At 35.7% G+C, this 57,671-nt stretch carries 53 protein-coding genes, 1 tRNA gene and 1 pseudogene (1 of these 55 running past the window's edge); 22 read left to right on the forward strand and 33 right to left on the reverse strand.

What is annotated here, in order from left to right; genetic code table 11:
* The 4 genes from STA7437_RS11600 to speA all read right to left on the reverse strand — a co-directional run.
* Window positions 1-73 carry the 5' portion of an FHA domain-containing protein gene (locus STA7437_RS11600; RefSeq protein WP_015193575.1) on the reverse strand. The gene continues 920 nt to the left of window position 1, outside the view, so 73 of the gene's 993 nt are visible here — the first part of the coding sequence; its start codon is at window positions 71-73; its stop codon lies off the left edge, out of view.
* 392 nt (window positions 74-465) lie between these two features.
* Window positions 466-954, reverse strand: a complete 489-nt coding sequence (locus tag STA7437_RS11605; RefSeq protein ID WP_015193576.1) for a GAF domain-containing protein — start codon at window positions 952-954, stop codon at window positions 466-468.
* Window positions 955-1,046: 92 nt separating this feature from the next.
* Window positions 1,047-1,898 (reverse strand): class I SAM-dependent methyltransferase, encoded by an 852-nt coding sequence (locus STA7437_RS11610; RefSeq protein WP_015193577.1) that lies wholly within the window; start codon window positions 1,896-1,898, stop codon window positions 1,047-1,049.
* Between the two features lie 364 nt (window positions 1,899-2,262).
* Window positions 2,263-4,293 (reverse strand): biosynthetic arginine decarboxylase, encoded by a 2,031-nt coding sequence (gene speA, locus STA7437_RS11615; RefSeq protein WP_015193578.1) that lies wholly within the window; start codon window positions 4,291-4,293, stop codon window positions 2,263-2,265.
* 328 nt (window positions 4,294-4,621) lie between these two features.
* On the opposite strand from speA, the gene STA7437_RS11620 reads away from it, so the two are divergent.
* On the forward strand, window positions 4,622-5,140 hold the full coding sequence (locus STA7437_RS11620; RefSeq protein WP_015193579.1) for a hypothetical protein: 519 nt from the start codon (window positions 4,622-4,624) through the stop codon (window positions 5,138-5,140).
* 96 nt (window positions 5,141-5,236) lie between these two features.
* Window positions 5,237-5,773, forward strand: a complete 537-nt coding sequence (locus STA7437_RS11625) for a DUF4330 domain-containing protein (protein WP_015193580.1) — start codon at window positions 5,237-5,239, stop codon at window positions 5,771-5,773.
* 136 nt (window positions 5,774-5,909) lie between these two features.
* On the opposite strand, the gene STA7437_RS11630 is transcribed toward STA7437_RS11625, so the two are convergent.
* The gene (locus STA7437_RS11630; RefSeq protein WP_015193581.1) at window positions 5,910-6,257 is read right to left on the reverse strand and encodes a type II toxin-antitoxin system PemK/MazF family toxin; all 348 of its coding nucleotides are present in this window, start codon (window positions 6,255-6,257) and stop codon (window positions 5,910-5,912) included.
* Window positions 6,251-6,514 (reverse strand): CopG family ribbon-helix-helix protein, encoded by a 264-nt coding sequence (locus STA7437_RS11635; protein ID WP_015193582.1) that lies wholly within the window; start codon window positions 6,512-6,514, stop codon window positions 6,251-6,253. Before STA7437_RS11635 ends, STA7437_RS11630 begins: the two co-directional genes overlap by 7 nt.
* Window positions 6,515-6,664: 150 nt before the next feature.
* Between STA7437_RS11635 and hisIE the strand changes: the two genes are divergently transcribed.
* A complete protein-coding gene (gene hisIE / locus STA7437_RS11640; protein WP_015193583.1) occupies window positions 6,665-7,315 on the forward strand; it encodes a bifunctional phosphoribosyl-AMP cyclohydrolase/phosphoribosyl-ATP diphosphatase HisIE in 651 nt (216 codons plus the stop codon).
* A 553-nt stretch (window positions 7,316-7,868) separates the two neighbouring features.
* Entirely contained in the window at window positions 7,869-8,282 is a 414-nt protein-coding gene (locus STA7437_RS11650; RefSeq protein ID WP_015193584.1) for a transposase family protein, read from the forward strand.
* 249 nt (window positions 8,283-8,531) lie between these two features.
* Here STA7437_RS11650 and STA7437_RS11655 read toward each other — a convergent pair.
* From STA7437_RS11655 to STA7437_RS11710, 12 genes and pseudogenes are all read right to left on the reverse strand, one after another.
* A tRNA-Leu gene (locus STA7437_RS11655) sits at window positions 8,532-8,613 on the reverse strand.
* Between the two features lie 187 nt (window positions 8,614-8,800).
* The gene (locus STA7437_RS11660; RefSeq protein WP_015193585.1) at window positions 8,801-9,748 is read right to left on the reverse strand and encodes an alpha-E domain-containing protein; all 948 of its coding nucleotides are present in this window, start codon (window positions 9,746-9,748) and stop codon (window positions 8,801-8,803) included.
* An 88-nt stretch (window positions 9,749-9,836) separates the two neighbouring features.
* Window positions 9,837-11,273: a circularly permuted type 2 ATP-grasp protein gene (locus STA7437_RS11665; RefSeq protein ID WP_015193586.1), complete on the reverse strand. Its 1,437-nt coding sequence runs from the start codon at window positions 11,271-11,273 to the stop codon at window positions 9,837-9,839.
* A 352-nt stretch (window positions 11,274-11,625) separates the two neighbouring features.
* Complete coding sequence (locus STA7437_RS11670; RefSeq protein ID WP_015193587.1) at window positions 11,626-12,504, reverse strand: SDR family oxidoreductase; 879 nt, start codon at window positions 12,502-12,504, stop codon at window positions 11,626-11,628.
* Window positions 12,505-12,600: 96 nt separating this feature from the next.
* Window positions 12,601-12,840, reverse strand: a complete 240-nt coding sequence (locus STA7437_RS11675) for a lipopolysaccharide assembly protein LapA domain-containing protein (RefSeq protein WP_015193588.1) — start codon at window positions 12,838-12,840, stop codon at window positions 12,601-12,603.
* Window positions 12,841-12,863: 23 nt separating this feature from the next.
* Entirely contained in the window at window positions 12,864-13,559 is a 696-nt protein-coding gene (locus STA7437_RS11680; protein ID WP_015193589.1) for a hypothetical protein, read from the reverse strand.
* The gene (locus tag STA7437_RS11685; protein WP_015193590.1) at window positions 13,531-14,022 is read right to left on the reverse strand and encodes a hypothetical protein; all 492 of its coding nucleotides are present in this window, start codon (window positions 14,020-14,022) and stop codon (window positions 13,531-13,533) included. The genes STA7437_RS11680 and STA7437_RS11685 overlap by 29 nt, the downstream gene beginning before the upstream one ends.
* Window positions 14,023-14,044: 22 nt before the next feature.
* A complete protein-coding gene (locus STA7437_RS11690; protein ID WP_041619345.1) occupies window positions 14,045-15,469 on the reverse strand; it encodes a MotA/TolQ/ExbB proton channel family protein in 1,425 nt (474 codons plus the stop codon).
* Between the two features lie 455 nt (window positions 15,470-15,924).
* Window positions 15,925-16,809 (reverse strand): carbohydrate ABC transporter permease, encoded by an 885-nt coding sequence (locus tag STA7437_RS11695; protein ID WP_015193592.1) that lies wholly within the window; start codon window positions 16,807-16,809, stop codon window positions 15,925-15,927.
* A gap of 46 nt (window positions 16,810-16,855) precedes the next feature.
* A pseudogene (locus STA7437_RS27090) lies at window positions 16,856-17,707 on the reverse strand (NgoPII family restriction endonuclease).
* A gap of 13 nt (window positions 17,708-17,720) precedes the next feature.
* Window positions 17,721-18,800, reverse strand: coding sequence for a DNA cytosine methyltransferase (locus STA7437_RS11705; RefSeq protein ID WP_015193593.1), 1,080 nt, complete (start codon window positions 18,798-18,800; stop codon window positions 17,721-17,723).
* Window positions 18,801-18,808: 8 nt separating this feature from the next.
* Window positions 18,809-19,261, reverse strand: a complete 453-nt coding sequence (locus STA7437_RS11710; RefSeq protein WP_015193594.1) for a DUF29 domain-containing protein — start codon at window positions 19,259-19,261, stop codon at window positions 18,809-18,811.
* A gap of 137 nt (window positions 19,262-19,398) precedes the next feature.
* On the opposite strand from STA7437_RS11710, the gene purN reads away from it, so the two are divergent.
* A complete protein-coding gene (gene purN / locus STA7437_RS11715) occupies window positions 19,399-20,082 on the forward strand; it encodes a phosphoribosylglycinamide formyltransferase (RefSeq protein ID WP_015193595.1) in 684 nt (227 codons plus the stop codon).
* Window positions 20,083-20,185: 103 nt separating this feature from the next.
* Window positions 20,186-20,731, forward strand: coding sequence for a Uma2 family endonuclease (locus STA7437_RS11720; protein WP_015193596.1), 546 nt, complete (start codon window positions 20,186-20,188; stop codon window positions 20,729-20,731).
* A gap of 25 nt (window positions 20,732-20,756) precedes the next feature.
* Here STA7437_RS11720 and pcrA read toward each other — a convergent pair whose 3' ends face one another.
* On the reverse strand, window positions 20,757-23,072 hold the full coding sequence (pcrA, locus tag STA7437_RS11725; protein WP_015193597.1) for a DNA helicase PcrA: 2,316 nt from the start codon (window positions 23,070-23,072) through the stop codon (window positions 20,757-20,759).
* 175 nt (window positions 23,073-23,247) lie between these two features.
* On the opposite strand from pcrA, the gene STA7437_RS26165 reads away from it, so the two are divergent.
* A complete protein-coding gene (locus STA7437_RS26165) occupies window positions 23,248-23,403 on the forward strand; it encodes a DUF4278 domain-containing protein (protein WP_015193598.1) in 156 nt (51 codons plus the stop codon).
* 253 nt (window positions 23,404-23,656) lie between these two features.
* On the opposite strand, the gene STA7437_RS11730 is transcribed toward STA7437_RS26165, so the two are convergent.
* The 3 genes from STA7437_RS11730 to STA7437_RS11740 form a co-directional block, all read right to left on the reverse strand.
* Window positions 23,657-24,226, reverse strand: coding sequence for a Uma2 family endonuclease (locus STA7437_RS11730; protein WP_041619352.1), 570 nt, complete (start codon window positions 24,224-24,226; stop codon window positions 23,657-23,659).
* A gap of 78 nt (window positions 24,227-24,304) precedes the next feature.
* Window positions 24,305-24,847 (reverse strand): hypothetical protein, encoded by a 543-nt coding sequence (locus STA7437_RS11735; RefSeq protein ID WP_015193600.1) that lies wholly within the window; start codon window positions 24,845-24,847, stop codon window positions 24,305-24,307.
* Between the two features lie 217 nt (window positions 24,848-25,064).
* On the reverse strand, window positions 25,065-25,817 hold the full coding sequence (locus STA7437_RS11740) for a hypothetical protein (RefSeq protein WP_015193601.1): 753 nt from the start codon (window positions 25,815-25,817) through the stop codon (window positions 25,065-25,067).
* Window positions 25,818-25,946: 129 nt separating this feature from the next.
* Here STA7437_RS11740 and STA7437_RS11745 point away from each other — a divergent pair, with 129 nt between their 5' ends.
* From STA7437_RS11745 to STA7437_RS11755, 3 genes are all read left to right on the forward strand, one after another.
* Window positions 25,947-26,222: an AbrB/MazE/SpoVT family DNA-binding domain-containing protein gene (locus tag STA7437_RS11745; protein WP_015193602.1), complete on the forward strand. Its 276-nt coding sequence runs from the start codon at window positions 25,947-25,949 to the stop codon at window positions 26,220-26,222.
* Window positions 26,222-26,605 (forward strand): PIN domain-containing protein, encoded by a 384-nt coding sequence (locus STA7437_RS11750; protein ID WP_015193603.1) that lies wholly within the window; start codon window positions 26,222-26,224, stop codon window positions 26,603-26,605. The genes STA7437_RS11745 and STA7437_RS11750 overlap by 1 nt, the downstream gene beginning before the upstream one ends.
* A 238-nt stretch (window positions 26,606-26,843) precedes the next feature.
* Window positions 26,844-28,652: an aspartate kinase gene (locus STA7437_RS11755; RefSeq protein WP_015193604.1), complete on the forward strand. Its 1,809-nt coding sequence runs from the start codon at window positions 26,844-26,846 to the stop codon at window positions 28,650-28,652.
* Between the two features lie 47 nt (window positions 28,653-28,699).
* Here STA7437_RS11755 and STA7437_RS11760 read toward each other — a convergent pair whose 3' ends face one another.
* A complete protein-coding gene (locus tag STA7437_RS11760; RefSeq protein WP_015193605.1) occupies window positions 28,700-29,125 on the reverse strand; it encodes a hypothetical protein in 426 nt (141 codons plus the stop codon).
* 186 nt (window positions 29,126-29,311) lie between these two features.
* On the opposite strand from STA7437_RS11760, the gene STA7437_RS11765 reads away from it, so the two are divergent.
* Complete coding sequence (locus tag STA7437_RS11765) at window positions 29,312-29,875, forward strand: response regulator (protein ID WP_015193606.1); 564 nt, start codon at window positions 29,312-29,314, stop codon at window positions 29,873-29,875.
* Here the strand turns inward: STA7437_RS11765 and STA7437_RS11770 are convergent.
* Window positions 29,868-31,394: a sulfatase-like hydrolase/transferase gene (locus STA7437_RS11770; RefSeq protein ID WP_015193607.1), complete on the reverse strand. Its 1,527-nt coding sequence runs from the start codon at window positions 31,392-31,394 to the stop codon at window positions 29,868-29,870. The two genes, STA7437_RS11765 and STA7437_RS11770, sit on opposite strands and share 8 nt — an antisense overlap.
* Window positions 31,395-31,903: 509 nt before the next feature.
* Here STA7437_RS11770 and STA7437_RS27415 point away from each other — a divergent pair.
* Window positions 31,904-32,032: a hypothetical protein gene (locus STA7437_RS27415; RefSeq protein ID WP_015193608.1), complete on the forward strand. Its 129-nt coding sequence runs from the start codon at window positions 31,904-31,906 to the stop codon at window positions 32,030-32,032.
* Here the strand turns inward: STA7437_RS27415 and STA7437_RS11775 are convergent.
* Window positions 32,029-32,979, reverse strand: coding sequence for a DNA polymerase III subunit delta' (locus tag STA7437_RS11775; RefSeq protein ID WP_015193609.1), 951 nt, complete (start codon window positions 32,977-32,979; stop codon window positions 32,029-32,031). The genes STA7437_RS27415 and STA7437_RS11775 overlap by 4 nt on opposite strands.
* 64 nt (window positions 32,980-33,043) lie before the next feature.
* On the opposite strand from STA7437_RS11775, the gene STA7437_RS11780 reads away from it, so the two are divergent.
* Window positions 33,044-33,844 (forward strand): segregation/condensation protein A, encoded by an 801-nt coding sequence (locus STA7437_RS11780; RefSeq protein WP_015193610.1) that lies wholly within the window; start codon window positions 33,044-33,046, stop codon window positions 33,842-33,844.
* A gap of 94 nt (window positions 33,845-33,938) precedes the next feature.
* Window positions 33,939-35,102, forward strand: coding sequence for a sugar phosphate nucleotidyltransferase (locus STA7437_RS11785; RefSeq protein WP_015193611.1), 1,164 nt, complete (start codon window positions 33,939-33,941; stop codon window positions 35,100-35,102).
* Window positions 35,103-35,214: 112 nt separating this feature from the next.
* On the opposite strand, the gene STA7437_RS11790 is transcribed toward STA7437_RS11785, so the two are convergent.
* The 4 genes from STA7437_RS11790 to STA7437_RS11805 form a co-directional block, all read right to left on the reverse strand.
* On the reverse strand, window positions 35,215-36,033 hold the full coding sequence (locus STA7437_RS11790; protein WP_015193612.1) for a pentapeptide repeat-containing protein: 819 nt from the start codon (window positions 36,031-36,033) through the stop codon (window positions 35,215-35,217).
* A 306-nt stretch (window positions 36,034-36,339) separates the two neighbouring features.
* Window positions 36,340-38,211 carry an ABC transporter ATP-binding protein gene (locus STA7437_RS11795; protein ID WP_015193613.1) on the reverse strand — a complete coding sequence of 624 codons (1,872 nt, stop codon included), beginning with the start codon at window positions 38,209-38,211 and terminating at the stop codon, window positions 36,340-36,342.
* 330 nt (window positions 38,212-38,541) lie between these two features.
* A complete protein-coding gene (locus STA7437_RS11800; protein WP_015193614.1) occupies window positions 38,542-38,928 on the reverse strand; it encodes an agenet domain-containing protein in 387 nt (128 codons plus the stop codon).
* Window positions 38,929-39,503: 575 nt separating this feature from the next.
* Window positions 39,504-40,520 (reverse strand): NAD(P)/FAD-dependent oxidoreductase, encoded by a 1,017-nt coding sequence (locus STA7437_RS11805; protein ID WP_015193615.1) that lies wholly within the window; start codon window positions 40,518-40,520, stop codon window positions 39,504-39,506.
* A gap of 96 nt (window positions 40,521-40,616) precedes the next feature.
* Here STA7437_RS11805 and STA7437_RS11810 point away from each other — a divergent pair, with 96 nt between their 5' ends.
* Window positions 40,617-42,104, forward strand: coding sequence for a DNA phosphorothioation system restriction enzyme (locus tag STA7437_RS11810; RefSeq protein ID WP_015193616.1), 1,488 nt, complete (start codon window positions 40,617-40,619; stop codon window positions 42,102-42,104).
* A gap of 2 nt (window positions 42,105-42,106) precedes the next feature.
* On the opposite strand, the gene STA7437_RS11815 is transcribed toward STA7437_RS11810, so the two are convergent.
* Complete coding sequence (locus tag STA7437_RS11815; RefSeq protein WP_015193617.1) at window positions 42,107-43,030, reverse strand: prohibitin family protein; 924 nt, start codon at window positions 43,028-43,030, stop codon at window positions 42,107-42,109.
* Window positions 43,031-43,456: 426 nt separating this feature from the next.
* Here STA7437_RS11815 and thyD point away from each other — a divergent pair, with 426 nt between their 5' ends.
* The 5 genes from thyD (at window position 43,457) to STA7437_RS11840 (ending at window position 48,596) form a co-directional block, all read left to right on the forward strand.
* The gene (thyD, locus tag STA7437_RS11820; protein WP_015193618.1) at window positions 43,457-44,380 is read left to right on the forward strand and encodes a thylakoid membrane protein ThyD; all 924 of its coding nucleotides are present in this window, start codon (window positions 43,457-43,459) and stop codon (window positions 44,378-44,380) included.
* 26 nt (window positions 44,381-44,406) lie between these two features.
* A complete protein-coding gene (locus STA7437_RS11825) occupies window positions 44,407-45,867 on the forward strand; it encodes a BCD family MFS transporter (RefSeq protein WP_015193619.1) in 1,461 nt (486 codons plus the stop codon).
* A gap of 167 nt (window positions 45,868-46,034) precedes the next feature.
* Window positions 46,035-47,153, forward strand: coding sequence for a carboxylate-amine ligase (locus STA7437_RS11830; RefSeq protein ID WP_015193620.1), 1,119 nt, complete (start codon window positions 46,035-46,037; stop codon window positions 47,151-47,153).
* A 240-nt stretch (window positions 47,154-47,393) separates the two neighbouring features.
* On the forward strand, window positions 47,394-47,609 hold the full coding sequence (locus STA7437_RS11835) for a hypothetical protein (protein ID WP_015193621.1): 216 nt from the start codon (window positions 47,394-47,396) through the stop codon (window positions 47,607-47,609).
* A gap of 45 nt (window positions 47,610-47,654) precedes the next feature.
* A complete protein-coding gene (locus STA7437_RS11840; RefSeq protein WP_015193622.1) occupies window positions 47,655-48,596 on the forward strand; it encodes a S66 peptidase family protein in 942 nt (313 codons plus the stop codon).
* Window positions 48,597-48,667: 71 nt separating this feature from the next.
* On the opposite strand, the gene STA7437_RS11845 is transcribed toward STA7437_RS11840, so the two are convergent.
* Window positions 48,668-49,774 (reverse strand): hypothetical protein, encoded by a 1,107-nt coding sequence (locus STA7437_RS11845; protein WP_015193623.1) that lies wholly within the window; start codon window positions 49,772-49,774, stop codon window positions 48,668-48,670.
* Between the two features lie 403 nt (window positions 49,775-50,177).
* On the opposite strand from STA7437_RS11845, the gene psaA reads away from it, so the two are divergent.
* Entirely contained in the window at window positions 50,178-52,433 is a 2,256-nt protein-coding gene (gene psaA / locus STA7437_RS11850; RefSeq protein WP_015193624.1) for a photosystem I core protein PsaA, read from the forward strand.
* Between the two features lie 269 nt (window positions 52,434-52,702).
* Window positions 52,703-54,931: a photosystem I core protein PsaB gene (psaB, locus tag STA7437_RS11855; RefSeq protein ID WP_015193625.1), complete on the forward strand. Its 2,229-nt coding sequence runs from the start codon at window positions 52,703-52,705 to the stop codon at window positions 54,929-54,931.
* Window positions 54,932-55,099: 168 nt separating this feature from the next.
* On the opposite strand, the gene egtD is transcribed toward psaB, so the two are convergent.
* Together egtD and egtB are read right to left on the reverse strand one after the other, a co-directional pair.
* A complete protein-coding gene (gene egtD, locus STA7437_RS11860) occupies window positions 55,100-56,077 on the reverse strand; it encodes an L-histidine N(alpha)-methyltransferase (RefSeq protein WP_015193626.1) in 978 nt (325 codons plus the stop codon).
* Between the two features lie 144 nt (window positions 56,078-56,221).
* Complete coding sequence (gene egtB, locus STA7437_RS11865) at window positions 56,222-57,493, reverse strand: ergothioneine biosynthesis protein EgtB (RefSeq protein ID WP_015193627.1); 1,272 nt, start codon at window positions 57,491-57,493, stop codon at window positions 56,222-56,224.
* Window positions 57,494-57,671 lie beyond the last annotated feature (178 nt).

Raw genomic sequence — 57,671 nt, forward strand, 5'->3', positions numbered from 1 at the left:
TTTTGTTAATGCCAAACTTCAATTTATAAACTTTTTCCCTGGTATTTTGATCACGGAAAATTAAATAAGGCACCTTAAGTAATGAAAATTATTCTTAACAATTTATATTAATTTAAAAGCTTTTTAATTTTAATAGTAGAAGCTAGAAATAATTTTATCGTAAAATTTTATCAAAAATACAGTTTTTAAGCATTTAGACATACTACTTGAAACTTGATTAATCGCTCAAATTAATTTAATAAATAAATAAAACTATAGCGACTCTCAGATTAATGAGGTACAGTTCATTTCCCTGGTTTTTGTTGATAGTTGATAGTTGAGACCTACGGTAGTGCGCTTCGCTTATGTTAATGGTTATTAGTAAAGTAAAAAGTAAAAAACTGGTGACTGATAACTGATAACTGGTCACTGATAGTGGTGTACCTCACCAAGAGCGAGAAAGGCTATATTAAGATTAAAAAGTAATCAATTTAAAATACCCGATCGCTCCAATCTAGCTGCACCAGTTTGCATCATTTGAATCTCTTCAGCAGACCAATTTCGAGGATTTTGACAATGATGAGCAATTAAAAGTCCCCACAGTTGCTGTTGAGAAAGCACTGGTGCAACCAAATTAGCTCGAACTTGTAACTTTCTTAAAAAATCTCGGTGACAATCAGCAATATTTGCAGTTTCAATATCCGCGATCGCTTTAATTCTGCCAGCTTGATACATACTAGCATAGTCGCCATTAAAACATTCATCAGGACCAGTTGAGCCTAAGATTGATAATTGAGGAGAACTAATAACTTCAAACGTAACTTGTCCTTGCCATTGACGATAAAAATAATAAACTAAAATGCGGTCTACTTCTAAATAAACTTTTAATTGATTAGTTACTTGTTGTACTAGAGAATCTCTAGTAAGATTATGGGACAAACGTTGTAAAACTTGTTGTAAACCAAGATCGGACATAATTTTTTAAGAGATTAAATTAACAAACATTACAATTTTTATTAGCTTAATTATTAAATGATTTATCTAAAGTTAATGGCTCAGAAAGCAAATTAATTCTTTTCAAGTAAAACAATACCAATTTTTTGATTGATTGCTTGCCAATATTTTTTACTAAAACAACGCATCAATAATTCTAGTAAAGCTGCTAAAAAAACTCCTCGCTTTAATCGACGCGATTCTTGCCACATCGAGTAAAATTGAGCGATTTTCCAACCACGTTCAGAGAAAAAATCTAGTCCATTGTTTGGTGCAAATTGCAATTTATTTGAAAAATATTGCTGAAAAAGCTTTTGTGTTTGAGAAGGTTTAATTAGCTTTATTTCAGACGCTGCTATCAGTTCAAACAACCACCAACGAAAGTGAGATTGACTTCTAAGTTCTTCACTTAAAAGATTAACTTGTTCCTCTGATAAATAAGAAAGTAATCCCTCAGTAATCACAAGTACTTGATTAGTTTTTGAATTAATTTTAGTAAATAAATTGTTTCTCAACTCAGAGTTAGTCAAATCCAACTCAATCCTTTCTAAAGAACATAGAGGTTGCTGTTGTTGTAACTTCTGGGATTTGTATGAGATAATTTCTGGAAGATCAACTTCAACCCAACAAAGCGATCGCGGTAAAGCTAAACGATAAGGACGAGTATCCAATCCTGCGCCTAAATTAACCACTGTATCAATTTCGGTTGAATTCAAAAGCTGTTCGATGATACGGTCAAAAGTATAGGTACGAACTGCAATAATATTTGCTGCTTGCTTTTGATTACCAAAAACTTCTGCCAGCAGTTTACCCTGTCCTCCAGCTAGCATACTGGCAAAAGGGTCTTGAAACAAAGCATCAGGACGCGCAGATTCCATCGCTCGATACATTGCTACTAAATAAGCAGTCTCGGATAAGCTATTCATATATTCATAGTAGTTTTTTTTCTTACTGCGTAGGAAGTTTTATAGATATATACCAATCCTGGTGTAAGCGGTTAGCTATTGCGAGTGTTAAGTATTGATGGGTTTGAATGTTTGGAAAAGTGTTAATCTTTTTCAATAACAGAATTGCTGAATTAAAGTCAAGATCAAGCGATGATCTCGCTCATTTGTCAATTCAATTAATTTGAACATCGCGCAGATTCTATACGGTATCTGTTTTTATATAGGGTCATAAATTGAGTGCTAAATACTTATCATTTGAGACTGCTACCGCTCAATGATCTAACTAATCTCTTTGTTGATAGTTTTCCCAATTTATAAAAAATATCTTTGTAATAACTACTAACTAATTTGCTACTAAATAGGTGTAACTATTAAGACTACTTTCATAGTTTTGTAATAATCTTTGGGCTTCTTCTAAAGTAATTTTACGTTCTTGCAAAGCCACTTCTGTACGACGGCGCATAGTTTCGATCAAATCTTCTGGGTCATATTGTACATAACCCAAAACTTCTTTAATCGTATCGCCTTTTACTACATATTCGATTTGATAACCTTTGGGAGTCATCTGAATATGAACCACGTTGGTATCACCGAATAAGTTGTGCAAATTCCCCATGATTTCTTGATAAGCACCAACTAAAAACATCCCTAGATAATAAGGTGCTGGGGACTTTTGCTTACTTAAATCACCGTTATTTTGGTTGTCAACAAACTGAAGAGGATGCAACTCTAAAATGTCTTTAACATCTCGTAAATCAATAAATTGATCGATTTTACCATCGCTATCGCAAGTAAGATCGGCCAAGATACCTCTAGCTGTTGGTTTCTCTTCAAGACGATGAATAGGCATAATTGGAAATAATTGATCAATCGCCCAAGAATCTGGAACTGACTGAAAGATTGAGAGGTTGATATAATAAATTGATGCCATCATCTTCTCTAAATCTTCCAAATCGTCAGGTACATATCCCTGTTGAGGAATGATTTGAACAATTTTGCGACAACAAGCCCAATATAATTCTTCGGCTCTAGCTCTTTGTGCTAGGGTAAAATAACCCAAATTAAATAAACTAATCGCCTCTTCTTTAAACTGAATCGCATCGTGGTAGGTTTCTTGATAATTTTGAGCATCAATAAAGTGATAAGTTTCCCAAAGATTACGTAAAACTAAGTGTTCCTCCTCTTGTACTGGTGAAGGTGGTGTAGTTGGGACATCACTAGTTCCTAAGACATCAAAAACCAAAACTGATTGATGAGAAGCGATCGCTCTACCACTTTCACTGACAATAGTTGGTACGGTAACATTACCTTGGGCGCAAGCGTCTTTGATTTGTGCCACGATATCATTGGCATAATTCTGCATATTGTAATTTTTGGAAGCATGGAAGTTGGTTTTTGAACCATCGTAATCAACTGCTAAACCACCTCCCACGTCCAAATACTGCATATTTGCGCCCATTTTAACCAATTGAACATAAATTTGGCTGGCTTCGCGGATTGCATCTTTGACGACGCTGATTGAAGAAATTTGAGAACCAACATGAAAATGCAATAGTTGTAAGGAATCAAGTAAATCTGCTGCTTGCAGTTGTTCGACTACTTCAACAATTTGCGGAATAGTTAAACCAAATTTTGCTCTCTCTCCAGTCGAATTTCCCCATCTTCCTGAACCTTTCGTTAATAATTTAGCTCTTACTCCTAAAATCGGCTTAATCTCTAACTGACGACTAACTGCGATCGCTAGATACAATTCTTCGATTTGTTCGATTACAATAATTGGTTTTTGTCCCAATTTTCTGGCGAGTAAGGCGGTTTCAATGTATTCTCGGTCTTTATAACCATTACAAATTAACAAAGGCTCAAAATTATCTTTGGTTGGATGGTAACCAGCTTCCAACGCTGCCAAAGCAATCATTAATTCTGGTTTAGAACCAGCTTCCAACCCAAACTGATAAGGTTTCCCAAACTGAACAATTGCCTCAACTAAATGACGATGTTGATTACATTTAATTGGAAAAACTCCTTGATATTTCCCTGGATAATTATATCTCGCGATCGCTCTATTCATCGAAGCGTGTAATCTTTCCAAGCGATCGCCCAAAATATCTGAAAAACGAATTAATAAAGGCAACCCTAAATTTCTCTTTTTAAGGGATTCAACTAATTCATAAAGATCTAAAGAAAATCCTCGGGAATTACCTTGAGGAGATACCGTTACATGACCGGCAGCATTGATTGAAAAATAAGGCTCACCCCAACCTTGAATACCATAAAGATTTTCACTATCTTCAATCGTCCAAGAGCTTGAAGTAGCGTGTTTGTCTGAAGAAGATTGTTGCTGATTTTGTTCAAATTCAAGTTTACTTTTGACCATTGCAGCTTGCGGATCTGTGTAAAAGTAATAGAGCAGATATTATAGCGTTTCTTGAATAACTGAAAGTTAAGGTAATACTTTCTTCGGAATCAAAAATTATTAAAGCAAACTTAAAAAATACCACCTAACTAATAGGTGTTGTTAGAATCGCCCCATTCCAATTAGTTTGATGAGTATAATTTGCAACAATCTAAACTGTTAAATTGAGTATTCCTCAGAATAACAACTAGGTTAATTGAGGATGAGCAAATTCTCAAAATACTTATAGTTAATGATTACAACTTGCTTAAATGAAGTTGATTTGAATTACTAAATTATAGGAGTAACAATGAAGCGATCGTCCAAAATTTCATCTTCAAACCAGAAAATTGCTCAATGGTTAAATCAATATTCGTTATTAATCTTAGGTTTTACCTGTGTTTCAATTGTTACTACGTCGATAATTGGTTTGGGCAATCAATGTTATTCAGGAATTGATTCATCCAGAAACATGGTTAATAATTCTTCAATTAGAAATATTTCGTCGCCACAAACTCCTTTTATTTGGCTTTATGGAGCGATTATTCTTAGTTTGAGCGCAACGCCTTGGTTATTAACTCATTTTCTTAAACAAATAGCAGTCTCTTCAAGCAAAAAAGCTCAACGACTCAATACTATTTTATCTACTCCTCAAACAGCACTCAAACCAGCACTAACAATTCAAAAATCTAATTTAGTTTCAACCAAATCAAATCTCTCCTATCGCATTGCCACCCGTAAAGCAACTGTAAAGCGTGAAACCTCCATGCTGCATCAATCAAAAAACCTTACCTTACCGTTCGATCATAAACTTCAAACCAAAAAGTAAATTGTCGTTCTTGTAAACTGAGAAGAAAATCACTCTTGACTTTTAGCCGAATATCGGTGTAAGACGAATTGATGTAAATTTTCTCGACCAGGAACTATGAAGATTATTGATTCTAAAGGAAGACTCTTTGGTAAAGTCAGCATTCTCGATCTTGGTGCTGCTTTTGTAATATTTTTAGTAATTGTCGGGATTTTCTTTTTTCCTGGTACTCCCCTCACCGAAGGCATTGTCGCTCAAACCAAAGCTAAACCAATTGAAGTAGATGTTTTGGTAAGAGGATTAAGTGTTGGAGACTTTCAAGGATTATTACAAGAATTTCAAGCCGAAAAAACAGCTAATATTGTTATTCGTAATCAACCTGCGGGTAAAGTAAACATTAAATCTAGTAAACCCTTACCTCGAACTACTGCTGTACCCCAACCAGACGGTACTGTTAAAGCTTTACCCGATCCTCGTCCCGAAATTACCATGATTCAAGATTTGATTCTTACCCTAGAAGGAAAAGCACAAATTACCGATAATGGAGCAGTGTTGGATAACACTAAAAAAGTTAAAGTAGGGATTCCAATTCAGTTGGAAGGTAAAAATTACGATTTTAACGCTAGTGTGATTGCTGTTCGCGTTCAAGAATAATGAACTAGGTGTGTTTCTATTCTTTAATTGTGATTAAAAAGAAACGCACCAAATATGTTTTAGGGAATTTACAGTTAAATTAAAGTATTTTTTGGCTAAAAAAGTTCAATTAAAATCTCTAGCTTTTTCCTATTTTTTATCTCGGCTCGATTAAAAGTTTTATTCCTGCTATAACTAAGTTAAGTTTTTCCGTCGTTAGATTACCTATTTTTTGCTGAAGAGCGCTTTTGTTGACTGTAAGTATTTGCGAAATATTTACTACACTTGCTTTCGATAAATTTGCTTCTCCCTGTGCTAAAAAAACATTACCTGGCGAATTAGCACGTTTAAGATTAGACGTTATCATACAGACGGCAACGGTAGCAATTTTAGACTGGTTAAAAATATTATTCTGCACTACAACACAAGGTCTACAATATCCTGGTTCGGAAGCTTTAGGTTTTCCTAAATCAACCCAATAAATTTCACCTTGTTCGATTACCATTGTTCGATTACATTTTCAGCTACATAAGTCATTCCAGCTTGAATTAGGTTCGATTCTTCTAAAGTAAGTGTTTCATCATCGTAAACTTCATTAATTTGAGCTAGAATCTGCTCGTTTTCTCGACGGCGAACGTATTCAGTTAAAGCTTCTGTGACAACAGCACTACGACTAGTTCTCATTTCTCGGGCAATTTTATTAGTTTTTTCTAATAATTCTTGAGGTAGACTGACTGCTGTTTTAGCTGTGGGAGAATTCATCTTTATTTTAAGAATACTAAAAGTTATACTTTAAGTATAACTATTTTGTAGAAGTAATGCTTAAGCACAATAGCATCTTGTACTTGTTGCAACAGTTTTTTAGAATACTATGTTGGTAAATACCATCGTTCTAGAAATCTTCTTAAAATCATGTCCTCAATAGAAACTAAATCCTTCTCCCAAGCTATTCCCATCGAAAAAATTCGCTACAACGAACAAGGATTAGTACCTGCGATCGCCCAAGATTATCTAGACGGTACAGTATTAATGATGGCATGGATGAATGCAGAATCTCTTCAAAAAACCTTAGAGACTGGAGAAACTTGGTATTGGAGTCGTTCTCGTCACGAATTGTGGCATAAAGGTGCAACTTCAGAACATATTCAAAAAGTTAAATCGATTCGTTACGATTGCGACAGCGATGCTTTATTAATTAGTATTGAACAAGTTGGCGATATTGCTTGTCATACAGGTGAACGCAGTTGTTTTCATCAGGTAGACACTACCAAATCTGCACCACCAGCAGATACTTTATCAGAAGTATTTAGAGTTATTTGCGATCGCAGAGATCACCCTCTTGAAGAGTCTTACACTTGTAAATTATTGGCAGGAGGAGATAATAAAATCCTCAAAAAAATTGGGGAAGAAGCAGCAGAAGTGGTTATGGCTTGTAAAGATCATGACAGTAATGCGATCGCTTCTGAAGTAGCTGATCTTTTTTACCATACTTTAGTTGCTCTTGCTGCTCATCAAGTTGATCTACGCGATGTTTATCGTCAATTACAACAAAGAAGACGTTAATTGATTGAGAGTTTATTGGAAAAAAACAGGACTGCCGAATTTGAAACTAATCTAGAAACCTAAAACTACCGAAGAATGGATTATAGAATACAAAGCCGAATCTGTTGCTAAGAAGATGTTTTTGATGACTCGTCTTCAGTCAAGTTAAATAAAGCTCTTAATTCTCGTAGAATATATCTTTGTCCTTGGGTTAGATTTGAACTGTAGTCACGTTCTGCTTGACGATGTTTTACTTCTTCAGCAAACTGCTTTGTAACCCTTATAACGATATATACTCTCTTGTGTTTAGGTATTTGACTTAATGTTTGTCTAAGTTCTGCTCGTTCTTCTTCATTCCTTTCTTGATAACCGTAAGTTTGTCTTGGTGCGCGTTCCCTAGGTGAGCCAAGCTCACCGGGGTCGCACCGCTTTTTTTCCTGTAATCCCTAGCTTTTGACAAAAATAACTGATATTTTGTTGAGTCAGATTTTCTTCCCATACTTCAGCTATCCATTTTTGAGTTTTATCGCTGTGTTCTCGAACAAATTTTCTAAATTTTTCTTCATCTGTAATTTTGGTTTTTCTTGCTTTCTTAACTGATGCGATCGCGAAGAAAAGAGTTTTGATCTTAAGCCAAGCTCGAAATGGTAAAGTACACGACAAACGCGCTCATGACGAAGATGATCTTGCTGGAAGTGTCCCTGAAGAAATTCCGATTGAGGTTGATTTGGGATTTCAAGGTTTACAAAAACAGTATGACAATATTCGTCTACCTCATCGAAAGCCCAAGGGTGGAGAACTAAACGAGAGTCAAAAGGAAGAAAATCGCATTTTAAGTAGTTCTCGCGTTGTTTGTGAAAATGCCTTTGCAGGTGTCAAGCGTTACAATGCCGTGAGTCAAGTTTATCGTAATAGAATCGTTGATTTCGACGACCGCTTGATGCTTACCTGTGCAGGATTGTGGAATTTTTATTTGATGGCTGCTTAACACAAATGCACAATTTTGAGATTTCTTTGAAACAATTAAGGCTCCATCCGATTTGACAGAATTACCCAATGGTTGTACAATCGCTCGGCTTTACAGTTTAGATACGTATTTAAAGAGTTGATGAAGAGATAAATTTACTCGCTTGATTAGAATAAGTTAAAGGATAAGTGAGCGGATTTTGAGCGAATATTAAATGTGGGGAAGCAGTATAGGTCGGTAAAAGTCAGACGGAAAGCCTAATCTAAGAAATGGGCAAAGTCGGACTCGAACCGACATGTATTGCTACGCCACATTTTGAGTGTGGTGCGTCTACCAATTTCGCCATTCGCCCTGGAATTTAGCTTTATAATTATAAGTTATTTTGCTTCTTTTTTACAAGTCTTGCTGGAAAATAAATTTGAACAATTGGCAAGACATTCCTTCTCAAATAAAGTAACAATGCCAAAAAAGCTTTCTGCCCTCTGCTATAAAACAAACAACTTTGTATCTGATTAATTCAAGTCAATTCAAGAACTGCTTTAACAATTATCCACTGCGAAAAAAGTTGTATAGATTTCCTTTCCTACGCGATTGATTGAACTTTGCATTTGATCTAAAAATTCGTGTAAACCAGTTTGAATGACATCCTCTATAGTTAGATAACCTAATTGAGAGCATAATTTTCCCAGAGATCTTTCTGCGCCATTACACCAAGTTCCTGTTGGAGTGCTAGTAATTTCATGCAGACATTGTTCAGCTTGCCAAAGACAGAAGTAAATAGAACGAGGAAATTGACGATTTAAAATTAAAAATTCGGCTACACAAGTAGGAGTTATTCTATGCTGACATTTGCGGTACATCTCGTAAGCACTAGCAGACTTGAGTAGAGAGATCCATTGAATTTGATCTAAAGGCGTACCTACCCATTCGGCTGAAGGTAATAAAACAAAGTATTTGACATCGAGAATGCGAGTAGTTTTATCTGCTCTTTCTAACAGTCTACCCATCTGTCCAAAATGCCATCCCTCATTGTGAGTCATAGTAGCATCCATTACTCCTGCAAAGCGATGACTAGCCATTTTTACTTGATTGAAAAAATATGGTAAAGCATCAAAAGGTTTTCCTGGTGAGGCTTCTTTTACCATTAAATAAAAAGAGTTAACCTCTTCCCACATCTCTGACGAAATAATTTCACGAATAGAACGGGCATTTTCTCTAGCTTTTTGTAAGCAAGAAATAATTGAATTGGGGTAATTTTCTTCAAAAGTTAGGAATTGTATCACATTTTTAGCATTTGCTTCACCATATCGTGCTTTAAATAGTTCTACATCTCCTGTAATTGAAACCAGAGGCTGCCATTGCTGGGTCATTCCTGGAGGCAGATCTAACATTAAATTGAGATTGACATCGACAAAACGAGCAACATTTTCTGCTCGTTCAATATAACGATTTAACCAGTAAATTGAATCAGCTACTCTACTTAACATTTGTTATTTATTAATTGTTGATTGTTGATAGAGCGATCGCTTTTATTTCGCAATAAGTTTAATAACTTTGTCACACAAACAGAAATAATTAACCTGTTAATACCCAAGTATCCTTACTACCGCCTCCTTGAGAAGAATTAACGACCAATGAGCCTTTTTTGAGTGCAACACGGGTAAGTCCGCCTGGATGGACATAGATTTCATCACCACGATGAAGAATATAAGGACGTAAATCTACGTGTCTTCCTTGGATTTCACCATCAATCAAAGTAGGTACTCGCGACAAACTGAGAGTTGGTTGAGCAATATAATTACGAGGTTGGGCAATAATTTTTTGAGCAAATTCTTCTCTTTCTGCTGGCGTGGCATCAATTCCGACTAACATCCCGTAACCTCCAGCTTCGTTGGCTGCTTTAACTACTAATTTGTCTAAGTTTTTGAGGACGTATTCTCGGTCTTGTTCTCGCCAACACAGATATGTGGGAACGTTAGATAAAAGGGGTTCTTCAGCTAAATAGTAGCGAATCATTTCAGGAACATAGGCATAAACTACTTTATCGTCTGCTACACCTGTTCCTGGTGCATTAGCTAAGGCTACTTTTCCTTCGTGATATACTTCCATTAATCCTGGAACACCTAAACAGGAATTGGGATGAAAAGCTTTAGGATCTAAAAAGCCATCATCTACTCTACGATAAACGACATCGACACGACGCAATCCTTTGGTAGTTCGCATCTGTAAGTAGCCATCGACAACAATTAAGTCTCTACCTTCGACTAATTCCACTCCCATTTGTTGTGCTAGAAAAGAATGTTCATAATAGGCGGAGTTGTAGATACCAGGAGTGAGAACGACTACAGTAGGTTCTGGTAAATGAGGTGGTGCTAAATTTAATAAAGTTTCTAATAAATGACTAGGATAGTCATCGATCGCTTTAACTGCCATAGTGTGAAAAATATCGGGAAAAGTGCTTTTCATCACTCGTCGGTTTTCTAAGACATAAGAAACTCCCGAAGGTACTCTCAGATTATCTTCTAACACGTACCATTGACCATCGCGGTCGCGTACTAAATCTGTACCAGTAATATGACACCAAATTCCATGAGGTGGTTTTATTCCAAGACAAGGTTTAAGAAAACCACTAGCGGTATGAATTACTTCAGCAGGAATTTTGCCGTCTTTAATGATTAGTTGTTCGTTGTAAATATCATCGAGAAAGAGATTAAGAGCTTCAATTCTCTGTTTTAATCCTTTTTCTAGCTGTTGCCATTCTTCGGCAGCAATAATACGAGGAATAATATCAAAAGGAAATATTCTTTCTACCCCTTGATTGTCGCTATAAACGTTAAAAGTTACTCCTAATTTAAACAGAGCGATCTCGGCTGTTTGCCGATGTTGTTCTAATTGTTCGATTCCTAATTTTTGAATCCATTTAATCAAAGATTCGGCTTGCGATCGCGGTTTGCCTTGAGCGACAAATAATTCATCATAAAATTCTTCTGGATCGTATGCTTCTAGTTGCAAAACCAATCCTCCTTAATTCAGTTATTAGTTAGCTTGTGGCTATTATATTTGTGAGTTTGTACTCTAGCTTGAAATAAATCTAGTCCTCGAAATTGTAACTAAAGCGACAATTTAATCTAAATTTTAATTCTGGGCAGTGAGCTAAACTGAAAACTAAATCTTGTCTATAAGTAGTCGTGCAAAACTAATTACCTAGTAGAGACAAGGCAGTGATCCTTCGCTCAGGAGGAGATTTAAAATGTGTCAATGATTATGTAATAGTACTTAAATTGAAAAATTAAACAAAAAACCGAGAATTTGGAATCATAGAACCACTTTTGTCGCTCAAACTCGCCCATAAATCAAAAATAAGTTAATTGCTGCCTAAATAACGTAGTAAAAAACTCTCCAACGATTCCATTTGCATATTAAAAGTAAATTCGAGCAAAGCAATTTCTTCTGCTGTACAAAAGAATTCGTGTGCCAGTAAAGTTCTTAATGTACCCAAAGATTTTTGTAACTGTGGATTAATTAAACCTAGTCCCGATCGCAAGCCATCAAATAATGCTAAAGGTGGATTAATAATAATTGGTTCTTTGTTAAATAAACGAGCAAAAATCCGAGGAATATCTTCTCTAGTCAGAATATTTGGTCCACCGACTGCAAAAATTCGGTTTTTGGCTGCCGATGTTTCAACAGATGCGATCGCGATCGTTGCTAAATCATCGGTACTAACAATTGAAGAGCGATGTTGTGGATCGCCAATTAATAAATAAATTCCTGTTTCGCGAAATCTTTCTGCTAGCGGTAAAAGATTATTGGCAAATCCCGAAGGACGCAAAATAGTGTAGTTTAAACCACTTTTCATTAAATACTTTTCTACTTCTCGTTTGGCTTTAAAGGTAGCAGAATCTTGATAACCTCGGTCTACTCCCAAAACAGAAATAAAAACGAAATGTTCAACCTGATTTTCTTTTGCACAGTCAATTAATTCGATATTGGCTCGATAATCTAGAGCTTGAGCATTACTACCAGAACCATGACTACTAATGATATATTTTACTCCTTGACAGGCTTTGGCAATATCTTTATCTTGTTTGAGGTCGCCAATAAAAATCTCTGCACCTCTATCTTCTAACTCTTCATAATTAGAGGTAAGACGCACAAAAGCTCGTACCGATTTGCCTTGATCTCTTAATTGTCTGACAATTCTACGTCCTAATGATCCTGTTGCACCAGTAACTAAAAACATCGCAAGCCACCTCCGCCTTTCTGTTTATTATAGACAGGCTTGGGAATCAGTTGCTGATCAGGAAAAGGCATGAACTTTCCCTACACAAATCAAAATTTAATAATACATATCTCGACTTGCTCTTCTCGATCTTTGCCACAATAAAGGTAATAAAGAACCCAAAATAAAACCCAATCCTAAGCAAAATGCCAATAAAACTCCAATTGGTAGTTGAATTGATTCAAAAGTCAAAAATTGCAAAGATACTTGTTGAATATTCTGAATCGAAAAAACTGCGATCGCGCCTATCCATCCAGCCATGATTAACGCACTTAAAAAGTTAGCAAAAATTCTCATTTTAACTAAAAATTAATAACTGTTTACTGAGCATCAATGGCTCTTCCTCCTGAACCAAAAATAATTGGTGCATCTTCTTTGTGAGGTTCCCAACCAACATTAAATCCTTGTTTCCAAGCTTGTTCTCTAGCTGCTCTAAAAGTTGCAAAACTATCAGGTCGAACAATAAAAGCGAGATAATCTTGATTAGGATTTAATTTAGCTAAAGTTGTTAAAAAATTTGAATTAGGCTGCTGTAATTGAGGTTTAGATTCTCCTTCTTTAGTAGGAAGTGGTTCGTAAAGCAAAGAGAATGTACTTGCATTTACCATTTTGACATTATAAAAATCGGTTTGGGTTTGAAAATTAATCAAACGGTTAGCCCGACTTTGAATGCAAGAGCGATAATCAAGATAAGCTTGGCTGTCAGATATTCCCATTCCTGAAGCTCCTTCTGGTTGATTACAAGCAGGAAGATTACCAATTAATTCTTCTATCTCTGCGCCTACTTGAGTATCATTAATATAGGTAACTTTATTATCTCTAATTTCAAAAAAACGGGGTGTTTTTTCAGTTTTTGAAGCAAGCGGAGTCCGCACAACGGAAGTACTTTTATCTGCAATCAAAGTTGTAAAAAGAGTAATAAACATTAAAACACCAATGGTGTTTGTCATGGTATCAAGAAATGAGTCAAAATTTTGACCAGGATGATTAATTTTGCGACGTTTTCTTCTTCTCATTAACTACTTCACCTTGAACGTTTAAGTTCCAACCAGAGTCAAGGGGTTCATAACCAATATCAATGCCTTTTCCTTGAACTAAGTTACGAACTTGATTAAAAACATCAATTCCACTTGGTCTTAAAGCAACAATTAAGTATTCTTTATCTTTGTTATTTTGGATGCTATTAATTAATTTTTGTAATGCCGAATTCGGATTTTGCAGTTGAGCTTGGGGAACAAATTCTTTACTAGGATAAACTACTACTCCATCTTCTCTACATTCAATATAACGAGGATTTTTAACGCGATTTTCTCCTTGCTCTGATTTAGCAAGAATCGTTACTTCTTTTTGATTCATAGCTTGAGTTGCGACAAATAAAGTAATAAAGATTAAAACTCCAATAATATTTGCCACAATATCTAAAAACGAGTCTAAACTTAACTCTGCTTCTGGTATTCTGCGGGTTTTTCTGCCCCTCATTTTTGTATTTCCTCTTTATATTTTAGATAGGGATAGTACCATTTTCGTTTTCTAATAAAATAATTTTACGAGGTTTATTCATTTCCTTAAGAATTGGTTGAAGTTGAGCAAGATGATCTCTTACACCTGTTAAAACTTCTCCCAATTGAGCAGTTTTTTCCATTGATTGCAAAGAATTATCTAAACTTTGCTGAAACTGTTGAAGTTGAGCAATTTTATTCGCAGCTTGTTCTAAATTAGCAACGCGATTTTCTAAAGCTTGAGCAGCTTTTTCTAAAGTTTGACTAATTTCTGAAGCCTGACTATTTAAACCGATCGCAATAGATTCTTGGTTCGCTTTTATTTCTTCAATTGTTGCTTTCATCCCTGTAATTAATTCTTGGTTAGCTTGTTGTTGCTGATGAAAGAAATTCATGAATTCCTGTCGATCGCTATTGGCTAAAGAACGAACTTCTCCTACTTGTTGAATAATTTGAGAACTAACATCTTGTACTTGACTAATTTGTTCAATAAATCCTTGAGCTAAAGCTTGAGCAGCTTTTTGAGCATACATTTGTGCTGGTTCAATTAAAGCTTCTGGATTGGGAAAATACTGATCAATTGCTCCTTTAACTGCCTGATTAATTGTGTCAACATTAATATCTTTATTTTTTTCTTTTAATCTAGGCAATAATTTATCATTAATAAAAATATCTATTCCTAGAAGTAACCGAGTTTCATAGCGTTCGATTAACACCAAGGGAATCATTAATAAAATACTAAAACATAAAGCAAGTAAAGTAGTATCAAACGCCACTGCTAAACCAGTAGTAACCGAAGTAATTCCTTCTTTAATTTTTTCGACATCTTCCGCTTGTTCTAAAACTCCAGTAAAACCGCCTACTGCTTGACTAATTCCTAATACCGTCCCCAAAAATCCTAACAATGGAATTGCCCAAACTAAGATGCGAGGAAAAGAATAAGATGATTCTGAAGTACTTAAATAAAAAGAAGAGTCATCTAAAGCAAATTCGGTGGCAGCAGCGCGATCGCCTGAGTTAATATAAGCATCTAAAACACGACTACAACGCAGTGCAACTAAACTGCCATCTTTTGCCAGTCTATCCCGAAAATAAGCAACATCTGGAGAATCTGGTTTTTCTAAAGGAATATGTTCGGCAATCCAAATTTTTCTTAAGGCACGACTTTCGTACTTTAGCTTGAAATACTTTAACGCAGTGATCGCCAAAACCATACCCGATAAAGCAATAACCAAGTATTGAGTAAATCCTCTCTCATACATAAAAATACCGAGAGGAGTTGTTCTAAAAGGTATTAAAATTCCATAAATTGCTAAAGTCCAAATTGCAGAAAAGAAGAATACAAAGGGTAAACTAACCTCTAATTCTTGACGTTTGGAATTGCGAGAATGAGGTTTAAGTAAATTTTTTAGCTTGAAGTTATTCATATTACTAATTGTGTTTGGAGGCTGCAATAGCTTTTGCTGTCCTGATTTTTATTTTCTAAGTAAATATAGTTTACATAAACTTGAATTTTATGAAGTTTATATAAATTAAAATCATTACCGATTGACGGCTTGTGAAGAAGTATAATACGAAGAATTATTTCTGTAAATTTATCTAGATATTTTTTTTGAGTAACAACAAGTAGATTCACCTAGGTGTATACTAAGCGACTCGCAACATGATATTAGTTAAAAGTAAAGAAAATAGAAAATTCTTCAATTAAGCGACCACGCATTGAAAAATCTAACCCAAAATTTGGAACTTAAAAACTAGCGGTTGACAAAAATCAGCCTTGCTAATTAACTATTAATAATCAAAAAATTAGATTTATTCAAAAAATTCAATTTAGTTGATGCAAATGCTCCAATTTAATTAGAAAAACTGGAGATTAATAGAATTAATCTTCTTTCCAAGTATGCAAATAAATATAGACAAAAATAAAAGCGATCGCAAGTAAAACAGTTGCTGCTGCTGCAGCATAACCAAACTCAAACCTTGCAAAAGCTTGTTCGTAAATATAATAAACTAATAAATTGGTTGAATTTAAAGGGCCACCACCAGTAATAATATAAACTTGTTCAAAGCTACGCAGAGTAAAAATGGCTGTAGTAACAGTAGCAAAAATAATTGTAGATTGTAATCCTGGTAAAGTAATATACCAAAATTTTGCCCACCCGTTAGCACCATCTAATTCTGCTGCTTCGTAACGAGATTGAGGAATAGTTTGTAAACCAGATAAAAACACAATTAAATTAAATCCTAGTTGCTTCCAGCTACTTAGCAAAATCAAAACTGGCATTGCCCAAATGGTACTACTTAACCAAGGAATTGGGTTAATATTAAGTTGCAGTAGCCATTGATTAATTGGTCCTTCAGTTTGAAATAACCAGCGAAATCCTAATCCCACCGCTACTAAAGAAGTAATTGAAGGGATAAAATAGGCAGTACGTAATATTCCCCGTAACGGAAGAGAACGATTGAGTAAAACAGCTAAAATTAATGGAATTAGTAAAGTAGGAATAACGGTAGCCACAGTAAAATAAACCGTATTACCAATGACTTGCCAAAAATCAGCATCAGTAAACAGTCGAAAATAATTACTTAAACCAATCCATTCAATTCCCTGTACAGTAAAACTACCACTTGTAAAACTGAGATACAACAGATAAAGAATGGGATAAAACAGAAATATTCCTAAGATAATTAATGCAGGTGCTAGAAAAATCCAGGCTGCAAAAGTATCGCGATCTAACCATGAGGAGATCTTGCTTTGTTTATTCATGGTGATCTTGTTTAATCATGTGTCAATTTTCTTATAGAGTATAAGGCTACATTTGATAACTTATTAACTTAGCAGAGATTCTTTTGACAGGATTATCAGGTGATTTAATCTGAACATTTTGAATTTGTAAGTTTGGTATATCTGTAGATTCTAAATTTTGGCGATCTTTTTGAGGAAATGATAAATATTTATCCTCTCGCATCAATGTAAATAATCTAAAAGTTGTTTGAGGAAGTTTTGATTCTAATGGAAGATAATTATAGACTCTCTGCGGATGTTCAATTTGCCACATACCTCTAATTCTAAGATGAGTAATTCCTAAAGGATCGACACGATTAACTCTTCCTAATTCTTTAGTTAGACTAAATTCTACTCCTGTAGTTTGACTAATTCCCTCAATAATTTTACTTTTCATATTCTCATAAATTTCTTTACTTGCTGCATAGCAATCACCATAAACTAACTACAGTAAAGTTAATTTTTTTTGTTTAACACAACCAATTGCATAAATTAAATCTTTCTCTGTCCATTGTTCACATTCTTTACAAGCCTTAGTTAGCATGGGACTATTAATCAATAATTTGGTAGCAGGATAAGAACTATTTAAAGCAATTTGAGATGTTTCTGATTCAAGTTTTTTAACTTCTAGGGCATCCCCTCCAATTAACATTAAGTCTGGAGGGTTATTGGCATTACCAAAATAAGAAAATGTTTTTTCATAGGCTTCATTTTTAATTAATTCATCAGTTTCTTTTAAGGTATTTGCAAAAATATATTTAATAAATAATTCTAAAGCGTCACCAGCAGCATTAATTTTATTTTTACTTCGATAAAATTCGACTAGATCTGGAATTTGATCGCGAGTAATATTGACAATTGCTTGTAAAATATTTGTCATAAAAAAAATAAACTTAATTTAGATTTAAACTAAGCTGCAAAGATTGCTCATTTTGTTTGATATTTATTGGTTCTGTTAAATAACTTTTAATCGCTTCAGCTAAAGCATAACCTAAATTAACTGGTACAGCATTTCCAACTATTTTATAGCCAGCATTAAGATTAATATAATCAAACAAAAAATTATCAGGAAAAGTTTGTATTCTGGCACATTCTCTGAGCGATAAACGTCGATAAGGATAAATTGAATTAGGATCGAAAATAAATTTATCTTTGCCAATATTAATCATTTTATTAGCTTGAGGATGAATCGGTGCATGACGACCACTGGCTTGAATTGTAAAAGATGGTTCATCCCAAGATCGAACTCGATTTCTTGACATATAAATACTAGAAAAATCTCCAATGGCATACTCATGATTAGGTAATATACAAGTATCCCTATTAGTTTTATTTTTTGCTTGAGCAGGTAAAGCAGATTCTCTTAAATCCCAAATTGCTTTTTTTAGATTATTAAGTTGATGAATCTGATAATTTTTTACAAGCCAATTAAAATCAAATTTCAAATTGAGATCGGCACGAAATCCTACAAAAATAATTCTTTTTCGATCTTGAGGAACATTATAATCAACTGCATTAAGCAAACTATAGTTAACCAAAAAACCCGCTTCTTCAAAAGCATTAATAATTTGTTGGAGAGCTAAACCATGTTGCTTGTGCAGCATTCCTGATACATTTTCCGCTAAAAAAAACAAAGGTTGTTTATCCTCAAGAATACGGATATATTCTAAAAATAATTGTCCGCGAGAATCTTGAATGCCTCTTTGCGATCCTGCTTCACTCCAACTCTGACAAGGAGGCCCTCCAATAATGCCAAAACAATCAGGAATATCACCTGAAGGAATAACACGAATATCTCGCCGATCTAGATAAGTTTTTGGATGATTATATTGATAAGTTTGCCAAATTTCTTTATCACAATCATTCGCCCAGATGATTTTAAATCCAGCTTTAGAAAAACCTAAATCTAAACCACCACAACCAGAAAATAGAGATACTATATTTAAGTTATTTATACTATTTAATGACAGCATCGAAACTTTTAATAAACTTTAGGAAAAAACTTTAAATCTAAAATCTGTTCTATTGAATAAGGACAGTCTTCGGGTAAATTAGTAATTGCAGTTTCTCTAATTGCATTTCTTCTTGCTCGTCGATAAGCTTTAATTAGTATTTGGCGATTTTGTAACACACTTTTTAAACTAGGAATATCTTCAAGATAATCACTAAGATTATCTCGTTCTTGACTGATTGTCTTAATTAATCTTTTACTTGATTTTGCTGCCTGATATTGCCATTGAAGTAAATTTTTACAGATTATTCTCAGGCTAAAAGTTAATTTATCTTGTTCGCTTCTACCCAAAGTTTCTATCTCCTCAATTAAATTTTTTAAGTCGAGTTGAGTAAACTTTCTCTCTTTTAATAAATTACTTGTTTTTTCTACCCAGAGATAATAATCCTGTTCGTATAAATTTTCAAATTCGGAGGTATTCATGAGTAATTAATTAAGTAATAATACAAATTTATTTTAATTATTACGATAATTCTGTTTTAACTAAATAATCGTTTTTGGGTTGTTTTATTAGATAATAATAAGTCCATTAATTGCACTCAAGCTTCAAACACTAAGCAATGATCATCCAAGCTATTTCCGATCGCGTCAACGCCTGCTTCGCAGATCGCGTCTTAATTTCTCCCAATTTATCATCCTCTCAACTGAAGTTAGACCAACCATTATCATTGGGTATTATGGCTTCTGGTAGTGGAACAAATTTTGAAGCTGTTGCAAGCGCGATCGCAGATGGACAATTAAATGCAGAGATTAAAGTTTTAATTTACAATAATCCTGACGCTCAAGTGCGATCGCGTGCAGAAAAATACAATATTCCTACTATTTTAATTAATCATCGAGAATATCAAAAAAGGGAAGACTTAGACGAAGTAATTGTCACAACTTTCCAAGAATATGGGGTGAGATGGGTAATTATGGCTGGTTGGATGCGAGTCGTTACTCAAGTTTTAATCGATGCTTTTCCTAACAGGTTAATTAATATTCATCCCAGTCTATTACCCAGTTTTAAAGGTATTCGGGCAATCGAACAAGCGTTAGCAGCTAAGGTAAAAATTACGGGTTGTACTGTGCATTTAGTTAGTTTGGAAGTTGATAGCGGTTTGATTTTGATGCAAGCAGCAGTCCCCATCTTACCTGATGATACACCAGAAACGTTACACTGTAGAGTCCAAGTACAAGAACACAACATTTTACCCAAAGCGATCGCGCTTGCAGCAATGAAAGAAATGAAAAAGTTAGAGTGAGAAGAAGAAAGTCAAAAGAAGGAATATTTATTTCTGTTTCCTATTCAGCTTTCCCTTTTTATCTAATTTATAAAAAAAGAACTTAATTTCAAGGATTAAGTATATGGTAACTAATTTCAAATGGTCAATTTCAAACTGGCATGAACTAGTAGAGTCTGGAGTACTAGAGGATCAACCAGTACAATTATTAGAGGGAGAAATTATTGAAATGAGTCCAGAGGGAGTTCCTCATAGCTATACCAATGACAGTGTAGTAAAGTATTTGAGGAAAATTTTGCAGGGTTTAGCTGATGTTAAAGAATCCCATCCTGTTACGTTAGATAATTCCGAACCTCAACCTGATATAGCTGTTGTTCGTTTACCAGAAACTATTTATAAACAACATCATCCTTATCCTCAAGATATTTATTGGTTAATAGAAATTTCTAACCAGACTTTAAAATTAGATTTAGAACAAAAATCTATTACTTATGCCCGTAATGGTATACCTGAGTATTGGGTAATTGATTTGATCAATAATAAACTAATCGTTCACACTCAACCTAATAATAGTATTTATACCCAAATCCAAGAATTTACAACAGGACAAATTACTCCTCAAGCTTTTCCTCAAATCAAGATTCCTTTAAATCAATTATTATTATATTAATTCCAGATTCATTACTTACAAATAACTAATTTATTTTTTCCATTGGAGTGAGTTGGGGAATAATTTTGGTTGTACCTAAACTAGGAAATCTAATAGCTAAAGTGGCTTTTTTTCCTGAACCTAAAATATGAGTAATTTCTCCTTCACCAAAGTCTTGATGCCAAACGCGATCGCCTATATTCCAATTATAATTATTAGTTTGAATTGTAGTATTTGCAGTTTTAGCACGGTAATTAGATTTAAGATTACTACTAACTAAATCTTGAGGAAGTTCTTTGAGAAATTGTGAAGCAACAGCAAGTTCTCTTTCACCCCAAAGACGACGTTCTCTAGCATGAGTTAAAAATAATTGTTCTTGGGCGCGAGTGATACCAACATAACAAAGACGACGTTCTTCTTCTAATTCTAAAGGATCGTTTAAAGTCCGATTGTGAGGAAATAAACCTTGTTCCATTCCGACTAGAAAAACGACAGGAAATTCTAAACCTTTGGCAGAATGAAGTGTCATTAACGAGACTTTTTCTTGCCCTTCTTCAAGATTATCTAAATCGGAAGCAAGGGAAGCATTAGCAAGGAAATCTTGGAGTTTATTTTCTTCATTATCTTCTTGAAATTGAACGATCGCATTATATAATTCCACTACGTTAGCAATGCGATTATCTGCTTCATCGGTGCCTTGTTTTTTCAAGTCATCAACATAACCAGATGCTTCCATAATATAGTTTAAAGTTTCAGCAGCCGTTAAGTTTTCTTGTTGTTGTTGCAGGTGTAAAATCATTTGAGCAAATTTATTAACTGATTTTGCCGATCTACCTGCCATTGTATTAACAGAAGTTTCATCACTAAGAATTTCCCAAAGAGGAACACCTAATTGTTGTGCTGCATTATTGAGAGATTCAATACTAGTTTTACCAATTCCCCTTCTAGGAGTGTTAATAATTCTCAGTAAACTAACCGTATCATTAGGATTAACAATCATCCGCAGATACGCGATCGCATCTTTAACTTCCTTACGGTCATAAAACTTCAAACCACCGACAATATTATAAGGAATATTATTTTGTAATAATAAATCCTCAAAGGGACGAGACTGAGCATTAGTTCGGTATAAAATTGAAAAACTTCCCCAAGTTAATTCGGGGTTTTCTGTTACCATTCGTTTAAGTTGATTGATAACAAATTTAGCTTCATGTTGCTCATCATCTGCTTTATAAACATAAATTTGTTCGCCAATTCCTCTGGTGGCTTTTAAAACTTTATCAATTCGTTGGCTATTGTTTTCAATTAAAGCATTAGCAGCTTGTAAAATATTTTCCCGAGAACGATAATTTTCTTCCAATTTAATCATCGTTCTTGTATCATCATCGGGTAAACCATCGCCAAAATCTTGTTGAAAATCCAGTAAGATCGTAAAATCTGCTAACCGAAAAGAATAGATCGATTGATCCGCATCTCCTACCACAAATAACGATCTACCTCGCCAATCCCATTCCTGTTTTTTCGTTTCATCATTAGTAGCAAGTAACCGAATTAGATCGTATTGAGTGCGGTTAGTATCCTGATATTCATCTACCAAAATATGATGAAACTGAGTGTGCCAATAACCCAAAATTGATTCATTTTGTTGAAACAATCTGACTGGAACTAAAATTAAATCATCAAAATCTAAAGCATTATTAGCTGCTAGTTGTGCTTGATATTCGTTATAAACTTCAGCAATTACTCTACCTTTATAACCCCCATTTTCTCTAGCATATTGTTCAGGAGTTAAACCTTGGTTTTTAGCATTACTAATCGCATATCTGACTGTGCGATGATTAAACTTTTTATCATCTAGATTTAACTGTTTGGTGACAATATTTTTGATTAAACTTTGAACATCAGACTCATCAAAAATCGAAAAATTTCGCTTCCAAGTTCTTCCTCTTTCGTCCTGATACTTATTAATATCGAAACGAAGTAACCGAGCAAATAAACTATGAAAAGTTCCAATCCATAGAGGTTTAGTAATCCTTTTATAAACTTGCGACTTCAGTTTTTTTTGGTCGTATTCATTTAAAAATTCTAACCTTTGTCCATATTTATCCTGCGCCAATTCCTGCACAAAAAGATATTCAATTCTTTCCTTCATTTCTCGCGCAGCTTTATTAGTAAAAGTCACTGCCAAAATATGTTCTGGTTCAACTTTATGGTTGCGAATTAGGTTAGCAATTCGATATGTTAATGCCCTAGTTTTACCAGATCCAGCACCAGCAACCACTAACATAGGGCCACAAAAATGTTCGACAGCGCGACGTTGAGAAGGATTGAGATGGCTAAAAAAGTCAGTATTGGCAGTCATGACAAACAGCAGCAAAGGTCTAGATCGTTTATGTTACCAGTGTTTTCTAATTGTTAACCAGTTAAAAGGCAAAATTTATCATTGAGGAGTTTAGAGCATCCCTACTTTTTCCCGATCGCTTTGTAAATTAAAAATCAATTCAACTAACTAATTTACTTTCAGGAGCTAGGGTATCATGAATCTTCGTTATCGTGGTGTTGATTATCAACCTAAAAATTTTCAAGTTCAAACTATTACTTCAGAAAATTATGCTCGTTTTCTTGGTAATACTTATCATATTCGTCATCCGCAAGTAAGCTTTACTTCTCAATTAAGTTTGAAAAAGTATTGAGGTGTGAGTTACGGAAATTAAGGTTTAATTTATTATTTGAAATTTTATTTTTATGACACAACCACAAATTTAAGCCCTAATCTTAGGGCATTTTTTTTTATAGCTTTTTTGTAATAAATAATTGTAAAGTGAACAAATAATTAGATCTCGGCCCAAAAATAAAATTGTTGTTAAAAACGATAGCTTCATCATTCGTCATTCAGACAAACCAAAAACTTCAGACTTATGCAAGAAGTTTATTTGTAATGATGATTTACCTAAAATTCAGCCAACTAAATAAATCTGCTGCTGAGAGTTGCCAGTTTTGTAGAACTTCTAAAACTAACAAAATATCGTGATTAGCTTTAACTACGGGAGTAGAATTAGGTTCAAAAATTACCACCGATTCATCTTCAGGATCGATCAACCATCCTAGTTTTGTTCCTTGACTCAAACAAAAAGTAATTTTTCTAATCACTCGATTAGCTGATTGTTCGGGAGATAGTATTTCAATGAGCCAATCTGGTGGAATTTCAAATTTATTACTAATCCTACCATTAACTTGTAGCGGAATATTTTGCCATTCAAATACTGCGACATCAGGTACAATAGAACTGCCTGCAAAGGTACAACGTAACTCAGGAAAAGCACAGGCTAGTTTTTGTGATTTACCTATTTGATTAATCTCTGTAACTAAACTAGCTTGCAAAACACTATGTTCTCCTTGTGGCATCGGCTTCTGTGATATTTCTCCTGCTAAGTATTCTTGTTCTGGCTTAGTTTCTGCAAGTTCCAAGAATTCTGCCAATGTCAGTTTAGATATAGTTTGATTAGGTAAATTCATTCGGATATCTAGGTAGTTAATAAAGTAGGGGGAATTCATGAATTACCCCTACAACAATTAATCATCAATAAAAGGCTATCAAAAACTTGCTGTCATTGCTGTCCAAATAGTCCAACCATCAATTAAAAATAACAACAAAGTACAGGCAAATAAAATTAAATACATCCAAGGTTGCGCTAGGGGACGAATATCAGTAGTATCGATTCCCGTTTTTGATTCAACAATTTTAACCATGCGAGCAAAACCAACTACACGCATTGGTAACAAATAAGCTCGCTCTGCTGAAGCCGTAACAAAATAATAAACCAATCCACCCTGTCCAGTCGTACGCATTTTTAATTGTTTAATCTCTTGCCAGGGTAAAGACCAACCTTTACGTAATAATGATGGTATCCAACTCGGATAAGTTACTGCAATTTTCTCTTCATCCAAAATAACTCTTTCACAACCAGCACCATAAACTGCTACTGCACCGATAACAATTCCAATCCATAACAAGTTTGATGGAATCGGTGCAGAAGTTGCTTGCGCTAAAAATGGTAAGGGAATAGTTAAAGCTAAGTATAAACAAAATAAGGTAATGCGAATTAAAGGAGAGATACGAAAAACTGATTGGGTCATTAATGCAGAAATATTAAACAAACATTTTTAATTTAACCAATCTCGACTTATTTTTCAGGTTCAATCTTGGTTTAGAGCGATCGCAATAATCAAACTGACAATTTTTAGAATTTTTTTATATAATTATTTTCAGATTAATTGTCCTGATAATTTTTGTACTTTTTCTATATTGTTAAGTAAAATTTGAAAAAGTGGTTGAATATCAGGGTCTTGATGATTAAGCGCGATCGCTATCAGAAATTTTCTTAATTATTGATCTGTATGTTTTGAAATTATTTAAGTGCTGTTCTGAGGATAAATGTGCATTTGGTTGAGCGATAACAGAGTAGTTTTTTTTCATGATTTTTTTAAGCTCTTGCTCTACAACATTTGCTACTCCCTTGCCCACCACTATTACGTAATCAGGTCTGGCTTCTTCAATGACAGTTCGGGTATAATTTGACCAAGAAAATTGAATAATTTGATTCATCTTTTTAAGTTTTTTGCCTTTGTTATATAAAGCCACAATGCTCGCATCTACAAGCCATATTCCATTAGTTTGCAAAGATTGTAATAATTGAACTTTGTTTCGGATTCGTTGCTGTGTCGAGTTGTTCTTTTTTAGAATAGGAGCAAAGGATTCGTTTGATAAAATTTCATTTTCGCAACTGAAGAATATTTTCCAGAAATGTGGAGTTCCATCCTTAGATGGATGGTCTCCTTCTATTAATGAATTTTCACCATAGGCAAGACAATATACAAACCTGGCATATTGATTTGGATATCCAGATAATCCATCTATTTCCTTAATTCTGTAATTACGATCAGATTTTGAGGTGAATACATGAGATTCGGCTAGTATAACTACGCGCACATTATCTGGTCGCCAAAACTGACGATATTGCTCAACAAGCTCAACTGATTCAAAAGTCTCAGCATCTGATCTAAGCAGATTGACTATTTGTTCGTAACAAGTGTGTAGACCGTTCATTCTCTGCGCGCTAACTATCTAATTTTTTAGAGAAATTTTCTCTAGACGATAATTAAAATTTTTAACATTTTTCTATTGAGTACAATATTATTTTTGTACATATAATTAGAAAATGAAGATTAATAAAAAATGGACTATAAAACAGAAGTACATAAAGCTGGTCGTATAACTATTCCGATTGAAATTCGCAAGCAGTTTCAAATAGCGGAAGGGGATATTTTGACAATTCGCCAGGAAAATGGAGAATTAAAAATTATTACTACCCAGCAAGCTTTAGCTCATGCTCGTAATTTGGTTCAACCTTACTTGCAGTCAACCGAATCCTCTGTTGATAATTTTCTTCAGTGGCGACGAGAAGAAGGAAAACGGGAAGAGCAAGATTTAGGATCGGGTGAGGAAGCTTAATGTCGCCTATTGTTTTTGATGGTTCGGTGCTGATTGCGATTTTGCGCCAAGAGCCTGGTTCGGAAGTGGGCGAACAGTTTTTAAATGAAGCTTTAATATCGACAGTCAATTTGGCAGAAGTAACAACATATTTGGCTCGTAACTCCGTACCTCCTGAGACAATTAAAGAAGCTTTAGCTGCTTTTCCTATTGAGGTTGTGCCTTTTGATCGAGACCAGGGGTTAATCGCAGGATATCTCTATCCTGCTTGTAAGTCTCTTGGATTGTCTTTGGGAGACCGTGCTTGTTTGGCTTTAGCTAAGAGTAAAAGTCTACCTGTACTAACTGCTGATAAGGCTTGGTTGAAGCTTGAGATTGATATTTCTGTGAAAAGTATTCGTTAGTAATGAAACTCAGTTTTGAATGGTTTGTTTTGTTTTCTGGTGAATTTAGGATTGACCAGGTTTTAAGGTACGGTTGCCATCAAGTCTAAAGATCGCAGACTACCTAATTCTTTATCTGGCGATCGCTATAAATTTTTAACTCCTGTTTAAAACCCATTAATCCCATAAAAAATTACTTAATCCCTTCCAGATTTGATATGATCGGCGATGCTTGCAGTAGGTCGGGGAGAAAAAGATCATGGCATTAGTCGTCCAAAAATATGGAGGTACTTCCGTTGGTTCGGTTGAACGAATTAAAGCGGTAGCGCAACGAGTACATCAAACTGTTCAAAAGGGTAATAGCTTAGTGGTAGTTGTCTCGGCAATGGGAAAAACCACCGATACCTTAGTTAATTTAGCCAGAGAGATTTCTACCAATCCCTGTCGTCGCGAAATGGATATGTTGTTATCGACAGGAGAACAAGTTTCGATCGCTCTTTTGAGTATGGCGTTAAAAGAGTTAGGACAACCAGCCGTTTCCCTGACTGGCGCACAGGTAGGAATTGTCACGGAAGCCGAACATAGTCGTGCCAGAATTTTACAAATTAAAACTGAAAGGGTACAACGTCATCTTGATGCAGGTGAAGTTGTGGTAGTGGCAGGATTTCAAGGGATTAGTAGTAGTCCAGATTTAGAAATTACCACTTTGGGTAGGGGTGGATCGGATACTTCGGCGGTGGCTTTAGCAGCTTCTTTAAAAGCAAATCGCTGTGAAATTTATACTGATGTCCCTGGTATTCTAACTACCGATCCCCGTCTCGTCCCTCAAGCACAGTTAATGGATGAAATTACTGCCGATGAAATGTTAGAGTTGGCAAGTTTAGGCGCAAAAGTTCTGCATCCCCGTGCTGTAGAAATTGCCCGTAACTACGGCGTTCCTTTAGTCGTATTATCTAGTTGGAGTGATGCACCAGGTACGAGAGTTATTTCTCCTTTACCTCAACCTCGTTCTTTAGAAGGTTTGGAACTGACTAAGGCAGTAGACGCAGTAGAGTTAGATACCGATCAAGCCAAAGTAGCTTTACTTAGAGTACCAGACCGTCCAGGGGTGGCTGCTAGCTTGTTTGGCGAAATTTCTCGTCAAAATGTTGATGTCGATCTGATTATTCAATCGATCCACGAAGGTAATAGTAACGATATTGCTTTTACTGTCGTTAAAAAACTCTTAACTAAAGCCGAAGCTGTAGCAGAAGCGATCGCCCCTTCTCTCCGTTCCCAACTCAAGGCAACCGAAGAAGCAGAAGTAATGGTAGATTCAACCATTGCTAAAGTCGCTATTTCTGGTGCAGGAATGATCGGTCGTCCTGGTATTGCTGCGAAGATGTTCAAAACCTTAGCAGATGCAGGAATCAATCTGTTAATGATTTCTACTTCGGAAGTCAAAGTCAGTTGTGTAATCGAAGCAAGAGATTGCGATCGCGCTTTAGCTGCTTTGTGTCAAGCTTTTGAAATTGATAATTCTCCTTTATCCTTACCTCAAAACCATTCCGCTACTCTCCAACCAGCCGTTCGAGGGGTAGCTTTAGACCAAAAACAAGCCCGTTTGGCAATTCGTCATGTTCCGGATCGTCCCGGTATGGCAGCTAAAATCTTTGGTTTACTCGCTGAGAAAAATATCAGCGTCGATATGATTATTCAATCTCAACGTTGTCGGATCGTGGAGGGTGTGCCTACTCGCGATATTGCCTTTACTCTGGCCCAAGCAGACGCAGAAGAAGCAGGTCGGGTTTTAGAAAAATTAACTCAAGAAACTGGTTGTGGTGAAGTTTTGATCGATCCCGCGATCGCAAAAGTTAGTATTGTCGGTGCTGGAATGATTGGACAACCAGGCGTAGCAGCCAAATTCTTTGCAGCTTTAGCAAAAGAAAAAATTAATATCCAGATGATTACTACTTCAGAAATCAAAATTAGTTGTGTGGTTGATGAGTCTGAGGGTGTCAAAGCTTTAAAAGTTGTTCACGATGCTTTTAATTTGGCAGGAGAAAATCAAATCGAAGTTCCTGTTTAAAACAGTGACCGGTTAAACATGAATTCTTTGAACTTAAGACTTCAGACCTAAATGGACGTGTTGGTTAATTCCGCATCAATGTCTTTGATAATTTGAAGCAGAGAAGTAATTTGTTCTGGTGGTAAAAATGGTAGTAAAACCTCTGACATACATTTTAGTAAAACGGGACTAGTACGATTTTGCTGAATCATTTCTGCCCAAAAAGAAACTAAAGAAGTAGCTATTAAACTGCGGTCGCTATTGCGATAGTTATTTAATTTATCAGCGAACCAAGTTGATAATTGATCCTTAATGCGATCGTATTCTTCAGTAATTGAATCTGCTTTCGCCAGTTGTTTGATTTCGTTATCAAACGTGGAAAACAATTCATCTAACAATTGTTCAAAGTGTTTTTCTTTTTGTCTTTCTGAGGTCAAAAGGGGAAGTTTTCCGTAGGAGGGATCTGATTGTTTGCGTCGTTTAGCTTCACCCATAACCAGTTACAACAATAAGGTTTCTTTATATTATGCAAAATTTGAATCAAATTGAGAAATTTTTCACTCATTACGGACGGTAATTTTTTCTCATATAAAGATAAGTAAATATACTCAGGGTTTTCTTGACTTATACAGATACCATACATGAAATGATTTGTAAACAGTAACATTCACCAAAAATTAATGTCTAAAATAGCAGACGGGTTAAAGCAGATTCTTGTCGTTGGCAATTGTAAAGAAAATTTATTGTTAATGCAGTCTATTTTAGAAAGTCAAGAATATCAAATTCAGTTAACGTGTGGCTTAACCAATGAGATCGTGCAAATGGAGAAAGCTAAACCAGATTTAATTATTTTAAATGAAGAAATACTTACGCAGTCTTTAGAAATCAGTTACATTGACATAATTAATTCTGTGAAAACAACACCCGTTTTATGGCTGATAAGTGCAAGCAAAATGCATCTTTTCCAAACATTTCCAGTCGAAATAGAGGAAATAATTTATAAACCTTTTGATATCGACGAATTATTCTCTAAAGTAGCTTTTTTACTAAAACGCAACAAAACTCAACAAACTGATTCTTGTGAAAGCAAAAAAACTTGGTTGATGCGGGTAAGCAAACAAGACCCTCTTTATCAACAACATACGGAATTGCTTTGTTTTTGTCCAGAAACTATTTGGGATAAATTATTAGCTGAAGGCTATGAAATTGTGACCAATACAAACACATTCTCAGCTTTTAATTAAAATCAATCAATTTCCGAGACTCTGTTACTCGACAGTCTTTTCTCTGACAGTTTCGCAATTGACGCAAAAGTTGAGCATAGTGAGCGAGCAGTTTAGGATTAGTTTGTCGAGCTAAATTGTGCAATTGTTCTGGATCTTGTCTGAGGTTATAAAATTCTCGTTCGCCATTAACATATTCAATATAAGTGTAATCACAACCGCGAAGACCACTATATTGCGGGATAATTGGTGTTACGTGAGGATTAACCCAATGTTCTACCAGAAAAACTTGTCGCCAACTATTAGTCAAAAGCGACCGCAATTTGCGTCTGTAAAAATAAAAAGGAGACATGGTTGTGTTTAGTTTAAGCTCAAATAAAGGAACTAAAGAACGACCATCAACAAAATCAGGAATTCTTGCGCCTGCTAAATCTGCCCAAGTTGGTGCTAAGTCAACATTACCAGCTATGGCTTCAATCACTTTCCCAGCAGGAACATGGGGACTTCTAACTAACAAAGGTAAGTGAATATCTTCTTCATAGGCAGTTTCCTTACCTGGTAGTAAACGATGTTGACCTAGATGAAAACCATTATCTGAGCTAAAAAAGATATAGGTATTATCTAACTGATTAGTAGCTTGAAGAGTATTGTAAAGAGTAGCTAAACCTTCATCTACTGCTTGAAGCGATCGCAATCTTTTTTGATGGAGGTAATCAATTTTTTCTTGTTGTTCTTGATTTAAAAGAGGTAATTCCCGCAGATACTGAGGTTTATCACTCACATCTATTTCATTAAAAGCTTGTCTACGTGGTACTTGGGCATCAGGAAAAAGATTTTGATGACGTGGTGCAGGGGTTGCTGGTTGGTGTGGCGCATAATAAGAAAGAAACAGAAAAAAAGGTTGATTGGTTTTAGCTACTTGAGTGAGAAATTGTTTGGCTTTATTGGTATATACATCATTACCATAATCTTGCGGTTGATTGCCATAATGAACTAATTTGCCATTTTCATTTACAGTATAATCGTATTGCACATACGCACTACCATGAACTGGGCTATCCCATTCATCCCAACCAGGAGGCACATAGTTCATTTTGGAGGTATAAGGATAAAGGTTGAGATATTTACCAATAAAAGCAGTACGATAACCTTTTCGCTTTAACCAAGTAGCAATAGTAGACTTTTCCGAATTCCGTTTGTAAAAAACGACAAAACTACCATCTGCTTTATTGTTGGTTAAAACACCTGTGTTATGAGCATATTGACCCTTGAGTATAGTTGCTCTTGAAGGACAACAAAGGGAATTACTTACAAAATAATTACTAAAACTAACTCCTCCGTCAACCAATAAAGATTTGACTTGGGGCATATACTCCACAGAAGCTTGATCAAGATCGTCAGTCAGAATAAATAAAATATTAGGAGGACGTTCTGAAACTAGATTAGAGTAAGCAGGAAAATTAATCGTAGCGATCAGCAAACAAACAGTTAGACTTAGCAAAAGAAATCGAATTAATTGCGGTTGTGTATTTAGTTGCACAACATTTCACTCCTTTAGCACAAGTTATTAGCTACTTGTTACTGGTGTCAAAAATTATTATTTTCATAATATACAGTTATTTTTAGAAGTATCAAGCGTTAAGAGTGACTTCATTGATTAATAAAGGGTGATATTGTTTATTTTTACTGATTTAGAGAATTTTTGAAGATTAATTTGATTCACAGTAATTTTGATCTGGGTAGATTACACAAAAAGCGCAGTAATTAATTAATTTAACCACAAAAAAAATCTTAAATTGTCAATTCTTAATTGTTTTTGGTCTTGTATAGAAGTTGCTGGATAAATTTCTAGAGCTAGGGCTAATTAAACATCTGCGATCGCTCTACAACGGGCAACTATTTTATAACAATTAAATTACTTAGACACTCAAATGTGTATAAGCACAGAGATAAATTGATAGTCGTTTGTCAAATTTCCGTAAAACAACTAATGGCAAACTTAATAAATTTAATAAAAAATTAAGATATTGTACGTAGGGAAAATAACCCATGTTTGAACGGGCTGCCATTTTTTCTGCTCTTTTAATTTTAGTTGGTTTTATCTTAGCAAGTTTATCTTATTATCATCATTTAGAAAGTCGTCAACAAGTTCAAATTGTCAAAGAACAACCTAATTAATTTTTATTAGCTAATTGTAAAAAAATACATTCCCAAACTAAACGGGGTTGAACATAACTAAGTAGATATTGACGAGCTTGTTCCCATTGTTTGACTAATTCTGGTTTTAATTGATGATGCCAATAATAATATTGTAAATAGTCTACTAACCAAATCTGAGCCTGAGTATCTAACTCTCGATCAATTGTGCGAGCTAGATTTAATGCTTCTAAAGGATTGGTAGGCAGTTTTCTGAGTTGCTGACGTAACTGGGGAGAGATTGCTTGCCATTGTTGCCAAGTTGCGATCGCATTGCCTGGACTTCCTTGTGCTAGAGCTACAATTTCTGGATGGGCAATAATTTCTTCATAGCCTTGCTGTTGCAGCACTTTGTGTAAGTTATTGGTGGATAAACGCGCAAAAGGAATACACTGACAACGAGAAACTAAAGTAGGCAGTAAAGCATCTGGATTGACTGCGATCATCACAATAGTAGCTTGTCCTGGTTCTTCTAGGGTTTTTAACAAAGCATTAGCTGCTGCTTCTGCAATAGTTTGAGCCGATTCAATCACCACCAATAAACGTTGAGCTTCCAGAGGCGGACGACTTAAAAACTCCGTAATCGAACGAATTTGTTCAATTCGGATTTGTGGGGGACTTTTTCTTCTTAATCCTCTTGCTAAAGCTTCTTGATTAGTAATTAATTCTCCTTTTTCCAAATAAGTAGGTTCTACCCATAACAAATCGGGATGGCTTCGATTTTTAATTCGTTTTGGCAGCAAATTGTGTTTGTGTTCTGGTACATCTAAACTGAGTAATAAGGAAGCAAAACTTGCAGCAGCCATACTTTTACCAATACCATCTGCCCCAACAAATAAATAAGCAGGCGCAATTCGTTTAAGTTGAATTGCCCGTTGAAGTAAGTCTACAGCTTGAGATTGACCGATTAAATCAGCAAAAGGATTCATAATTTAGGGACAGATAGAATAGCCTTTTATATACTTATAGCTAAATCGCTCATTATGGTAACGAATGGCTATTACTCCTGCTCACGAAGCGATCGCAAAAATCATTGAATTGGCGGAAAATGGCGAAATTAATCCGTGGGATGTTCCTGTAATTGATATTATTGACCGTTTTCTAGGAGAATTAGGTCTAAACGATTCCCTTGATGCCAACCAAGTAGAGGCAAATTTACCGCAATCTGGTCAAGCGTTTGTTTGGGCATCTATGTTAGTTTTACTAAAGGCGGAAACTTTACAATTGTTGCAAGAACCAGAAGAACTAGAACTTCCAGAAGGTTTAGAGGAAGAAGAATTTACCTTAGCACAAACTAATCGCCGTCTTTTACCAACCAACTTAGAAGATCATCTCAAACGACGTTCTGCTGCTGCACCGGTTCGGACTCGTCGTGTTAGTTTACAAGAATTAATCCAACAATTGGAACACATTGCTTCGGAACTAGAATCTTCGTCTGTCACTCCCAATTCTACTTCTACCCGTTCTTCTCGTTCTCGTCAAGAAGCAATGCGGGCAATTTCACAATTAGCTCACAATGAAAATTTAACTGAATTAGCAATTCAACTCGAACAATTCCTGTATCGTAATTTACCGCAATTATTTCCTCAACAAAATTATATTGATTGGGAACAACTAATATCTAGCTGGCAAAATAGCGATCGCCCACAGGAAAATCACTCTCACGAAAACCAGCCCACTTCAGAAAAAGCAGGCATCTTTTGGGCTTTGTTATTACTTTCTTCTCAATCAAAAGTAGAGCTATCTCAGCAAGAATTTTATCAGGATTTAAGTATTAGACCACTAAATGCTTAAGTTAAACTTTAACTTTGAAGCAATATTGCTGATAAACTGGAATAGTTTAATGTAGTTTATATAGTTAACGGTATTTGGTTGAGGAGAAGCTTTCATGAAAGCCATGATTCTGGCTGCTGGTAAAGGTACTCGCGTACGTCCGATCACATATACCATTCCTAAACCCTTGATTCCAATTCTACAAAAGCCTGTCATGGAGTTTTTGTTAGAACTACTAAGGCAGCATGGTTTTGACCAAATTATGGTAAATGTTAGTCATTTGGCTCATGAAATTGAAGGCTATTTTCGCGATGGTCAACGCTTCGGAGTTGATATTGGTTATTCCTTTGAAGGAAGAATAGTTGAAGGTAAGTTAGTTGGTGAAGCTCTTGGTTCTGCTGGTGGTCTAAGAAAAATCCAAGACTTTAATACTTTTTTTGATGATACTTTTATTGTACTGTGCGGTGACGCTTTAATTGATTTAGATTTAACCACAGCAGTAAAATGGCATAGAGCCAAAGGTGCGATCGCGACAATTGTAACTAAGTCTGTACCAAAAGAAGAAGTATCAAGTTATGGGGTTGTGGTTACCGACGATGAAAGGAGAATTAAATCTTTTCAAGAAAAGCCTTCGGTAGAAGAAGCATTAAGTACTGAAATTAATACAGGTATTTATATCTTTGAACCAGAGATTTTTAACTATATTCCTCCCCAACAAAAATACGATATCGGTGGCGATTTATTTCCCAAATTAGTAGCCATGGGAGCTCCTTTTTATGCAGTATCGATGGATTTTGAATGGGTAGATATTGGTAAAGTTCCTGATTATTGGCAAGCTATTCGCGGTGTTCTCAACAGAGAAATTAAGAATGTTGCCATTCCTGGTACAGAAGTTTTACCAGGTGTTTATACAGGATTAAATGTAGCGGTTAACTGGGATAAAGTTAAAATTGAAGGCCCTGTCTACATCGGTAGTATGACTAAAATTGAAGATGGAGCAACTATTCTTGGTCCGACTATGATTGGACCCAATTGTTGGATTTGTAGTGGGGCAACCGTAGATAATAGTGTTATCTTTGAATATTCTCGTCTTGGTACAGGAGTACGTTTAGTAGATAAACTGGTTTTTGGACGATATTGTGTTGATAAAACTGGCGCAGCAATTGATGTCCAAGCAGCAGCTTTAGATTGGTTAATTACCGATTCTCGTCAAATTCCTCCTGAACAAGAATTAACCGAACATCAAGTCATTAAGGATTTATTGCAAAAGGAAATTTAACTTTTAACTAAAATTTTTTTTCCCCGTAACATCAACGGGGATTTTTTTTCTCTATTTAGCACTAGGAATGAAAAGTCGTAGATACGTAACATGTTAAGTATCTACGACTTTTTTAAGCATGAATCGATCCATCAGGAAAAATTGTTCCTTTCAAATTAGTGCCAGTTAATTTAACCATGATTTTGTGACCAGTTCCCATTTTTGCGCCAGTCAAATCAGCACCACTTAAGTCGGCACCACTAAAATCAGCACCAATTAAATTAGTGTCACGCAAATTCGCTTTTCTCAAATTGGCTTTTAATAAATTAGCTCGGAAAAGATTTGCTTCTTGTAAGTTTGCTTCTTCTAAATTAACTTTATGTAAAAAACTATCGCTCAAGTCCGCACCTTGAAGATTCGCACCACTTAAGTTTCTACCAGAAAAGTCTTTTTCTTTCAGATTAGCTCGACTTAAATCTATTCCTTTCAGGTCTTGATAATACGGTCTGTAGTATGAATTAACTGGCTCGGATTGAGAACGAACATTTTCCCTTTTAGTCGAATAACTAGAATAAGCTCTTGGGTTGTAAGAGTAAGACTGTTTTGATTGCTGCTGAGTTTGACTGTAGGTTTTAGATTGGGATTTTGGTTGTTGATAGGTTTGACTGTACGTTTTAGATTGCTGCGGATTTTGACTATAAGCTTTTGGTTGAGGCTTTGGTTGAGAATAAGGCTGCGGATTTTGACGATGAAATGAACGCAACAAATCGCGAGCGTGATTAATTTCTTTTAATTTTTCTGCTGCTGAACGAATCAACTCTTGATTTTCTTGAGGAAAGCGGTCGGGATGCCAAACAAATGCTAAATTTTTGTAAGCTTTGTTGATTTCTTCCAGAGATGCTCCTAGTTCAAGTCCTAGGACTTTGTAGTATGGCTCTAAATGATGGCTCACTATAGCAATATTTCCTTAACTAAGGTGAGAAAAACGATCTCAGGCGTTGCCCGAGGCAAGTTGCGGACAGAAATTTAGGGTTGTAAACCCTATAAATCAAGGGTTAAATCAATAAGTTGAACATAGGTTAACACCAAAATTTATTAGTACAGCTTTATGTTAAGTTTAAAATTATTTTTTCCTGTTAGGAATTTTGGTTAGGCAGTTTAAAAAAAAATGCTCGGTTAGAAGTTCAACTACTTATTTCTAATAGTATTTTGTCATGGATAAAGATAAGAGGGTAGACAACAAATCTTGAGAATTGCTTTATTCTCCTACTTCGGACAATTTACCTTGAGGAATTGAGGCAATTAACTTGCGAGTATATTCACTTTGAGGATGATAATAAACCTGTTGAGCATCATTTATTTCTTCTATTTTACCTTTATTCATTACCATAATGCGATCGCTCATGAATTTAACTACACTCAGATCGTGGGAGATGAAAATATAGGTTAAGTTATCTTCCTGTTGTAGTTTTTTGAGGAGGTTTAATACCTGTGCTTGTACGGAAACATCTAAAGCCGAAACTGATTCGTCGCAGATGATAAACTGGGGTTGTAAGATTAACGCACGAGCGATACAGATTCTTTGTCTTTGTCCACCAGAAAATTCGTGAGGATAACGATTCATCCAATCAGGATTTAAACCAACTCTTTCTAAAAGATAGGCTACTTTTTCTCGACGTTTTTTGGCATTTCCTCCCAAGTTGTGAACGATTAGGGGTTCTGCGATCGCTTTCCCAATCGTTAGGCGAGGATTAAGAGAATTATAAGGATTTTGAAAGACAATTTGAACTTCACGACGAAAAGAGCGTAATTTTCGGTCATTGACTTGCCATTTGGCAATATTTTCTCTTCTAAACCAAATTTCTCCTTGTAAGGTAGGAGGAATTAACCGTAATAAGGTTCTAGCTAAAGTAGATTTGCCACAACCAGACTCACCAACTAAACCTAAAGTTTCTCCTGGATAAACATCAAAAGAAATATTATTGACTGCCATAAAATATTTTTTCGTTCCGCCAAACATTCCTTTAACAGGAAAACCGACATGAAGATTTTTGATTGACAAGAAAGGAGTATGATTGGATAATTCGTTGAATCTGGCTTGATTAGTTTCTGGTTGAGTAATGTCTTGGAGATTCAATGTCTCAGTTTCTTTTTCGCGAATGATTAATTCTCCATTACTGTCAGTTTCTACCGACATAAAATCACTTACTGTGGGTAAATAGTTCAATTGTCGATCTAGAGGCGGACGACAAGCGAGTAAACCTTTGGTATAAGGATGTTGAGGATGAGTAAAAATTTTTCTAATTTCTCCTGACTCAACAATTTTACCTCGATACATTACTGCTACGCGATCGACTAATTCGGCAATTACCCCCAAGTCATGAGTAATAAAGATTAATGACATCCCTCTTTGACTGCACAATTGACGCAACAAATCTAAAATTGTCGCTTGAACGGTAACATCTAAAGCAGTAGTAGGTTCATCGGCAATTAAAACTGTCGGATTACACGAAATTGCCATCGCAATGGTTACCCTTTGTAATTGTCCCCCTGAAAGTTCATGCGGATAGCGTTTGAGAATGTCTTGTTTGTATTGATTAATGTATTGATTAATTTCCCTATCATTAGTGACACTGGCATGATTTTCGCTTAAATATTGTTCTCTCAGTTTTTGATCGCTAGGAATTAATTGAACTTCTTGCAGCAGTGAAGTAGCTTTTCTTCTAGCTTCTGTTTTGGAAACTTTTTGATGTAATAAAATCGCTTCTTCAATTTGAAAACCGATGGTTAAAACAGGATTTAGCGCACTCATCGGTTCTTGAAAAATCATGGCAATTTCTCCACCACGATATTTTCTTCTTTCTTCTGGGTTAATTGCTAAAAGATTAACTGGTTGATTAGCTGATTGAGAATGAAACCAAATTTCCCCCCCTGTAATTATTCCAGGATTAGAAATTAAACCCATAATTGCTAAAGAAGTAACTGATTTACCCGAACCAGATTCGCCGACAATTCCTAATTTCTCACCTTGTTTAAGTTGAAAATTGATTTGGTCTATTGCCAAAACAGGCTTGTTTTCAGTAAAAAATGTTACTTGAAGATTACGAACGTCGAGAACAGATTCGGTCATAATTACAGCTAAAGAAACGATTACAGGATTGTACCCGATTGCTCTTGAAGATTTGGGAATAAAATATTCAATTTTTTATGATTATATTTGTAATACTATTTTAGTCTTGGAAGGATATAGTTTTTAGTAACCCTGAGATATTAATGCTGAGATTACAACAAAGCAGCTAAATTTTTGGCTTCTCTTTTTTCTTTAAATAGCACATTTATTGACAGCCTCTACTGACAATGCCAGGTTAGCTAAATTAAAAGCGATCCTCATCAAGCGATCGCTTTTAAATAAATTTTTAATTCTCAAATATTTCCTTTTTTTGAAGAGTATTAATTATAATTAACGGCTAAGTCTTGAAGATTCAACCCATTCATTCCAAGAGCTATCGTAACCATAATAAGTAATTTGATAACTATTGCCACTAATCGCTAAAATTTGTCCTGGATACCATTGACCTTGCCAATAAATTTTAACTGAATCTCCTACTCGATAAGCTGAGCGAAAACGTTGTGGTTCAACCCATTCATCCCAAGAACTATCGTAACCATCATAGGTGATATAGCAATAATCTCCATCTACATCTAAAACTTTGGCTGAATACCAATTTCCTTTCCAAAGAACTTCTCCTTTTTGACCAATAGAACAATGACTAGCTAAAGCATTAGGAATCATTATTCCTAACCATGTTGCCATGAAAGCTGCGCCAAACATTAGTTTGTGTTTCATAATTTTTTTGAAAAAATAGATCAATTTCAATATTTAACTTTATTTAAATAATTCCCAATTTTTTAGATAAATAACATCAGATAAATGCGTAAAAATTTTGATAAAGTTATTGTGATTCTAAAAATTATTCTTAGTAAATATCCCTGATTTGTTAAGTTAATTGCTAATTAATAATCTCAAAAACTAGATAAAAATATTTAAGCTTATGTTTAGTTCAAGAAAAATGATTCACAATTTACGCTCAGAATCTGATTAAATCGAGAACAGTAAGGACAATTCATGCCACCTTTCGGTTCAGCGTAGTGATTATCCCTACTTAAACAATTGATTATTAAGATTGCCAAAATAATTAGTAATTTTCCGATTAAATCTGGTATTATATACATAATGGAAAAGGTGTGCGCAATCGAACCTGTTGCTTCAACTTAGGATTGTCGCATAGCAAAACATCACCAATTTTAATTAAATGCGATCTAAGTTTGATTATTGAGCAAATAGTTACAATCAGGCTTTCTATATTATGTAAAATCATAACTAGTTCAAGTGACTGCGATCGCACTAAAACTAATTACGAGTTAAATTAATCCACTAATTCGATCTGCACTAGCTAAACCAGAAATCAAGGCATCTTCGACTCGATTGCCGTTACACCAGTCACCACAACAAACTAAAGGTAAAGGTTGGGTTGTTGACAAACAGGGTAAAGATAGAGAGTGACTAGGAATAGAATAACGCCAACGATGTACTTGTAGCCATTGAGGAGAATCTAACCAAGGTAAAAATAAAGAAGCTGCTTGTTGTAATAATTGCTTTGCTGCTGATTGTAAGTCAGTAACATCTAAATATTTTTGAGCAAATTCAGGAGTACTATGAAAAACAAAAACAGGTTGAGTCATAGTATCTCTTTTACTACTATCTAAAGTGATCCAAATTAAATCGGTTTGGTTATTAATTTTAACTCCGTGCCACGATGGTAAGTCTGAGAGATATTGAGAATCGTATCCTGCCATCATGGTAATGCAAGGATAAAATTGTACCTGACGTAATTGATTAATTAACTTGGTTGGTACTTGAGATTCTAAAATTGGTAAAGTTTGGGGTGCAGGTATTGCCATTACAATAGCTTTAGCTTTAATCTCTTGATTAGATTCAGTTAAAATTTGCCAAATGTTTTCGATTGATTTGATCGCAGTAACTTGAAATTGTCTTTTAACTTCCAAACCTCTCGCTAAATATTTTGCGATTGTGTTTATGCCTTGAGGAACAATGTAACTTTTAATTGGGGGAGTCGGTTTAAGATTGTTTTGGGAGTCGAGTTGATAGATTTTACCATCCCAGAGTTTAAGAATATTTGCTTGGGTAAGTTGTTGAATTAATTCTTCTGTTTGTTTGCCTTGAATTTCTAAAAAAGATAAACCATGATCGACACAGGTTTTATTAATTCTTCTAGTGGCAACTCTACCACCTACACCACGAGATTTATCTACAACTATCACTTTGTATCTTTGTTGTTGCAGGTGTTGTGCGCAAGTTAATCCTGCTAAACCAGCACCGACGATCGCAATATCATATATATTTGTGCTATTGGTCATTCACTATCTCTCTACACTTATGCCTCAATAGTAAAGTAAGGGAAAATTTAATGGTTCGCGAACAATACAATTATTTTTGATCGTATTAGTCCACAGATGAACACAGATAAACACGGATATGACGATAATTTTTTGATTACGATTAATTGGGAAAAGTTAGCGGTTGAATACGAGAAGAAATTTCGATTCAATCGAGTTACTGAATCTGGTAGTAGTTATCAATATCAACTTGTTGGAGTACCTGTAATTCCAACTTCAATTCAGTTGAGAAATTATCAACAACAAGCTGTAATTAATTGGTTGAGAAATAAAGGTAGAGGTACATTAAAAATGGCGACTGGTAGTGGAAAAACTATCATCGCTTTAGCGATCGCAACTGAACTTTATCACAAAATTGGGTTACAAGTTTTATTAATTATTTGTCCTTTTCGTCATTTAGTAGTGCAATGGCAAAAAGAATGTCAAAAATTTAATTTAAATCCAATTTTAGCAATGAATCGAGTTGATGATTGGGAAAGAGAACTAACTAATCAACTTTATAATATTCGTGTTTGTAATCAAAGTTTTTTAACAGTTATTACGACTAATTCAACTTTAATTAGTGAGAGTTTTCAATCTCAGTTAAAATTTTTCCCTGCCAAAAGTTTAATTATTGGGGATGAAGCACATAATTTAGGTTCAATTCATTCGGCAGCAAGTTTACCTCGCAAGATTGGATTACGTCTTGCTTTATCTGCTACTCCAGAAAGATATTTTGATGATGATGGTACTGAAACAGTTTTTAATTATTTTGGCGAAATTATTCCCCCAGAATTTAGTTTAGCGGATGCAATCAAACAGGGCGCATTAGTACCGTATCTTTATCACCCTATTTTAGTTCAATTAACTCCAGAAGAAGCAATTAATTATGCCAAACTTACGCAAAAAATTGGTTGGATTTTACATAAAAATCAAAACTGGGAAAATGAAACCTTAACTTCTTTATTAACAAAGCGATCGCGTTTGATTGGAGCAGCAGAAAATAAGTTATTAGCTTTAAAAGAATTAATGCAAACTAGATTAAATACTAGTCATACTTTATTTTATTGTGGTGATGGATATGTTGATAATTATCATCTTGCTTATCGTCGTCAAATTGAAGCTGTTACTCGTATTTTAGGTAAAGAATTAGGTTATCGAGTTAATACTTATACTAACGAAACTTCTTTAGAAAATAGAGAACAATTAAGACAACAATTTGAACGAGGAGAATTACAAGGATTAGTAGCTATTCGTTGTTTAGATGAAGGCTTAGACATTCCTGCAATTCAAACAGCAGTAATTTTAGCTAGTACTACTAATCCCCGTCAATTTATTCAACGTCGTGGCAGAATTTTACGCCCTCATCCAGGCAAAAAACAAGCAACCTTATTTGATATGATTGTTATGCCTCCAGAGTTAGACCGCAATACTTGGGAAGTAGAAAGAAATTTATTACGTAAAGAGTTGAATAGATTTGTAGAGTTTGCTAATTTAGCTAGTAATTCCAAAGAAGCTATTGGTAAATTATTAATACTTCAAGAACAGTATCAATTAATAGATTAATTTTAAGGATTTTGTAAAATCAAAGGTAAACCATCTTCATTACGACCAACTATAACTATTTTAGTATTTTGAGATTCTGCTAGTTTCTGAGTTGCTTCAATTGCTTTTAATTGTAAAACTTGTTCGGTTAAACTTTGAGAAATTAATTTTTGTGCTTCTGCAATACCTTGAGCTTCAATTTTTTGACGTTCGGCTTCTTGTTTAGCTTTTTCGATTTCAAATTCTAATTCTTGTCGTTTTTTCTGATTAATAAATTGCTGGCGATCGCTTTCTTGTTCTGCTTCAATTTTTTGCTGAATAGCCTCTTGAATTTTTTCTGGTAAAGTCACTTTTCTTAATAAGCTTTCTTCGACAATAAAACCCAAAGGATTTAATTGTTTGCTGAGTTCTTGATGTAGAAGTTGAGTAATTTCTTGACGTTTACTACCATAAATATCTTTAGCTTCATGACTGGCAGTAATTTGTCGAATAATTGAACGAAAGCGAGAAATTAAAATTTCTTCTTCTTTAATACCAATATTGTTATATATTAATACTGCTTTTTGAGGTTCAAGTCGATATTGTAAACTTACATCAATATCTAAATTTAATCCTTCAGAAGAAGTAGTATTAACTGTTTCTTTAATATCTTTAAGACGGGTAGAATACTCAACTACATTGCTAAATGGAGTAATCCAGTTTACTCCAGGATTAAGAGTTTGTTCTGATACTTTACCAAAAGTTTCTACTACCCCAACTGTACCAGCAGGAATAATAATCAGAAAGCGAAAAATTAATTGATAAATAGTAGCAAAAGCAGCAATAATACCAACTAATAAGCCTATTGTTCTTACTAATTGTTTATTTTTTTCTCCAGCTATTTCTGATTTATTCAAAGCAATTATAAAAGAAATTAAAGCCGTAATAGTAGTAAAAATAAATTTCATAGCTACTCAGTTTACTAAATTTAACAAAGAAAACAAATTAAAACTGTCCAAGAGCCGTTAATATTATTCCCAAAAATATTTTTAAAATTTAATTTTTAGTTACTGCGGAAGATACTTATTAAATAAATTATTTATTTACAGGTAACTAATTAAAAACAAACTGACTTAATCATTAGCAACTAAATTGACTTATGTTGCTAGCCTATCTGGTTGAGTAAATGCTGAGTTATCTAGCCAATCATCTTCAGTACACACTATAGTCAATAGATTCAGTTGATTTTTCAGTTGTCAGAGATGGAACTGGAATTTAACTATTGTGACGCTGAGGCTAGAGAAATGCCAGAATAGAAAAATTAAGCTCGATTATCTTTAAAATAAGAAAAGAATTATTTATCGAGTAAAATAAATTTTAATAACTTCTTAATAATGAAAATAGCAATTACTGGAGCAACGGGATTTGTTGGTAGTCGTCTAGTTGAACGACTTAATCAAGAAAAGCATCAAATTGTAGTATTGACTCGTAATCCAGACAAAGCTAAAAAAGTTTTTCCTGCTTCTGCTTTTTCTAAGGTAGAACTAGTTCAGTATAGTCCTAAACAATCTGGAGATTGGCAAAAAGCAATTGACGGTTGTGATGCAGTGATTAATTTAGCTGGTGAACCTATTTCTGAACGTTGGACACCACAGCATAAGCAAGAAATTCTAGAGAGTCGCAAAATAGGAACTCAAAAAATAGTTGAAGCAATCAAACAAGCTGAAGTAAAACCGCAAGTTTTAATTAGTGGTTCGGCGATTGGTTACTATGGCACTAGTGAAACCGCTACTTTTGATGAAAATAGCTCTCCAGGAAATGATTTTTTAGCTGAAGTTTGTCGAGAATGGGAGGCAGAAGCAGAACAAGTTAAAGAGGCAGGAGTAAGATTAGTTATTGTTCGTGTGGGAATTGTACTTGGTAATGGTGGTGCTTTAGCTAAAATGATTGGACCGTTTAAAATGTTTGCAGGTGGACCAATTGGTACCGGTCGTCAATGGTTTTCTTGGATTCACCGCGAAGATTTAGTTACTTTGATTATTACGGCTCTGAATCAAACTAATATGGTAGGAGTATATAATGCTACTGCACCTAATCCTGTTCGTATGGCTCAATTTTGTCAGATTTTAGGTGAAGTCATGAATCGTCCTTCTTGGTTGCCCGTTCCTGAATTTGTTTTAGAGTTATTGTTAGGAGATGGAGCAAAAGTAGTCTTAGAAGGACAACAGGTATTGCCTAAGCAAACTCAAAAACTTGGGTTTCAATATCAATATCCCGAACTTAAATCAGCTTTAAAAGAAGTTATTGCTTCAGTTTAGTTTAAATAATAATTGCGATCGCGTCCATGTCTACAGGTAATTTTTCTGATCCTTCTTCACCAGTAATTAATCCTTCAACTCGTCAAGTAGGAATGCTAACTGTATTTCGCCTTGGTTTATTTAATCTTGCTTTGGGATTAATGGCAGTTTTGACTTTAGCGGTGCTTAATCGAGTAATGATTAGTGAATTAGGTATTCCTGCTACTATTACGGCTGGAACTTTAGCCATGTCTCAATTTGTCGCGCCTGCTAGAGTTTGGTTTGGACAGTTATCTGATAGTAAGCCAATTTTGGGCAGACATCGTACGGGTTATGTTTTACTTGGTGCGATTACGTTTAGCATCGCAGTCTTTTTAGCAGTACAAGTAGTTTGGCAACTAGGTGCGATCGCTCGTGCTAATCAGGGTTGGCTTTGGAATGCTCAAACCATTGGCTGGACTGGATTACTCGCCTTAATTATGGCTATTTATGGATTAGCTGTCAGTTCTAGTTCAACTCCGTTTACTGCCTTACTGGTTGATATTTCTGATGAAGATAATCGTCCCAAAATTGTCGCGGTTGTTTGGTCAATGTTGATGGTAGGAATTGTAATTGGTGGTATTACTGGTAGCATTGTCCTGAAACAAATAGAAGCGGGTGGTGTACAAGCTGGTCAAATTCCTTTAGAAAATTTACAAGCTCCGATCAATTCTATTTTTAGTTTTATTCCTTTTTTAGTAATTGCTTTAGCTTTAATTGCGACTTGGCAAGTAGAACGAAAGTATTCGCGTTTTTCGGCGCGTTCTTCTGCTAATAATCGAGAAGATAGCATTACTTTAAGACAAGCTTTAAAGATTCTAACTGCTAGTCCCCAAACGGGGATATTTTTCTGCTTTTTAGCTTTATTTACGATCAGTTTATTTATGCAGGAAGCAGTTTTAGAACCCTATGGCGGTGAAGTTTTTGGGATGTCAATCGCTGATACGACTAAACTTAATTCTTATTGGGGAATTGGGATTTTGTTAGGTTATGGAACGACAGGTTTTTTAATTATTCCTCGCTTGGGTAAAAAACGAACTACTAAAATTGGTTGTCTTCTGGTGGCTGTTTGCTTTGGGTTAATTATTTTATCGGGTTTTACTCAAAACGAAATGATTCTCAAAGTAGCAATGGTTTTATTTGGCATTGCAGCAGGAGTAGCTACCATTGGTGGAATTAGTTTAATGCTGGATTTAACCGCAGCCGAAACTGCCGGAACTTTTATCGGTGCTTGGGGATTAGCACAAGCTATGTCGAGAGCTTTAGCTACCGTTGCTGGTGGGGTAGTTTTAGATTTGGGTAAGGCAATTTTTGCTGTTCCTGTCTTAGCTTATGGTTTAGTTTTTGGAATTCAAGCAGTAGGAATGATCCTCGCTATTGCACTTTTGAACCGAGTTAACGTAGTCGAATTTCAAACGACAACCCGAAAAGCGATCGCAACTGTGATGGAAGGAGATTTGGATGGTTAAATTTAATGATTAATGATTGAATTGATTGCTTTTAAGAATAAATTGCTTTAAATATCATTAAAACTATTTCTCAGACTATGATCATACAAGTTATTTCTTGAGATATACATTTAAGCAATCACAAGGATTTATTTTGGTCTTATAAGACTTAAATAACTTCTTTAATAATGAACGAAACAGAAGAATTTACCATTGGTGTTGAAGAAGAATATCAGATTATTAATCCGCAAACGGGTGAACTTTGTGGTCGAGCCGAACAAATAATTGGTTATGCGCGAAAAACTCTAGACAAAGAGGTGGTACAGCCAGAAATGTACCTTTCTCAAGTAGAAATCGCCACAGTAGTTTGTCAATCATTATCAGAAGTACATCGAGAGTTAGCTAACTGTCGTCGAGCAGTAATCGAAGCAGCTAAACAAGATGGAAATGCCATTGCAGCAGCAGGAACTCATCCCTTTTCCGATTGGCAAAAGCAAGAACTTACACCCAAACGTCGTTATCAAAATTTGCAAGCCGAACTCAAACAAACCATCCGTGAATTGGTTATTTTTGGTAATCATGTTCATGTAGGTTTAAAGGATAAAGCGATCGCTCTTCAAGTAATTAATCGTGCTAGAATTTGGTTATCGGTATTATTGGCATTGTCTGCTAATTCGCCTTTTTGGTTGGGTCAAGCCACTGGTTATGCTAGTTATCGTACTCAAATGTGGTCGCGACTTCCTCTCTCAGGACAGCCTCAATTCTTTAACGATTATCAAGAGTACACAACTTTGATTGAAGAGTTAATTTCTACTGGTGCGATTAAAGATCCGACGACAATTTATTGGGATATTCGCTTATCTGAAAAGTTTCCTACTATTGAATTTCGCGTCACAGATATCTGTATGACTGTAGAAGAAGCAGTCACTATGGCTGGTCTAATTCGTGCTTTAGTTTACACTTGTTATCAAGAAGTTATTAATGATGAGTCTTTGATAGCAGTTCGCCCCGAAATTTTGAAGACTGCTCATTGGTGTGCTGCGCGTTATGGTTTGACGGAACATTTGGTTGATGTCCTCGAAAAAGTTACTCTTCCTGCTTCAGATTTAGTTAATCAATTTCTTGATTATTTACGTCCAGCTTTAGAAAAATTTGGTGACTGGGAAAAAGTTTCCGCTTCAGTTCAACACACCTTAGAACAAGGAAATGGCGCACAAAGACAATTAGAAATTTATGAAAAAACGGGTAGCTATCAAGAAGTAGTTAAATATATTGTGTCCCAAACCCAACAAGGAATAATCTCTTAAATAATTAAGATAGCAATCCTATTTGAATCATGAAAATTGTTAAAGAGGAAAGGCAGGAGGACAAGGGTTGTTCTCGGACTCGAATTCGATTCGAGTTACAGCCCCTCCAGAAGGCAAAAGTCATTTTCACAAATGATTTAGAATCGCTATAGTCTAGGATCACTTCAGTATACTTGAATACTAATATTTCTCCAGATCGAATCAAAATATTTTGATAAGTAGTAGATAAAAGCGATCGCTATGAGTTGGTTAATTTTTTTGTTGATTGGATTGATACTGATCTGGATAGGTTTAAAAGTTAGTGAAGAAGTAGTTCAACTCTCCACAGCCATCACAGCAGCAATTTTGCTAGTTTGGGGATTAGTTTTAACTCCTCAGTCATTATTATTATTAATTGAAATTATTACGATTTTGGCTGTTTTTAGAATATGTATGCGTTGTTGTGAATGTGATTGATCGGTTTAAATAGTTGAGGTCAAATAAATTACTCCAAAACTATTGATGGCAAAATCGAACTCTTATCCTTGTCAACTTCCACCAGCTTTAAAACCAGGAGATCGGGTTACAGTAATTGCTCCTAGTGGTGCTTTAAAAGAGTTTGAAGCCTTAGAACAAGGATTAGCCATCTGGCGATCGCGTGGTTATCAAGTTCAATTAGGTAGTAACTGGAATTTTCGTCACGGTTATTTAGCAGGAGATGATCGTCAACGCCGAGAAGCCTTAGCTCAAGCCTGGAGCGATCGCGACTGTCAAGCGATTCTTTGTGTTAGAGGCGGTTATGGTGGTGCTAGATTGTTGGAAGATTGGAATTGGAATTCATATTTATCAGAACAAACCAAGACAAAATCAGCCTGGTGTAATAGCAAGTGGTTGGTTGGCTTTTCTGACGTTACCAGCTTACTGTGGAGTTTAGCCAAGATTGGAATTGCAGGAGCTCACGCTCCAGTTTTAACTACTTTAGCCAGTGAGCCTGAATGGTCAATTAATAGGCTATTCGACTGTCTTGAAGGTCGTAAATTAGAACCATTACAAGGTAAAGGTTGGGGAGGTAGTCAAACTACAGGAATTCTTTTACCAGCTAATCTCACTGTCGCCACCCATTTACTCAAAACTCCGATTCAACCATCGTTTGAAAGCATAATTTTGGCTTTAGAAGATGTAACAGAAGCTCCTTATCGTATTGATAGAATGTTAACTCAATGGAGATTAATGAGGGCATTCACAGGAATCAAAGGAATTGCTTTAGGACGTTTTAGTCGTTGTGATGCACCTGTAGGTTTTAATAGTTGGAGTGTTGAAGAAGTAATACGCGATCGCTTGTCCGACTTAAACATTCCGATTGTTTCTGATTTGCCTTTTGGACATGACGGAGTTAATGCTGCTTTACCGGTAGGACAGATGGTTCAACTTGATGCAGAAAAAGGCATTTTAAGTTGGTATTGAAACACTCAAGCTTGAGCAGACAATCTTTTATAGTTTAATAATCTGACAAATTGCTGTTTAATCTTATCTAACTAATTTACTTCTAGCGCAGAAGTTGATTCTGTTTCTTCCAATGACTCAACTGTTTTTGACTCAGTTTTAGCTTCTAGTTGTTCTTGAGGATTTTCTGTGTTAGAAGGAACAATCGTATCTTTTACTTCAGGTATTTGATTTGACTTAGCTTGGTATCCTGGTTCGACTATTCCTCTTGCTTCGGTTGCTGAAATTTTTCCTTTGATCAATTTAGCTAAAGTATCTAGTTCGCTTGGATCGTAGGTTACTAGTCGAACTGTATTATTAAAAGCATTTTCAATATTCTTGCCATCTTCATCAATTAATTCCAACTGAACCCAGTTGCTACCTCGTTTAAAACCTTGAAGATAAATTGGTTGCCATTGATCTAGTAAAAAACTTTCTCCATTAACAGTGACTCGAATTTGCCAATCTTTGATATCATCATTGAGATTTTCTTGGGCTACTAAATGTAGTGGGGCATTAGTTAAATAAAAATCTAGTAAAATTGGCTCGGCACTATATTTACCAGTTGGAAGGCTATAAGTTAATAAAGGTAAAGTTGGGTCAGGTCGATTATTATTCGTTTTGGTCAAAACATGAAAGCTTGTTTGTGCATAAGCTTCTTGATTTTTAAAACTTTCACCCCAAGGGCGAGCAGCAAATATTCTGATTGTGTGAGTACCAGGAGCAAGATTTTCTAAAACAATTGCTTCGTTAAGGTCGTATATGAGTCGGCTGGGTTCATTATCAACAATTAAATTTAAATGAGGACCCATTGCCAATTGTTCATCTTTAAATATAGGAAAATTCTTGACTTGTAGTTTAACTTCAATAGTTGCCTCATCAAAAATTTCCTCTGAAGTTGGAGATAAAATAGCAACTTGAGGATAAAACTTTTCAAAATTTTGATTGAGTTCTTGAATTGTCTGAGGCGGTGCTGATTCTGATAATTTTCCTCCTGAAGTGAATTTTGAGGTAGTTTTTTCCAATAATCCTACTGGTGAACTGGGCGAATTAAGTTGCCAACTATTGCCTGAAGCAACCTCGCCAGAATTGTCTGCTCCACAACCAAACAAATTCCAAGTCAAACTAATTAATAATAAATAAACAAAAATAGTTTTCATCGAAATTAATCTATATTTAAAGCCCAACACATATCATTCTGCCATCAAATAAACTTAAGCGTTTCTATCGATTAAATTCCAATAAGTGTTACAACAGACAACCCCAGAAAATTTATTTACTTTTGTGAAGAAACTTTGTTTTTTCTTGACTTTTGGGATTTACAGGGTAGTGTTAAGCCTTACAAAATCAAGAATTAGAATGTTTTAAAATTTTGTTAAGCTTGACCATTACAGGAGAGGACGAAGTTTTATCATCTTAATTAATGCTTACGCCCGAAACCCAATTTTTTGGGTCAAAGTAAGCAAAATTAAAGCAAAGTGGTTTTTTAAACTACCTATTTGCATAATTTAAAACTGATTACCAATAACATCTAATATCCATTGTCGAGAGAGGAGAATCCTCATGACAATCAGTCCTCAAAGAGAAGAGGCGAAAGTCAAAGTAACGGTTGATAACGATCCAGTACCTACTTCATTCGAGAAGTGGGGCAAACCTGGTCATTTTGATCGCACTCTGGCGAGAGGTCCCAAAACTACAACTTGGATTTGGAATCTCCACGCCGATGCACATGATTTTGACAGCCATACTAGCGATTTAGAAGATATTTCTCGGAAAATCTTCAGCGCACATTTTGGTCACTTAGCAGTTATCTTCGTTTGGTTAAGCGGTATGTACTTCCATGGTGCACGCTTCTCCAACTATGAAGCCTGGTTAGCCAATCCAATCGCTATCAAACCCAGCGCGCAAGTTGTTTGGCCAGTTGTTGGTCAAGGAATTTTAAATGGCGATGTCGGTGGTGGCTTCCACGGTATCCAGATCACTTCTGGATTGTTCTATCTCTGGCGCGCCTCTGGATTTACTAATGGCTATCAGTTATACTGCACTGCCATTGGGGGTCTAGTTATGGCAGCCCTGATGATCTTCGCTGGTTGGTTCCACTATCATAAAAGAGCTCCTAAGCTTGAGTGGTTCCAAAATGCTGAATCAATGATGAATCACCATTTAGCTGGACTATTAGGTTGTGGTTCTCTTGGTTGGGCTGGTCATCAAATCCATGTATCCTTACCAATTAACAAGCTCCTAGATGCAGGTGTTGCTCCTGGCGACATCCCCTTGCCCCACGAGTTCATTCTCGATAGCAGCAAGATGGCAGAGCTATATCCCAGTTTTGCACAAGGGCTAAAACCCTTCTTTACCTTAAACTGGGGAGTATATTCTGACTTCTTGACCTTTAAAGGAGGATTGAACCCAGTAACTGGTGGTTTGTGGCTCTCCGATTCAGCGCATCACCATTTAGCGATCGCTGTGTTGTTTATCATTGCTGGTCATCAGTACCGTACCAATTGGGGTATTGGTCACAGCATGAAAGAAATTCTGGAGAATCATCGCGGACCTTTCACTGGTAAAGGACACCAAGGACTGTATGAAATTTTGACCACTTCTTGGCATGCTCAACTAGCAATTAACCTAGCTTTATTAGGTTCTTTGAGCATTATTGTGGCACATCATATGTACGCCATGCCTCCCTATCCTTATCAAGCGATCGATTATGCTACCCAGCTATCGTTGTTTACTCATCATGTCTGGATTGGCGGTTTCTTGATTGTTGGAGCAGGCGCACACGGGGCTATCTTTATGGTTCGGGATTACGATCCAGCCAAGAATGTTGATAACCTTTTAGATAGAGTTCTTCGTCATAGAGATGCAATTATCTCTCATCTAAACTGGGTCTGTATCTTCCTAGGCTTCCATAGCTTTGGACTTTATGTCCACAATGACACTATGCGTGCTTTTGGTCGCCCTCAAGATATGTTCTCTGATACAGGGATTCAGCTACAGCCAATCTTTGCTCAGTGGGTACAAAATATTCATACTTTAGCTCCAGGCGGAACTGCACCTACAGCTTTAGAACCAGCGAGTTATGCTTTTGGCGGTGATGTAATTGCAGTTGGTGGTAAAGTAGCGATGATGCCTATTGCTCTGGGTACAGCAGACTTTATGGTTCATCATATTCATGCTTTTACCATTCACGTAACTGTATTAATTCTGCTTAAAGGTGTTCTTTTTGCTCGCAGTTCCCGCTTGATTCCCGATAAGATGAAATTAGGTTTTCGCTTCCCTTGTGACGGGCCTGGACGGGGTGGTACTTGTCAAGTATCTGCTTGGGATCACGTTTTCCTAGGCTTATTCTGGATGTACAATTCCTTGTCGGTCGTACTTTTCCACTTCAGTTGGAAGATGCAATCGGATGTCTGGGGTACAGTAGCAAATGATGGCACAGTTTCCCATGTTACCAATGGCAACTTTGCTCAAAGTGCAATTACCATTAATGGTTGGTTGCGCGACTTCCTTTGGGCTCAAGCCTCTCAGGTAATTAACTCTTACGGCTCAGCTTTGTCAGCCTATGGCATTATGTTCCTAGCGGGTCATTTCGTTTTTGCTTTTAGCTTAATGTTCCTCTTTAGTGGACGTGGTTATTGGCAAGAATTGATTGAATCAATTGTTTGGGCGCATAATAAACTTAAAGTAGCTCCATCAATTCAGCCTCGTGCTTTGAGTATTACTCAAGGTCGCGCAGTTGGAGTAGCTCACTATCTCCTAGGGGGAATTGTTACTACCTGGGCGTTCTTCCTGGCGAGAACTATTTCACTAGGATAAAAATAATTAATGCCTTTCTACCAATCTTCGTGGGATGGTTGGGGTGAAAAACTTAAGCTATCCCATCAAGATTGGTAAACTAACCTGCTCAAACAGTAGGAAAGTTCAAAATCAGCAAACTTTACGGTTAATCAACCCAAATTGAAAACCGTTTTTAACAAACTTACTACCGAGAATAAATAATTTCTAGGTGGTAAAAAAAAAAGAAAATGAGCAGCAAGTAATTGTTTTAGTCTCATTTTTAACCAGAGGAGAATTCCTAAAGACCTATGGCAACTAAATTTCCAAAATTTAGCCAGGATCTTGCACAAGACCCAACAACACGTCGAATCTGGTACGGAATTGCCACTGCTCATGACTTTGAGCTTCATGATGGCATGACTGAGGAAAATCTTTATCAAAAGATTTTTGCTTCCCACTTCGGTCATATTGCAATCATCTTCTTGTGGACTTCCGGTACTCTGTTTCACGTAGCCTGGCAAGGTAACTTTGAACAGTGGATTAAAGATCCTTTAAACATTCGTCCCATTGCTCATGCGATTTGGGATCCTCAGTTTGGTGATGCAGCAGTAGATGCTTTCACTCAAGCTGGTGCTTCTTATCCAGTAGATATTTCTTATTCTGGTGTTTACCACTGGTTCTATACCATTGGGATGACCAACAACCAAGACCTTTATCAAGGAGCAATCTTCTTACTGATTTTGGCTTCCTTGTTCTTGTTTGCAGGTTGGTTGCACCTACAACCCAAGTTCCGTCCTAGTCTGGCTTGGTTTAAAAATGCTGAGTCTCGGATGAACCATCACTTAGCTGGTTTATTTGGAGTTAGCTCCTTAGCTTGGACTGGTCACTTGGTTCACGTTGCAATTCCTGAGTCGAGAGGACAGCACGTAGGTTGGGATAACTTCCTATCTACTCCTCCACATCCCGCAGGTTTAGGACCTTTCTTTAGCCTGAATTGGGGTGCTTACGCTCAGAATCCAGATACTGCTAACCATGTATTTGGGACTTCTGAAGGAGCAGGAACTGCAATTTTGACTTTTTTAGGTGGTTTTCATCCTCAAACAGAATCTCTCTGGCTAACAGATATCGCTCATCACCATTTAGCGATCGCGGTTATCTTCATTATTGCTGGTCATATGTACCGTACTAATTTTGGTATTGGTCACAGCATGAAAGAGATTCTGGATGCTCACCGACCTCCAGAAGGAACTCCCTTGGGTGGAGTATTGGGTGCAGGTCACAAAGGAATCTACGACACTTACAACAATTCTCTGCACTTCCAATTAGGATGGCACTTAGCTTGTTTAGGTGTAATAACTTCTTTGGTTGCCCAACACATGTATTCCATGCCTCCTTATGCTTTTATAGCTAAGGATTACACTACTCAAGCAGCCCTTTATACTCATCATCAGTATATTGCTGGTTTCTTGATGCTTGGTGCTTTCGCTCATGGTGCAATCTTCTGGGTACGTGATTATGACCCCGAAGCCAACAAAAATAATGTTTTGGCAAGGGTATTAGAACATAAAGAAGCGATTATTTCTCACTTAAGCTGGGTATCTCTCTTCCTTGGTTTCCATACTTTAGGTTTATACGTGCACAACGATGTCGTAGTTGCCTTTGGTACCCCTGAAAAACAAATTTTGATCGAGCCTGTTTTTGCTCAGTGGATTCAGGCTGCTCATGGTAAAGCTCTGTATGGATTTGATACTCTATTATCCAATCCAGATAGTGTTGCTTACACTGCTTTCCCCAATCACGGCAACGTTTGGTTACCTGGTTGGTTAGACGCAATCAATAGCGGTACTAACTCCTTATTCTTGACCATTGGTCCTGGTGACTTCTTAGTTCACCATGCGATCGCGCTAGGTTTACATACCACTACTTTGATTTTGGTCAAAGGTGCTTTAGATGCACGTGGTTCCAAACTAATGCCAGACAAAAAAGACTTCGGTTTTGCCTTCCCTTGTGATGGTCCTGGTCGTGGCGGTACTTGTGATATCTCTGCTTGGGATTCCGTTTACCTCGCTTCTTTCTGGATGTTAAACACCTTGGGCTGGTTAACCTTCTACTGGCATTGGAAACACCTCGCTATTTGGCAAGGTAACGTTGCTCAGTTCAACGAAAACTCTACCTATTTAATGGGTTGGTTCCGTGATTATCTGTGGGGCTATTCCGCATCACTAATTAACGGTTACAATCCCTACGGAACTAATAACCTTTCTGTTTGGGCCTGGATGTTCCTCTTAGGACACTTGGCTTGGGCGACTGGTTTCATGTTCCTCATCTCTTGGCGTGGTTACTGGCAAGAGTTAATTGAAACTCTTGTTTGGGCGCACGAGCGTACTCCTCTAGCTAACATAGTTCGTTGGAAAGATAAGCCCGTCGCTATGTCTATCGTTCAAGGTCGCGTAGTTGGTGCAGCCCACTTTGCCTTTGGCTACGTTCTGACCTATGCAGCCTTTGTGATTGCTTCTACTGCCAGCAGGGTTGGCTAAAGATAGTTTTCACAAACTAACATAAAAAATGAATCCTCTACCTTTGGGTAGGGGATTTTTCTTGTTTAAGAAAGTAGTTAATACGTACTTTTTATAATTATCAACTGATTTAAAAAAATGGATTTTTGAGCTTATTTTGTTGAGTTTTGTAAACCACAACTTTGATTATTATTGAAATGTCAGGTAATGAAGACTAAATAACTGTTGTGAATCAGTCCAAACACATTTGGCTTGAAAACCTGCTTGAGCAGCTAAGGATTGAAATTCTGTACAAGTATATTTATAAGAATGTTCAGTTCTCAATAATTCTCCTTGCTTAAACTCAATTTCTACATCATCAATTTTAATCACTTGATTTTTCAAACTAACTATATACATTTCAATGCGACCAAGCTCATTATAAGTAGCTCGATAAATAAAATTATCTAAATTAAAATTAGCTTTTAATTCTCGATTAATCCGAGTCAACAAATTTAAAGCAAAAGCAGCAGAAACCCCTTGAGAATCATCATAAGCTGGTTCAAGAATTGAGCGCTCTTTTTTGAGATCCACTCCAATTATCAGACTGCCGTTTGGTTGTAAAATTTTGCCTACATTTTTCAGAAATTCTACTACCTCAACAGGCTCTAAATTACCAATCGAAGAACCAGGGAAAAAACCTACTTTATATTTATTTTCAATTAAAGGAATCTTTGGTAGATGCAACGGTTGAGTATAATCAGTACAAATAGCGATCGCATTTAAATCTGGATAAGCCTCTACCAAATTATGACAAGATTCATATAAATGTTGTACAGAAATATCTAGTGCTACATAAATGGGTAATTGTTTCATCGCATCCAGAATGATTCTCACTTTTTGCGAACTACCACTACCAAATTCAACTAAAACACCATCTCCAATTAAAGAAGCAATTTCGTGAGCATTATCTTTAAGAATCCCCATTTCGGTGCGGGTAAGATAATATTCATCTAAATCACAGATTTGATCGAATAATTCCGAACCCTTTTTATCGTATAAAAATTTAGCAGAGATAGCTTTTTGAGGTTGTTGCAATCCCTTAATGATCTCGGTGCGAAAGTCAGCTAGAGACGGATGCAAATCGTAAAGTTTGACTTTTGATTGAGAGTGTGAGGGTGCAATCATCTAATTGACTCCTGTAATTAATTAAATTTTTAGTTGTAAGAAAAGAATTTAGTCAAACTGATTACTTTTGATTAATTTCATGCCTATTTTAAAAGTAAGTTGGCAATAACTTTAATTACTTCTACTGAAAGATGTAGTTTAAATTTATTTGACCAAGCGAATTCCTGTAAACTGCCAGCGTGCAGAAGGAGGAAAAAAGTTTCGATATGTAGGACGGATATGACTAATCGGAGTAACACAAGAACCGCCTCGTAAAACCATTTGATTACACATAAATTTACCGTTGTATTCGCCGATCGCACCTGCTTCTGGTTGATATCCTGGATAAGGAAGATAGGCACTTTGCGTCCATTCCCAAACATCACCAAACATTTGATCTGGTCGAGTCATTCCTAAAGCAGCAGTAGGATGTAATTTTTCTGTTTCTAAAAAATTGCCTCTAATTGGCACTTGCGCTGTTGCTATTTCCCATTCTGCTTCTGTTGGTAAGCGTTTACCGCAAAAACGAGCATAGGCATCTGCTTCATAAAAACTAACATGACAAACTGGTTCATCTTTTTGAAGAGGTTGCATTCCTCCAAGAGTCATGATCCACCATGCACCGTCAATTTTTTCCCAATATAAAGGTGCTTGCCATCTTTCAGCTTGAACAGTAGACCAACCTTCTGACAACCAATATTCAGGGTTACTATATCCGTCAGCTTCAATAAATTCTAAATATTCTTCATTAGTAACTAGGCGAGTAGCAAAATAATAGTCTTGTAACAAAGTTTGGTGGCGAGGACTTTCATTATCAAAACTGAATCCTTCTCCTTGATAACCAATACTATAGATTCCCCCAGGATAATCAAGCCATTTTTCTTCAAAATTAATCAATTCTGCTGAAGAAGTGGAATTTTGGGTTTGATAAACAGGGCGTAAAGGATTAGTCGCCAAAATATGTTTAATATCTGTTAGTAGTAATTCCTGATGTTGTTGTTCGTGATGAAGACCTAAAATAATTAAAGAGCTAATTTGCTGATCTTTTTCTAGTTGATTAATTAACTCTGCCATTGCCTGGTCAACATAAGCTCGATATTGATAGACCTTTTCTACGGTAGGACGTGAGAGTAAACCCCTCTGAGGACGAGGATGACGTTTACCTACTGCTTCATAATAAGAATTAAATAAATAACCGAACTGAGGATGAAATACTTGATATCTATTTAAATAAGGAATAAGTAAAAAAGTTTCAAAAAACCAAGTTGTATGAGCCAAATGCCATTTAGGTGGACTGACATCAGCCATAGTTTGAATTACATAATCTTCTATCGCTAAAGGTTGACAGATTTTTTCACTGCGTTGACGAACTTGTTGATAAAAATCTATTAAAGAAAGATTAATCTGGTCTTGAGCAAGAGAAATTGTCTTGAGCATGATTTAATTTTTTAGTAAATAATGATTAAACCATTCAATTTGGATTGAATGTATTTCTTTACAAACAGTTTGTTTACTTTAATTATTTAATTAGAAATGTTAAGTTTTATTTATTTTAAAGTAGCATAACATTTAAAATTGCTGTTTTGCTATAGATAATCAAATTTTTAGCTTGTTT

The sequence above is a fragment of the Stanieria cyanosphaera PCC 7437 genome (assembly GCF_000317575.1).
GTDB classification, from domain to species: domain Bacteria; phylum Cyanobacteriota; class Cyanobacteriia; order Cyanobacteriales; family Xenococcaceae; genus Stanieria; species Stanieria cyanosphaera.

What these genes read in the sequence shown, in the direction of transcription:
- pcrA (WP_015193597.1), bottom strand. Translation starts at nt 23,072, where the DNA reads ATGACTGCCAATACTGACTTTTTTAGCCATCTCAATCCTTCTCAACGT.
- STA7437_RS11705 (WP_015193593.1), bottom strand. Translation starts at nt 18,800, where the DNA reads ATGCTGTCATTAAATAGTATAAATAACTTAAATATAGTATCTCTATTT.
- STA7437_RS11835 (WP_015193621.1), top strand. Translation starts at nt 47,394, where the DNA reads ATGAGTTGGTTAATTTTTTTGTTGATTGGATTGATACTGATCTGGATA.
- STA7437_RS11815 (WP_015193617.1), bottom strand. Translation starts at nt 43,030, where the DNA reads ATGAAATTTATTTTTACTACTATTACGGCTTTAATTTCTTTTATAATT.
- thyD (WP_015193618.1), top strand. Translation starts at nt 43,457, where the DNA reads ATGAAAATAGCAATTACTGGAGCAACGGGATTTGTTGGTAGTCGTCTA.
- STA7437_RS11740 (WP_015193601.1), bottom strand. Translation starts at nt 25,817, where the DNA reads ATGAACGGTCTACACACTTGTTACGAACAAATAGTCAATCTGCTTAGA.
- STA7437_RS11795 (WP_015193613.1), bottom strand. Translation starts at nt 38,211, where the DNA reads ATGACCGAATCTGTTCTCGACGTTCGTAATCTTCAAGTAACATTTTTT.
- STA7437_RS11760 (WP_015193605.1), bottom strand. Translation starts at nt 29,125, where the DNA reads ATGGGTGAAGCTAAACGACGCAAACAATCAGATCCCTCCTACGGAAAA.
- hisIE (WP_015193583.1), top strand. Translation starts at nt 6,665, where the DNA reads ATGTCCTCAATAGAAACTAAATCCTTCTCCCAAGCTATTCCCATCGAA.
- STA7437_RS27415 (WP_015193608.1), top strand. Translation starts at nt 31,904, where the DNA reads ATGTTTGAACGGGCTGCCATTTTTTCTGCTCTTTTAATTTTAGTTGGT.
- psaA (WP_015193624.1), top strand. Translation starts at nt 50,178, where the DNA reads ATGACAATCAGTCCTCAAAGAGAAGAGGCGAAAGTCAAAGTAACGGTT.
- STA7437_RS11785 (WP_015193611.1), top strand. Translation starts at nt 33,939, where the DNA reads ATGAAAGCCATGATTCTGGCTGCTGGTAAAGGTACTCGCGTACGTCCG.
- STA7437_RS11840 (WP_015193622.1), top strand. Translation starts at nt 47,655, where the DNA reads ATGGCAAAATCGAACTCTTATCCTTGTCAACTTCCACCAGCTTTAAAA.
- STA7437_RS11830 (WP_015193620.1), top strand. Translation starts at nt 46,035, where the DNA reads ATGAACGAAACAGAAGAATTTACCATTGGTGTTGAAGAAGAATATCAG.
- STA7437_RS11755 (WP_015193604.1), top strand. Translation starts at nt 26,844, where the DNA reads ATGGCATTAGTCGTCCAAAAATATGGAGGTACTTCCGTTGGTTCGGTT.
- STA7437_RS11635 (WP_015193582.1), bottom strand. Translation starts at nt 6,514, where the DNA reads ATGAATTCTCCCACAGCTAAAACAGCAGTCAGTCTACCTCAAGAATTA.
- STA7437_RS11765 (WP_015193606.1), top strand. Translation starts at nt 29,312, where the DNA reads ATGTCTAAAATAGCAGACGGGTTAAAGCAGATTCTTGTCGTTGGCAAT.
- STA7437_RS11630 (WP_015193581.1), bottom strand. Translation starts at nt 6,257, where the DNA reads ATGGTAATCGAACAAGGTGAAATTTATTGGGTTGATTTAGGAAAACCT.
- STA7437_RS11675 (WP_015193588.1), bottom strand. Translation starts at nt 12,840, where the DNA reads ATGAGAATTTTTGCTAACTTTTTAAGTGCGTTAATCATGGCTGGATGG.
- STA7437_RS11620 (WP_015193579.1), top strand. Translation starts at nt 4,622, where the DNA reads ATGAAGCGATCGTCCAAAATTTCATCTTCAAACCAGAAAATTGCTCAA.
- STA7437_RS11845 (WP_015193623.1), bottom strand. Translation starts at nt 49,774, where the DNA reads ATGAAAACTATTTTTGTTTATTTATTATTAATTAGTTTGACTTGGAAT.
- STA7437_RS11805 (WP_015193615.1), bottom strand. Translation starts at nt 40,520, where the DNA reads ATGACCAATAGCACAAATATATATGATATTGCGATCGTCGGTGCTGGT.
- STA7437_RS11825 (WP_015193619.1), top strand. Translation starts at nt 44,407, where the DNA reads ATGTCTACAGGTAATTTTTCTGATCCTTCTTCACCAGTAATTAATCCT.
- STA7437_RS11690 (WP_041619345.1), bottom strand. Translation starts at nt 15,469, where the DNA reads ATGAATAACTTCAAGCTAAAAAATTTACTTAAACCTCATTCTCGCAAT.
- STA7437_RS11775 (WP_015193609.1), bottom strand. Translation starts at nt 32,979, where the DNA reads ATGAATCCTTTTGCTGATTTAATCGGTCAATCTCAAGCTGTAGACTTA.
- STA7437_RS11680 (WP_015193589.1), bottom strand. Translation starts at nt 13,559, where the DNA reads ATGAGAAGAAGAAAACGTCGCAAAATTAATCATCCTGGTCAAAATTTT.
- STA7437_RS11810 (WP_015193616.1), top strand. Translation starts at nt 40,617, where the DNA reads ATGAACACAGATAAACACGGATATGACGATAATTTTTTGATTACGATT.
- STA7437_RS11625 (WP_015193580.1), top strand. Translation starts at nt 5,237, where the DNA reads ATGAAGATTATTGATTCTAAAGGAAGACTCTTTGGTAAAGTCAGCATT.
- STA7437_RS11660 (WP_015193585.1), bottom strand. Translation starts at nt 9,748, where the DNA reads ATGTTAAGTAGAGTAGCTGATTCAATTTACTGGTTAAATCGTTATATT.
- speA (WP_015193578.1), bottom strand. Translation starts at nt 4,293, where the DNA reads ATGGTCAAAAGTAAACTTGAATTTGAACAAAATCAGCAACAATCTTCT.
- STA7437_RS11605 (WP_015193576.1), bottom strand. Translation starts at nt 954, where the DNA reads ATGTCCGATCTTGGTTTACAACAAGTTTTACAACGTTTGTCCCATAAT.
- STA7437_RS11750 (WP_015193603.1), top strand. Translation starts at nt 26,222, where the DNA reads ATGTCGCCTATTGTTTTTGATGGTTCGGTGCTGATTGCGATTTTGCGC.
- STA7437_RS11710 (WP_015193594.1), bottom strand. Translation starts at nt 19,261, where the DNA reads ATGAATACCTCCGAATTTGAAAATTTATACGAACAGGATTATTATCTC.
- STA7437_RS11735 (WP_015193600.1), bottom strand. Translation starts at nt 24,847, where the DNA reads ATGACCCAATCAGTTTTTCGTATCTCTCCTTTAATTCGCATTACCTTA.
- purN (WP_015193595.1), top strand. Translation starts at nt 19,399, where the DNA reads ATGATCATCCAAGCTATTTCCGATCGCGTCAACGCCTGCTTCGCAGAT.
- STA7437_RS26165 (WP_015193598.1), top strand. Translation starts at nt 23,248, where the DNA reads ATGAATCTTCGTTATCGTGGTGTTGATTATCAACCTAAAAATTTTCAA.
- psaB (WP_015193625.1), top strand. Translation starts at nt 52,703, where the DNA reads ATGGCAACTAAATTTCCAAAATTTAGCCAGGATCTTGCACAAGACCCA.
- STA7437_RS11695 (WP_015193592.1), bottom strand. Translation starts at nt 16,809, where the DNA reads ATGAATAAACAAAGCAAGATCTCCTCATGGTTAGATCGCGATACTTTT.
- STA7437_RS11610 (WP_015193577.1), bottom strand. Translation starts at nt 1,898, where the DNA reads ATGAATAGCTTATCCGAGACTGCTTATTTAGTAGCAATGTATCGAGCG.
- STA7437_RS11670 (WP_015193587.1), bottom strand. Translation starts at nt 12,504, where the DNA reads ATGTTTTTAGTTACTGGTGCAACAGGATCATTAGGACGTAGAATTGTC.
- STA7437_RS11685 (WP_015193590.1), bottom strand. Translation starts at nt 14,022, where the DNA reads ATGAGGGGCAGAAAAACCCGCAGAATACCAGAAGCAGAGTTAAGTTTA.
- STA7437_RS11730 (WP_041619352.1), bottom strand. Translation starts at nt 24,226, where the DNA reads ATGAATTTACCTAATCAAACTATATCTAAACTGACATTGGCAGAATTC.
- STA7437_RS11720 (WP_015193596.1), top strand. Translation starts at nt 20,186, where the DNA reads ATGGTAACTAATTTCAAATGGTCAATTTCAAACTGGCATGAACTAGTA.
- egtD (WP_015193626.1), bottom strand. Translation starts at nt 56,077, where the DNA reads ATGATTGCACCCTCACACTCTCAATCAAAAGTCAAACTTTACGATTTG.
- STA7437_RS11745 (WP_015193602.1), top strand. Translation starts at nt 25,947, where the DNA reads ATGGACTATAAAACAGAAGTACATAAAGCTGGTCGTATAACTATTCCG.
- STA7437_RS11800 (WP_015193614.1), bottom strand. Translation starts at nt 38,928, where the DNA reads ATGAAACACAAACTAATGTTTGGCGCAGCTTTCATGGCAACATGGTTA.
- STA7437_RS11780 (WP_015193610.1), top strand. Translation starts at nt 33,044, where the DNA reads ATGGCTATTACTCCTGCTCACGAAGCGATCGCAAAAATCATTGAATTG.
- egtB (WP_015193627.1), bottom strand. Translation starts at nt 57,493, where the DNA reads ATGCTCAAGACAATTTCTCTTGCTCAAGACCAGATTAATCTTTCTTTA.